Annotated in this window: 56 protein-coding genes, 1 tRNA gene and 2 pseudogenes; 33 read left to right on the forward strand and 26 right to left on the reverse strand. The window is 71.5% G+C overall.

What is annotated here, in order from left to right; translation table 11 throughout:
• A pseudogene (locus ABD883_RS08990) lies at positions 1–775 on the forward strand (IS3 family transposase); the annotation flags it as partial.
• A 12-nt stretch (positions 776–787) separates the two neighbouring features.
• Here ABD883_RS08990 and ABD883_RS08995 read toward each other — a convergent pair.
• Entirely contained in the window at positions 788–1063 is a 276-nt protein-coding gene (locus tag ABD883_RS08995) for an NAD(P)H-binding protein (RefSeq protein WP_295688597.1), read from the reverse strand.
• Positions 1064–1275: 212 nt separating this feature from the next.
• Between ABD883_RS08995 and ABD883_RS09000 the strand changes: the two genes are divergently transcribed.
• Positions 1276–2706 carry an HNH endonuclease gene (locus ABD883_RS09000; protein ID WP_295688595.1) on the forward strand — a complete coding sequence of 477 codons (1431 nt, stop codon included), beginning with the start codon at positions 1276–1278 and terminating at the stop codon, positions 2704–2706.
• A gap of 88 nt (positions 2707–2794) precedes the next feature.
• Here ABD883_RS09000 and ABD883_RS09005 read toward each other — a convergent pair whose 3' ends face one another.
• Positions 2795–3310, reverse strand: coding sequence for a hypothetical protein (locus tag ABD883_RS09005; protein WP_345031538.1), 516 nt, complete (start codon positions 3308–3310; stop codon positions 2795–2797).
• Between the two features lie 110 nt (positions 3311–3420).
• Between ABD883_RS09005 and ABD883_RS09010 the strand changes: the two genes are divergently transcribed.
• From ABD883_RS09010 to ABD883_RS09020, 3 genes are all read left to right on the forward strand, one after another.
• A tRNA-Gly gene (locus ABD883_RS09010) sits at positions 3421–3491 on the forward strand.
• Between the two features lie 126 nt (positions 3492–3617).
• Entirely contained in the window at positions 3618–4004 is a 387-nt protein-coding gene (locus tag ABD883_RS09015) for a hypothetical protein (RefSeq protein WP_295688591.1), read from the forward strand.
• A 116-nt stretch (positions 4005–4120) separates the two neighbouring features.
• The gene (locus ABD883_RS09020; RefSeq protein WP_295688589.1) at positions 4121–4435 is read left to right on the forward strand and encodes a hypothetical protein; all 315 of its coding nucleotides are present in this window, start codon (positions 4121–4123) and stop codon (positions 4433–4435) included.
• Between the two features lie 63 nt (positions 4436–4498).
• Here ABD883_RS09020 and ABD883_RS09025 read toward each other — a convergent pair whose 3' ends face one another.
• Both ABD883_RS09025 and ABD883_RS09030 read right to left on the reverse strand, forming a co-directional pair.
• Positions 4499–5194 (reverse strand): HAD family hydrolase, encoded by a 696-nt coding sequence (locus ABD883_RS09025; protein ID WP_295688588.1) that lies wholly within the window; start codon positions 5192–5194, stop codon positions 4499–4501.
• Between the two features lie 11 nt (positions 5195–5205).
• Entirely contained in the window at positions 5206–5511 is a 306-nt protein-coding gene (locus ABD883_RS09030) for an acylphosphatase (protein WP_247425176.1), read from the reverse strand.
• 86 nt (positions 5512–5597) lie between these two features.
• On the opposite strand from ABD883_RS09030, the gene ABD883_RS09035 reads away from it, so the two are divergent.
• Entirely contained in the window at positions 5598–6485 is an 888-nt protein-coding gene (locus tag ABD883_RS09035; RefSeq protein ID WP_295688584.1) for an alpha/beta fold hydrolase, read from the forward strand.
• A gap of 25 nt (positions 6486–6510) precedes the next feature.
• On the opposite strand, the gene ABD883_RS09040 is transcribed toward ABD883_RS09035, so the two are convergent.
• Positions 6511–7170, reverse strand: coding sequence for a hypothetical protein (locus tag ABD883_RS09040; protein ID WP_247425181.1), 660 nt, complete (start codon positions 7168–7170; stop codon positions 6511–6513).
• A 197-nt stretch (positions 7171–7367) separates the two neighbouring features.
• Between ABD883_RS09040 and ABD883_RS09045 the strand changes: the two genes are divergently transcribed.
• Positions 7368–7937 (forward strand): mismatch-specific DNA-glycosylase, encoded by a 570-nt coding sequence (locus ABD883_RS09045; protein WP_295688582.1) that lies wholly within the window; start codon positions 7368–7370, stop codon positions 7935–7937.
• A gap of 144 nt (positions 7938–8081) precedes the next feature.
• Here the strand turns inward: ABD883_RS09045 and ABD883_RS09050 are convergent, their stop codons facing one another.
• Positions 8082–8789, reverse strand: a complete 708-nt coding sequence (locus ABD883_RS09050) for an MgtC/SapB family protein (RefSeq protein ID WP_295688580.1) — start codon at positions 8787–8789, stop codon at positions 8082–8084.
• A gap of 80 nt (positions 8790–8869) precedes the next feature.
• Here ABD883_RS09050 and ABD883_RS09055 point away from each other — a divergent pair, with 80 nt between their 5' ends.
• A complete protein-coding gene (locus tag ABD883_RS09055) occupies positions 8870–9520 on the forward strand; it encodes a glycosyltransferase family protein (RefSeq protein ID WP_295688578.1) in 651 nt (216 codons plus the stop codon).
• Between the two features lie 10 nt (positions 9521–9530).
• Here the strand turns inward: ABD883_RS09055 and ABD883_RS09060 are convergent, their stop codons facing one another.
• Entirely contained in the window at positions 9531–11315 is a 1785-nt protein-coding gene (locus tag ABD883_RS09060) for a bifunctional 3'-5' exonuclease/DNA polymerase (RefSeq protein ID WP_295688577.1), read from the reverse strand.
• A 128-nt stretch (positions 11316–11443) separates the two neighbouring features.
• On the opposite strand from ABD883_RS09060, the gene ABD883_RS09065 reads away from it, so the two are divergent.
• The 3 genes from ABD883_RS09065 (at position 11444) to ABD883_RS09075 (ending at position 13319) form a co-directional block, all read left to right on the forward strand.
• Positions 11444–12214 carry an SDR family NAD(P)-dependent oxidoreductase gene (locus ABD883_RS09065; protein ID WP_295688575.1) on the forward strand — a complete coding sequence of 257 codons (771 nt, stop codon included), beginning with the start codon at positions 11444–11446 and terminating at the stop codon, positions 12212–12214.
• An 11-nt stretch (positions 12215–12225) separates the two neighbouring features.
• Positions 12226–12732 carry an SRPBCC family protein gene (locus ABD883_RS09070; protein WP_345031659.1) on the forward strand — a complete coding sequence of 169 codons (507 nt, stop codon included), beginning with the start codon at positions 12226–12228 and terminating at the stop codon, positions 12730–12732.
• Positions 12733–12821: 89 nt separating this feature from the next.
• The gene (locus tag ABD883_RS09075) at positions 12822–13319 is read left to right on the forward strand and encodes a pyridoxamine 5'-phosphate oxidase family protein (protein ID WP_295688573.1); all 498 of its coding nucleotides are present in this window, start codon (positions 12822–12824) and stop codon (positions 13317–13319) included.
• Between the two features lie 27 nt (positions 13320–13346).
• Here ABD883_RS09075 and ABD883_RS09080 read toward each other — a convergent pair whose 3' ends face one another.
• Positions 13347–13928 carry an HhH-GPD-type base excision DNA repair protein gene (locus ABD883_RS09080; protein ID WP_295688572.1) on the reverse strand — a complete coding sequence of 194 codons (582 nt, stop codon included), beginning with the start codon at positions 13926–13928 and terminating at the stop codon, positions 13347–13349.
• 76 nt (positions 13929–14004) lie between these two features.
• Between ABD883_RS09080 and ABD883_RS09085 the strand changes: the two genes are divergently transcribed.
• The 9 genes from ABD883_RS09085 to ABD883_RS09125 all read left to right on the forward strand — a co-directional run bounded on the left by ABD883_RS09085 (position 14005) and on the right by ABD883_RS09125 (position 23847).
• Entirely contained in the window at positions 14005–16623 is a 2619-nt protein-coding gene (locus tag ABD883_RS09085) for an ATP-binding cassette domain-containing protein (RefSeq protein WP_295688571.1), read from the forward strand.
• Positions 16620–17525, forward strand: a complete 906-nt coding sequence (locus ABD883_RS09090) for a sulfurtransferase (protein ID WP_247425202.1) — start codon at positions 16620–16622, stop codon at positions 17523–17525. Before ABD883_RS09085 ends, ABD883_RS09090 begins: the two co-directional genes overlap by 4 nt.
• A gap of 56 nt (positions 17526–17581) precedes the next feature.
• Positions 17582–17980 (forward strand): SufE family protein, encoded by a 399-nt coding sequence (locus ABD883_RS09095; RefSeq protein WP_425548430.1) that lies wholly within the window; start codon positions 17582–17584, stop codon positions 17978–17980.
• Positions 17977–18963 (forward strand): DUF368 domain-containing protein, encoded by a 987-nt coding sequence (locus ABD883_RS09100; RefSeq protein ID WP_295688567.1) that lies wholly within the window; start codon positions 17977–17979, stop codon positions 18961–18963. Before ABD883_RS09095 ends, ABD883_RS09100 begins: the two co-directional genes overlap by 4 nt.
• Before the next feature lie 58 nt (positions 18964–19021).
• Positions 19022–19519, forward strand: coding sequence for a thiol peroxidase (gene tpx / locus ABD883_RS09105; RefSeq protein WP_137319315.1), 498 nt, complete (start codon positions 19022–19024; stop codon positions 19517–19519).
• A 120-nt stretch (positions 19520–19639) separates the two neighbouring features.
• Complete coding sequence (ppk2, locus tag ABD883_RS09110) at positions 19640–20587, forward strand: polyphosphate kinase 2 (protein ID WP_137319316.1); 948 nt, start codon at positions 19640–19642, stop codon at positions 20585–20587.
• Between the two features lie 229 nt (positions 20588–20816).
• A complete protein-coding gene (locus tag ABD883_RS09115) occupies positions 20817–21941 on the forward strand; it encodes a permuted SH3 domain-containing protein (protein ID WP_345031557.1) in 1125 nt (374 codons plus the stop codon).
• Positions 21938–22648: an ABC transporter ATP-binding protein gene (locus ABD883_RS09120; RefSeq protein ID WP_295690347.1), complete on the forward strand. Its 711-nt coding sequence runs from the start codon at positions 21938–21940 to the stop codon at positions 22646–22648. Before ABD883_RS09115 ends, ABD883_RS09120 begins: the two co-directional genes overlap by 4 nt.
• Positions 22645–23847: an ABC transporter permease gene (locus ABD883_RS09125; protein WP_137319320.1), complete on the forward strand. Its 1203-nt coding sequence runs from the start codon at positions 22645–22647 to the stop codon at positions 23845–23847. Before ABD883_RS09120 ends, ABD883_RS09125 begins: the two co-directional genes overlap by 4 nt.
• A gap of 129 nt (positions 23848–23976) precedes the next feature.
• Here ABD883_RS09125 and ABD883_RS09130 read toward each other — a convergent pair whose 3' ends face one another.
• Positions 23977–25617 (reverse strand): NERD domain-containing protein, encoded by a 1641-nt coding sequence (locus ABD883_RS09130; protein ID WP_295690345.1) that lies wholly within the window; start codon positions 25615–25617, stop codon positions 23977–23979.
• A gap of 128 nt (positions 25618–25745) precedes the next feature.
• On the opposite strand from ABD883_RS09130, the gene ABD883_RS09135 reads away from it, so the two are divergent.
• The gene (locus ABD883_RS09135) at positions 25746–26321 is read left to right on the forward strand and encodes a hypothetical protein (protein WP_295690343.1); all 576 of its coding nucleotides are present in this window, start codon (positions 25746–25748) and stop codon (positions 26319–26321) included.
• Positions 26322–26333: 12 nt separating this feature from the next.
• On the opposite strand, the gene ABD883_RS09140 is transcribed toward ABD883_RS09135, so the two are convergent.
• Complete coding sequence (locus tag ABD883_RS09140; protein ID WP_295690341.1) at positions 26334–27413, reverse strand: DUF808 domain-containing protein; 1080 nt, start codon at positions 27411–27413, stop codon at positions 26334–26336.
• Between the two features lie 95 nt (positions 27414–27508).
• On the opposite strand from ABD883_RS09140, the gene ABD883_RS09145 reads away from it, so the two are divergent.
• Complete coding sequence (locus ABD883_RS09145) at positions 27509–27901, forward strand: YchJ family protein (RefSeq protein ID WP_217494840.1); 393 nt, start codon at positions 27509–27511, stop codon at positions 27899–27901.
• Positions 27902–28142: 241 nt separating this feature from the next.
• On the opposite strand, the gene ABD883_RS09150 is transcribed toward ABD883_RS09145, so the two are convergent.
• The 4 genes from ABD883_RS09150 to ABD883_RS09165 form a co-directional block, all read right to left on the reverse strand.
• A complete protein-coding gene (locus tag ABD883_RS09150; protein WP_295690350.1) occupies positions 28143–29060 on the reverse strand; it encodes a patatin-like phospholipase family protein in 918 nt (305 codons plus the stop codon).
• Between the two features lie 80 nt (positions 29061–29140).
• Positions 29141–30790 carry a helicase HerA-like domain-containing protein gene (locus tag ABD883_RS09155; protein ID WP_295690337.1) on the reverse strand — a complete coding sequence of 550 codons (1650 nt, stop codon included), beginning with the start codon at positions 30788–30790 and terminating at the stop codon, positions 29141–29143.
• Positions 30791–30851: 61 nt separating this feature from the next.
• Positions 30852–31370: an O-acetyl-ADP-ribose deacetylase gene (locus tag ABD883_RS09160; RefSeq protein ID WP_345031565.1), complete on the reverse strand. Its 519-nt coding sequence runs from the start codon at positions 31368–31370 to the stop codon at positions 30852–30854.
• 69 nt (positions 31371–31439) lie between these two features.
• On the reverse strand, positions 31440–31943 hold the full coding sequence (locus ABD883_RS09165) for a hypothetical protein (protein WP_137319327.1): 504 nt from the start codon (positions 31941–31943) through the stop codon (positions 31440–31442).
• Positions 31944–32159: 216 nt separating this feature from the next.
• On the opposite strand from ABD883_RS09165, the gene ABD883_RS09170 reads away from it, so the two are divergent.
• Together ABD883_RS09170 and ABD883_RS09175 are read left to right on the forward strand one after the other, a co-directional pair.
• The gene (locus ABD883_RS09170; protein WP_295691116.1) at positions 32160–33314 is read left to right on the forward strand and encodes a C40 family peptidase; all 1155 of its coding nucleotides are present in this window, start codon (positions 32160–32162) and stop codon (positions 33312–33314) included.
• Between the two features lie 14 nt (positions 33315–33328).
• The gene (locus tag ABD883_RS09175; RefSeq protein WP_295691115.1) at positions 33329–34237 is read left to right on the forward strand and encodes a diacylglycerol/lipid kinase family protein; all 909 of its coding nucleotides are present in this window, start codon (positions 33329–33331) and stop codon (positions 34235–34237) included.
• A gap of 194 nt (positions 34238–34431) precedes the next feature.
• On the opposite strand, the gene ABD883_RS09180 is transcribed toward ABD883_RS09175, so the two are convergent.
• On the reverse strand, positions 34432–36120 hold the full coding sequence (locus ABD883_RS09180) for an FAD-binding dehydrogenase (RefSeq protein WP_345031570.1): 1689 nt from the start codon (positions 36118–36120) through the stop codon (positions 34432–34434).
• A 70-nt stretch (positions 36121–36190) separates the two neighbouring features.
• Complete coding sequence (gene zupT / locus ABD883_RS09185; RefSeq protein ID WP_254668756.1) at positions 36191–36988, reverse strand: zinc transporter ZupT; 798 nt, start codon at positions 36986–36988, stop codon at positions 36191–36193.
• Positions 36989–37270: 282 nt separating this feature from the next.
• Between zupT and ABD883_RS09190 the strand changes: the two genes are divergently transcribed.
• The gene (locus ABD883_RS09190) at positions 37271–37402 is read left to right on the forward strand and encodes a hypothetical protein (RefSeq protein WP_295687480.1); all 132 of its coding nucleotides are present in this window, start codon (positions 37271–37273) and stop codon (positions 37400–37402) included.
• Complete coding sequence (locus tag ABD883_RS09195; RefSeq protein ID WP_137319333.1) at positions 37399–38607, forward strand: YeiH family protein; 1209 nt, start codon at positions 37399–37401, stop codon at positions 38605–38607. Before ABD883_RS09190 ends, ABD883_RS09195 begins: the two co-directional genes overlap by 4 nt.
• A 161-nt stretch (positions 38608–38768) precedes the next feature.
• On the opposite strand, the gene pdxT is transcribed toward ABD883_RS09195, so the two are convergent.
• Together pdxT and pdxS are read right to left on the reverse strand one after the other, a co-directional pair.
• Complete coding sequence (gene pdxT, locus ABD883_RS09200) at positions 38769–39398, reverse strand: pyridoxal 5'-phosphate synthase glutaminase subunit PdxT (RefSeq protein WP_295687485.1); 630 nt, start codon at positions 39396–39398, stop codon at positions 38769–38771.
• A gap of 11 nt (positions 39399–39409) precedes the next feature.
• A complete protein-coding gene (gene pdxS / locus ABD883_RS09205; RefSeq protein WP_295687488.1) occupies positions 39410–40294 on the reverse strand; it encodes a pyridoxal 5'-phosphate synthase lyase subunit PdxS in 885 nt (294 codons plus the stop codon).
• Positions 40295–40436: 142 nt separating this feature from the next.
• On the opposite strand from pdxS, the gene pdxR reads away from it, so the two are divergent.
• Both pdxR and ABD883_RS09215 read left to right on the forward strand, forming a co-directional pair.
• A complete protein-coding gene (gene pdxR / locus ABD883_RS09210) occupies positions 40437–41810 on the forward strand; it encodes a MocR-like pyridoxine biosynthesis transcription factor PdxR (RefSeq protein WP_295687490.1) in 1374 nt (457 codons plus the stop codon).
• 119 nt (positions 41811–41929) lie between these two features.
• Positions 41930–42424, forward strand: a complete 495-nt coding sequence (locus tag ABD883_RS09215) for an OsmC family protein (RefSeq protein WP_295687492.1) — start codon at positions 41930–41932, stop codon at positions 42422–42424.
• Positions 42425–42487: 63 nt separating this feature from the next.
• Here ABD883_RS09215 and ABD883_RS09220 read toward each other — a convergent pair whose 3' ends face one another.
• The 4 genes and pseudogenes from ABD883_RS09220 to ABD883_RS09235 form a co-directional block, all read right to left on the reverse strand.
• Complete coding sequence (locus ABD883_RS09220) at positions 42488–42811, reverse strand: putative quinol monooxygenase (RefSeq protein WP_295687589.1); 324 nt, start codon at positions 42809–42811, stop codon at positions 42488–42490.
• 132 nt (positions 42812–42943) lie between these two features.
• Positions 42944–43786: pseudogene (locus ABD883_RS09225) on the reverse strand (sulfurtransferase); the annotation flags it as partial.
• Positions 43786–44259 (reverse strand): LapA family protein, encoded by a 474-nt coding sequence (locus ABD883_RS09230; protein ID WP_295687495.1) that lies wholly within the window; start codon positions 44257–44259, stop codon positions 43786–43788. The pseudogene ABD883_RS09225 and the gene ABD883_RS09230, both read right to left, overlap by 1 nt.
• A gap of 171 nt (positions 44260–44430) precedes the next feature.
• Positions 44431–46656, reverse strand: a complete 2226-nt coding sequence (locus ABD883_RS09235; RefSeq protein WP_295687497.1) for an NADP-dependent isocitrate dehydrogenase — start codon at positions 46654–46656, stop codon at positions 44431–44433.
• 126 nt (positions 46657–46782) lie between these two features.
• On the opposite strand from ABD883_RS09235, the gene ABD883_RS09240 reads away from it, so the two are divergent.
• From ABD883_RS09240 to ABD883_RS09260, 5 genes are all read left to right on the forward strand, one after another.
• Positions 46783–47421, forward strand: coding sequence for a thymidine kinase (locus ABD883_RS09240; RefSeq protein WP_137319341.1), 639 nt, complete (start codon positions 46783–46785; stop codon positions 47419–47421).
• A gap of 163 nt (positions 47422–47584) precedes the next feature.
• A complete protein-coding gene (locus ABD883_RS09245; protein WP_137319342.1) occupies positions 47585–48358 on the forward strand; it encodes an alpha/beta fold hydrolase in 774 nt (257 codons plus the stop codon).
• Positions 48359–48438: 80 nt separating this feature from the next.
• Positions 48439–50106 (forward strand): SLC13 family permease, encoded by a 1668-nt coding sequence (locus ABD883_RS09250; RefSeq protein WP_137319343.1) that lies wholly within the window; start codon positions 48439–48441, stop codon positions 50104–50106.
• Between the two features lie 73 nt (positions 50107–50179).
• Entirely contained in the window at positions 50180–51256 is a 1077-nt protein-coding gene (locus tag ABD883_RS09255; RefSeq protein ID WP_295687502.1) for an NADH:flavin oxidoreductase/NADH oxidase, read from the forward strand.
• 91 nt (positions 51257–51347) lie between these two features.
• On the forward strand, positions 51348–52001 hold the full coding sequence (locus tag ABD883_RS09260; RefSeq protein WP_295687505.1) for an MBL fold metallo-hydrolase: 654 nt from the start codon (positions 51348–51350) through the stop codon (positions 51999–52001).
• 35 nt (positions 52002–52036) lie between these two features.
• Here ABD883_RS09260 and ABD883_RS09265 read toward each other — a convergent pair whose 3' ends face one another.
• From ABD883_RS09265 to ABD883_RS09280, 4 genes are all read right to left on the reverse strand, one after another.
• Entirely contained in the window at positions 52037–52786 is a 750-nt protein-coding gene (locus tag ABD883_RS09265) for a hypothetical protein (RefSeq protein WP_295687508.1), read from the reverse strand.
• Between the two features lie 11 nt (positions 52787–52797).
• Positions 52798–53223 carry a hypothetical protein gene (locus tag ABD883_RS09270; RefSeq protein ID WP_295687511.1) on the reverse strand — a complete coding sequence of 142 codons (426 nt, stop codon included), beginning with the start codon at positions 53221–53223 and terminating at the stop codon, positions 52798–52800.
• A 425-nt stretch (positions 53224–53648) separates the two neighbouring features.
• Complete coding sequence (locus ABD883_RS09275; protein ID WP_137319347.1) at positions 53649–54557, reverse strand: SDR family oxidoreductase; 909 nt, start codon at positions 54555–54557, stop codon at positions 53649–53651.
• 10 nt (positions 54558–54567) lie between these two features.
• Positions 54568–54855 carry a DUF6480 family protein gene (locus tag ABD883_RS09280; RefSeq protein WP_295687517.1) on the reverse strand — a complete coding sequence of 96 codons (288 nt, stop codon included), beginning with the start codon at positions 54853–54855 and terminating at the stop codon, positions 54568–54570.
• Positions 54856–54977 lie beyond the last annotated feature (122 nt).

A 54977-nucleotide genomic window follows, 5' to 3' on the forward strand; every position in this document is an offset into this window, starting at 1 on the left:
CGGAAGTAGTCGCGTTCATCGACGCGAACAAGGACGACCTCGTCGACGGTCGCCGGCTCGGAGTCGAGCTCATCTGCAGACAGGTGGCTCCGAGCAGCTACTACGCCGCCAAGACCCGCACCCCGTCCGCCCGTGCCCAGCGGGACGAGGAGCTGATCCCGCGGCTCGTCGAGCTGTGGGAGGCGAACTACCGGGTCTACGGGGTCCGCAAGCTCTGGAAGGCGGCCCGGCGGGCGGGGATCGCGATCGGCCGCGACCAGACCGCGAGGTTGATGAAGGTGGCAGGGATCGAGGGCGCGAGGCGCTCGAAACGGGTGAAGACGACCAGGCCGGATCCGGCGTCCGCGCGACACCCGGATCTGGTGCAGCGGGAGTTCACCGCGACGCCATCGAGATGGCCCGCTGGTCCAGAGGTCACCGCCACGCGGACCTGCGGTGTCACAGCGACGCGGGGTCTCAATTCACGTCCATTCGCTTCGGCGAACGCCTCGCGGAGATCGGCGCGACGCCGTCGATCGGGACCGTCGGTGACAGCTATGACAATGCCCTGGCCGAGACGGTGAACGGGTACTACAAGGCCGAACTCGTCCGCGGGCCGGCCCGGTCCGGGCCGTGGAAGACGGTCGAGAATCTCGAGCTCGCCACCCTCGGTTGGGTGCACTGGCACAACACGCAGCGCCTCCACGGCTACCTCGGCGACGTCCCGCCCGCCGAGTTCGAGAACGCGTTCTATGCTGTCCAAGCCGACCGTGAACACCTGGTCGGAATCAAATAGCGCGAGTCTCCATCAGACCCAGGGCGCTTCAGCGATGACGGTCCGGGTGACAGCGGCTCGCTGATGGTGCACGCCCTTGGCGCCGCCGACGGTCACGACGACGGCATCCGCACCGGCGACGGCCGCTGCGACGAGTCCCGGATCGGTCGCACTCCCGATCGCCTTCGACGCTCCGGCCGGCGCCCTGCCGCTGCGCGAGACCACGGTGACCTCATGCCCGGCGGAGAGTGCGAGCTCGGCGAGCTGGGCGCCGGTGCCCTTCGAGCCGCCGACAACAGTGATCCTCATGAAGCCCCCGTTCCTTCGCGGTGGATGCGTGTGCCGTGCATGTGCGGTGCGTTCGGGGATCAATCCTAGTCGGAGCACTCGAGGGCAGATGACCGTCGGGATCGCCGGGACCGAGGCGCCCAGCCGGGTACGAGGCCGCGGTCCGTGTTCGCTGGTACCGGCGTTCCTCCTGGTGAGGACCCGTGTCTGTGGGTCGCGCTAGCGTGGATGGCATGAACCAGGAGCAGGGAGTCCGCACCACCGGCGATGTCGCCGCGGTGCGCGATGCGCTCGCGGTACTGGAGGCGGTGGAGTCCGAGTCCGAGGCGATCGACCGGGTCCGCGTGCTCGAGGAGCTCAAGGCCGCGGCGACCGCCGCGCAGGCTCGCGCCGTGATCGCTCTCGACCGACTGCGGAACGAGTCCGAGGCCGCCCGCGGGGCGGAATCGACCGCCCGGTGCCGCGGCCTGGACGCGGAGATCGGACTCGCTCGGAGGGAGTCCCCGGCCCGAGGCGCCCGCTTCCTCGGCCTCGCCCGATCCCTCGATCGGGACCTGCCACGGACGTTCGCGGCACTGACCGCTGGAGCCGTGTCGGAAGAGAAGGCCCACGTGCTCCACCGCGAGACGTCATGGCTGCGCGGGGAGAAGCGTCGCCAGGTCGATGAGCTCATGTCCGACCGGTTCGAGCAGACCGGAGTGCGCCGGCTCGGGGCAGAAGCCCGCGCCCACGCCCAGCGTCTCGACCAGGATGCCGCGGTGGAGCACCTCGAGCGCACGGTGAAGGAGCGTCGGGTGAGTGTGCGGCCGACCCCCGGTGGGATGGCGTACCTCACTGCGCTCTTGCCGATGCCGCAGGCGGTCGCGGTGTACGCCACCTTGCAGAAGTCCGCGGCCGCTCTCGTCGGCACCGGAGAGGCCGGGGGACGAACAGTGGCGCAGCGGGCGGCCGATCTCCTCGTCGAGCACGTCACCGGGCAGACGACAGCTGAGGCCGTGCCGGTCGAGGTGCATCTCGTCATGACCGACGCCGCGCTTGTCGGAGAAGGGGAGGAGCCGGCGTGGATCCCGGGCCACGGGCCGGTCCCTGCGGGGACCGCCCGCCGCATGCTGCGAGACAGCGAGGCCGGGGTGTTCCTCCGGCGGCTCTTCACCACGCCGGACAGTGGCCGCCTGGTGGGAATGGATTCGCGGCGACGGGAGTTCACCGGGCTGCTGCGGCGGATGGTGATGCTCCGGGACGACGTGTGCCGCAGCCCCTTCTGCGATGCGCCGATCCGACACGTCGATCACGCGCAGCCGCACCGGGACGGCGGGGTCACGGACTTCACGAACGCCTCCGGGCTTTGCGCGGCATGCAACTACGCGAAGGAGAACCCCGGCTGGACCCACGACGCGACACCGGATGTGCTCGCAGTGCGCACCCCGACCGGGCACGAGTACACGGTCGACACTCCGCCGGTGATGATCACCCACGCCGATGTCGTCGCTCCCTTGCAGTCCGCGGTAACGGGAGCCCGTGCGGACCCGTCACGAGCAGGTCCGTCACCTGCAGGTCCGGCCGGGGAGCGCCTCGACGATGATCGCTCTCCGCCCGGCAGGATCCTCAGCATGGCCGAGCACCTGCTGCGGTCCCGGCTCGTCGAGTTCCCTGTTGCGTCGTGATGCCGGTTGCAGGATGCAGCTGTCGTGACGTGCGCGGCGGAGGTCGGTCTGTCCCGGTGTTCGCATGGTTCAGAAGAGCACCCGAGGCTCAGCCGATGTAGTAGAGCGCTCCGAACCCCTCATCCGACCACCGGCGGGTCGTATCGCGCAGGTGGACGAAGTACTTCCGGCAATACTCGCCGTCACCCGCGCGATACTCTTCTCCACGCTCGAATAGATCGTTCTCATCGACGGTGGCGTAGTCGTCGGCGGCTATTCGCACATACGGTGCAGGAACGACGCCGAGGTAAGGGTCCCAGCCGTAGTCGGTTCCGACGAACGAAACGTCGCCGCTCAGCAGGAGCAGACCCGGCCGCGCGAGCGAATGAGCCGCGACGGGACCCCGCAGCTCATCCGGTATCGGCGGGCTCTCCGAGAAGTACCACTGCAGTTGCCTCCACGCCTTATCGAGGTACAGCTCACCGATTCGAGGAGTTCCCGGAGCGGTGTGCTCCCATTCATGTTCGCGGTGGTCCAGCGCGTGAGCGCATTCCAACGGGTTCGCTCGGGCGTACATCAGGTCGAGGTCAGTGCGGAGCGGAAAGGCGCGGTATCTGATTCCCATGAGCACAGTGTGACCGGGTTCGGATCGTCGTGCAGGCGTTTTCCACAGGCTGTGGATTCAACCTCCCGGTTCTTCGCACCGGCCAGATGTGCGTTAGACTCTCACTGCACGCGGGCGTAGCTCAATGGTAGAGCGCCAGCTTCCCAAGCTGGATACGCGGGTTCGATTCCCGTCGCCCGCTCTCTTCATGCCCTGAGGCGCCCGACATCGGCTGCACAGCCGCGGCCGGCGTGCTGATCTCCAGCCGCGGGCTCGTCGTCCTCGCCCAGTGGCATCTGCACACCCGCCGACTACTTATGCTCGTACCATGATCGAACCATCGCAGTATGCGGCGCCGCCGGCACCGCGCTCCTCGAGAACCGGCGGCCCGATCGGTCTCGTCGCTGTCATCCTCGCCGGTCTCGCGTGGGCATTCACGGTGGCGCGGTCAGTGGGACTGTACCTGTTCCCACTGCTGGCACCCGATTTCTCTGGGTCGTTCGAGCTGTACGGTCTGTTCGCGTTCGTGAGCGCGATCGTCATCCTCGTCACCGCTCTCGCCGCACTCGTCTGCGGGACCATCGGTCTGGTACGGGTGCGGCCCCGTCGCTCGCTGACCGTCATCGCCACGACGATCGCCGCACTCATCGTGTTCGACACCGTGTTCTTCGGCGTCCTCGGTTTGTCGACCGGTTTCCTTGCAGGGAGGTTCTGAGATGACTGACGCGACTCCGGAGTTCCGGCCCGCAGATCCGCATCCGCGCGCGTACTCGGGCCCTGCGTCGCACCATCCGCCGCTCGCTGTTCGGCGGTTCCCTGGGCATCAGCGCTGTGGTCCTCGCGGCGCTGGCGTGGCTCGTCGAGATCGGGTACAGCGCGGTGCTCCAGCTGCTCCCGGTGGTCATCGACGGGCCGATCGATTTCAACACCTACGTCCTCTTCGGTCGGACAGGGGTGATCGTCAGTGTGATCATCTCGTTGGTCGCCCTCGTCCTCGGGATCGTCCACCTTGCCCGCGTCCGACCTCGCAGGCCGCTCGTCGTGGTCGCGACAGCGGTCGCCGCCTACACGTTCGTGAGTGTTGTGGTGAATGGCGCCCTCACCATGATCGCCGGCACGCTCAACGGCGGCCCATGGAGCTTCTGACACCGCGGCGCTTCTGACACTGTTCGGATGAACCCCGAGCGCCGGGACTCGCCGAAACGCTGTTCAGAGCACCGGCGGGTCGTCCTCGGCGCCCGCCGGCGGGGTCGCGCGAGCAAGTGCATCCCAGTCCGCTTCGAGCAGCTCGGGCAGCCCGTCGACCACGAGGATCGCTCCGGCCGCCTCGAGCTCGGCCGGTCCGAAGCCCCCGGTGCGCACTGCGATGCACGGGGCACCCATCCGCGCGGCGGCGACGATGTCGTAGGGGGCGTCGCCGACGACGATCGCGCTCGTCCCGCCCGCCTGCTCGAGCGCGGCCCGGAGGATGTCCGGCGCCGGCTTGGAGGAGTCCGCGTCCCCGGATGAGGTCGCGGCGGCGATATCGTGCTCGCCGAGCCCCACCTTCTCCAGTGCCAGGGAGGTGTGCTCGGGACTGCCCGAGGACCCGAGCGCCACGATGAAGCGCTCGCCGAGGAACTGCACGAGTTCGCGCGCACCGGGCAACGGGCCCACATCCTCGGCGATCTCCTCGTACTTCTCCCCGTGCGCCGTGCGCAGCACGTCGCCGAGCCGCTCCTCGACCTCGGCCCCGGCAACGGCAGTGATGAGCCGGTCGCCGCCCATGCCGATCGCCCGGTGGATGCGCCACATCGGGAGGTCGATGCCGTAGTCGCCGAAGGCGCGGTGCCAGGCGATCGCGTGGTGGTACGTCGAATCGATGAGGGTGCCGTCGACGTCGAGGAGGACGGTGTCGTGTGTCATCGCGCGCTCCCTCAGCGGACCGTGAAACCGGCGTCAGGGGCCGACTCGTCGCTCGGCTCCACGTGCACGCCGGCCACCTCGGCCGCGGGCGGTCCGGTGCGGCACCAGTCGATCATCGCGTCGACCGCGGCTCCGGGACCTACGAACAGCGCCTCCACGGTCCCGGTTTCGGTGTTGCGCACCCAGCCGGCCACCCCTCGGGACTCCGCTGCGCGGCGGCACGATTCCCGGTACGACACGCCCTGCACCTCACCGGTGACCACGACCCGCGCCGCTCGGTTCTCCGCCTGGTCCGGGGTCTGCTCAGCGTTCGTCATGACCTCCACCCTAACGAGCGGATCCCCACCCGGGGAGGGGGCTCGGGCTGCCCACGTCGACCCGGCCGCCCCGTTAGACTGCACGCGTGACGGACTCAGACAGCATCGACCTCTTCACCCGGACCGTCGGCGACGGGGAGCGCCGCGTCGTGTTCCTCCACGGGCTGTTCGGCCGCGGCAAGAACTTCACCCGGATCGCCAAGGGCCTCGAGCCGGAGTGCACGAGCCTCCTCGTCGACCTCCCGAACCACGGCCGCTCGGACTGGACGGAGGAGTTCGACTACCGCGCCATGGCCGACCACGTCGCCGCGACGCTGCGTGCGGACTTCGCCGCGGCCGGCCCCGTCGACGTCATCGGCCATTCGATGGGCGGCAAGGTCGCCATGGTGCTCGCGCTGCGCCACCCCGAGCTCGTCGACCGGCTCGTCGTCGAGGACATCTCCCCGGTCGGGACCGAGGCCGCGAAATCCGGTGATGCAGTGTCCGATGACGCAGTGTCCGATGACGCAGTGTCCGATGACGCAGGTGACGCCGGGTCGGGCGGGTCCGAGTTCGACCATCTGCTCAGCAGTCTCCGCGCTCTCGACCTCGGCTCCGTGGCCGACCGTGCGGCTGCGGACGAGGCGCTCAGCGAGTCGATCCCCAACCGCACGGTCCGCGGTTTCCTCCTCCAGAACCTCCGCAGCGGCGACGACGGATTGTTCTGGGAGCCGAACCTCGAACTCCTCCACGAGTCGCTGGCGGTGATCGGTGGTTTCCCCGAACTCGGCGATGCCCGGTTCGATCACCCGGTGCTGTGGGTCGGCGGCGCGAAGTCGGACTACATCCGCCCCGAATACGGGGAGGCGATGCGCGCCCTGTTCCCGCGGACCACGCGGATGATGATCAAGGACGCCGGGCACTGGCTCCACTCGGAGAAGCCCGAGGAGTTCATCGCCGTGCTGCGCGGATTCCTCCTCGACGACAGGGACTGACCCCGGCCACCCCTGGTCGCCCCGGTCACCGCGTCCGGGCGAACTGCTCGTGCGCCCGGGTGAAGAGCTCCTGGAGCACCCGGCCGTGACCGTGGATGCCGTGGCGCAGGACGAACGAGCGCGGCCCGGAGATCGAGCGGTCGGCCGCGGAGAGGATGCGGGCCAGCTTGCCGCTGCCCGCGGTGTGCGCCGCGAACGCCTCCGGGGTGAGGACGATCGTCACGAGGTGGGTCGGCGGCATCGGCCACTTGTGGGCCGCGATGAAGGTCGCACCGATCCGCTCCACGTCGTCCCACGGCAGGAACGCGCGGACCTTCCGGCTGCTGCCGCGTCCGACGACCTCGGCGTAGCCGTCCCGGTTGAGCACGAGGGTGGGACGGTTGACCATGACGATGATGACGGCCGGGATCCCCAGGAAGCCGAAGAAGAACAGCCCGACGAACATGATCAGCGTCATCGGGTTGAACGCGACCCACCACGGCTCCTCCCCGCTGCCGACAGCGACCGCGGTGGTGAACAGCAGTATGCAGATGAGCAGGGTGAACACGACCGCCCCGATGAGCAAAAGCACGAGGCGCCCCGTGCGCGGCGGGATCTCGACGGAGCCCGTGTGCCACAGCCGGCCCCACAGCTCGTCGACCCGGCGGAGCTGTGCCGGCCTGAGTCGCTCACGATCCCTGCTCATGACTCAGGCTCCCTGGGGTCGATGCCCCTGCATGGCAGCGCGGAGGGCAGGGGATGCCATGATCATGAGGGTCTCCTCCTCCGGGGAGCGGTCCGCACGCTGCGGACCCGTCGGATCCGACGGCAGTCCCCGGCCCCGGCGCGGGCAATGCCGACCGGCCGCCACGGCGCGCGGAGCGCCCCGCGTAGCCTGGGCGCATGGGTTTCAGCCGTGCCGAGCTCGAGCGCTTCCGCGATGCCACCGTCCCCGACCTCCTGCCGGAGCCGCTGCGGCTGCTGTTCGTCGGGATCAACCCGAGCCTGTGGACGGCGGCGACCGGCGCCCACTTCGCCCGGCCCGGCAACCGGTTCCATCCCGCGCTGCACCGCGCCGGCATCACCGACACCCTCATCGACGCCGCGGACGGGTACACGGAATCCGACCGGGCGCAGCTCACCGGGCGGGGGATCGGGATCACCAATATCTGCCCGCGCGCTACCGCCCGCGCCGACGAGCTCACCCGGGAGGAACTGCGCGCCGGGGCCCGCCGGCTCGACCGGCTCGTGGTCGAGCACGCCCCGCGGGTCGTCGCGGTGCTCGGGATCACCGCGTACCGCACCGCGTTCGAGGCGCCCCGCGCCGTCACCGGCCGGCAGGAATCGCCGTGGCCGGGCGCCGCGCTGTTCGTCGCCCCGAATCCGAGCGGGCTCAATGCGCATGCGAGTCTCGACGACCTCGCCGAGGCCTATCGGGAGATCGCGACGGCCGCCGGGGTCGGCGGAAACTGACACGGTTCTGGCTGGTTCCGGCGCTCAGGGCCGGTCGGAGAACTGCTGGTGGGCGCGGGCGAACACCTCGAGCATGGTGCCCCGGTGCGGGCGTGTGCGCCTACGCGGATGCCGGTGCGGTCGTGCGGGATGCTCCTGTGGAGGTCAGTCATTGACCTGCTCGTTGATCTCCACGGAGTGCACCCCGGTGATGTCGTGGAGGATCTCGAACACCCCGCGGTCCACCCCGCTCTGCCGCGGCGTGAAGCGGAGGTCGGCCTCGATGAGCTTCCCGCTCTCGCCCCGGACCCGGCGGGTGTGATTGAGCGAGGACTCGTAGCCCTGCCGGGAGGTCTCGCTGAGGATGTCGCGCAGCACCCCGCGACCGTCCTCGTACTGGACGGTGAAGTGCTCGGCGAGCTCGGGGCGCTTGATCCGTTCGACGAGCGCATTCACCACCGTCACGGTGAACAGGTAGAACACCACGGCGAGCGCCCCGATGATCGGCATCCCTGCGCCGCACGCCATGCCGACCGAGGCGCTTACCCAGATCGAGGCGGCGGTGGTGAGACCGGACACGACGTTCTGCTTGACGAAGATCACCCCGGCACCGAGGAAGCCGATGCCGGTGACGATCTGCGCGGCGATGCGGCCCGGGTCGCGGACGGAATCGCCGTCGACCATGCCCGCGAAGCCGTACGCGGAGACGAGGGTGAACAGGGCCGCGCCGAGGCCGACGAGGATGTGGGTGCGGGCACCCGCGCTCTTGTGGCGGACCTCGCGCTCGATCCCGATGATCGCGGAGAGGACGAAGGCGCAGCCGAGCAGCACCGCCTGGGTCGCGAGGTCGTCCGGGATCACATCGAAGTCCATACCTGCCTCCTGTGGGGACATCCTATGTCCGGGAGCGCCTGGCCTTGCGGAATCCGCGCCGGGGTGGAAGATGGAACACTATGACAGCGAAGAAGCGATCAGAGACCGAGCAGGGGACCGCCCGCCGCCTGATCGAGGAGTTCGGCACGACGTTCTGCGACGAGGCGGGCATCACCCTGCGCGACACTCCGGCACCGCTGTGGCAACTGCTCGTCCTCAGCCTGCTGCTGTCGGCCCGGATCCGGTCGGAGATCGCCGTCGCCACCGCTGGAGAGCTCTTCGACGCCGGTTGGCGCACGCCGGAGCATTTGCGTGAGAGCACCTGGCAGGAGCGGGTCGATGCGCTCGGCCGGGGCGGCTACCGGCGCTACGACGAGAGCACTGCGACGCGCCTCGACGACGCCGCGGCGCTGCTCCTCGACCGGTGGACGGGTGACCTGCGGCGCCTGCGCGAAGAGGCGGAGGGGGACCCCGGCAGGATCGCGGACGGATTGCAGGAGTTCGATGGGATCGGACCTGCCGGGGCGAACATCTTCCTGCGCGAGGTGCAGGCGGTGTGGCCCTCGCTCCGGCCCCTGGCCGACGACCTCGTCCTGCAGGGCGCCGAGGCGGCCGGGCTGCCGACGGACCCCGAAGCTCTGGCCGAGCTGGTGAGCGGCGACGACTTCGCAGGACTCGCCGCCGCCTTGGTCAGGATCGCCCGCGACCCGGGGCTGCTCGACGAAGAATGACCCCGCCGGCTCACTTCGCCTCGGCGTAGGACTCGACCGAGGACACGGTGAGGGGGAACTCGACGGGAGCATTGCCGAACAGCAGCCGTCCGGCCTCCGCGGCCGCCTCGGCGAGGAGGGTCCGGACCTCCCCGGCCTCCTCCGCCGGGCCGTGGAGCACGACCTCGTCGTGGACGAAGAACACCAGCCGCGTGCGCAGCCCCGCGCCGTCCGCGCCTCCCGCATGCAGCCGCCGGCGCACGGCACCCATCCAGCACAGAGCCCACTCCGCCGCCGTGCCCTGGATGACGAAGTTCCGGGTGAACCGCCCGTGGGAGCGGGTCATCGACCGCGCCCGGGACTCGGCCTCCGCAGTCGACACATCGGCGACCTGCGCCTGCCAGTCCGCGCTCGGGGCCGGCGAGGTGCGGCCGAGCCACGTCGCGACGCGACCACCGCGCTCCCCGATCCGGGCAGCGGATTCCACGAACTCGAGGGCCGCCGGGAACAGCCGGCGCAGGTGCGGCACGAGCGCCCCGGAGTCCCCGGTCGTCGACCCGTACATCGCGCCGAGCAGCGCGATCTTCGCCCGCGAGCGCTCGCTCACCGCCGACCCGGCCCGCCGGCCGAGCTCTGCGACGCCCAGATACATGTCGCCGTCGCGGCCCGCCTGCGCGAGCGCCCGGTCCCCGGACATCGCGGCGAGGATGCGCGGCTCGACCTGGGAGGCGTCGGCCACGGTGAGCAGCCACCCCGGGTCGGCCCGCACCGCCCCGCGCACCGTCGCCGGCACCTGCATCGCCCCGCCGCCGTGAGCGGCCCAGCGGCCGGTCACCACCCCGCCGACCGCGTAGGACGGATGGAAGCGGCCGGCGCGCACCCATTCGTCGAGCCAGTGCCAGCCGTTCGCGGTCCACAGCCGCTGGAGCGTCTTGTACTCGAGGAGCTCGGCGATGAGCGCTCGCCGTTCCTCGACCCGCTCGCCGCCCTCCTCCGCCCACGCCATGAGGTCCCACTTGCTCGTCGTCCGCACCGGGATCCCGGCGGTGTGGAGCGCCTTGAGCAGCGAGGGCTGGCTGTCCGGGTTGACCCCGGCGACCTGGAGGGTGGCGGCGATCCGGTCGGCGAGCTCCTGCATCCGGGCCGGCCGGGCGCCGTCGGCCGGGCGCGGCCCGAGCGCGTCGGCGAGCAGCGCCTCGTGGAGGTCACGGCGCCACGGCAGGCCGGCGGCGTTCATCTCGACCGCGATCATCCCGCCCTGCGACTCCCCGGCCAGGAGGAGCGTGAGCCGCTGCGGGTACCGGCTCCCGGTGACGGCGCGCAGCTGTGCGGCGAGCTCCGCTGCGAGCTGATCGGCCGTGGGCTCGCCTGAGCGCTCGCCGGCCGCGGGGGAGTCGAACAGGGATCCCTGGGCGGGATCGACGCGCGGCAGCACCCGCTCCTCGGCGGGCTCCGGCGGGGTCGGATCGAGCTCGACGACTGGCGCGTACTCCACCCCGGTGTCGGGGAAGCCGGCCGCCTGGCTGAGGATCCGCTGGCACAGGCTCAGGTCCCAGCAGCGGGCCGGTTCGAATCCGGCGGCGAGGAGCGGCGGGTAGACCCGGGCGGTCTGCGACCACACCCAGCGGATCGCCTCGGGCCGGGGCGATTCCGCCGCGAGCGAGCGCACGAGGCCCGGCAGCTCGGACAGCGGGGCGTCGCGGGCGCCGACGGTCCGGCCGTCCTCGACGAGCAGGGCCCGCCAGGGGGACGGGCCCGGGTCCGCGGGCCCGGCTGCTCCGGGACCGGGATCTGCGGGGCCGAGGACGATGTGCATCTCCCCATTATCGCGCCGTGCGTTCGACAGAAGTTCGGATGCGGGGGCCCGGTGATTGTGACAGGCTCGAGGTGGCGCGTCTCACACCCGAGCGCGACCGCACGCACCCGCCGAATCACGGAGGATCCATGACCACCACCGACATGACCGGACACACGATCGTCGTCACCGGAGCCGGATCGGGGATCGGCCGCGCCACGACGCAGCTCCTCGCCTCCCGCGGCGCGCACGTCGTCGTCGCCGACATCGCCGAGTCCGCGCACGAGACCGTCGAGCTCGTCACCGGAGCCGGGGGCGAGGCGACCGCCGTCGTCGCAGACATCTCCGACGAGCAGGCCGCCGCCGATCTCATCGCACTCGCCGCCGAGCGCGGCGACCGCCTGGGCCTGGTCAACAACGCCGGCATCATGGACGCCTTCGCCGGGGCCGCCCACGTCGACACCGCGCAGTGGGACCGGATCCTCCGGGTCAACCTCACCGCTCCGATGTACCTCATCCGCGCTGCGATCCCGGTCATGCTCGAGCGCGGCGGCGGCGCGATCGTCAACGTCGGCAGCTCGGCCTCCCTGCGCGGGGGCGCCGCCGGTGCCGCCTACACCTCCTCCAAGCACGGGCTCATCGGCCTCACCCTCAACACCGCCTACACCTACGGCAAGCAGAGCATCCGCTGCAACGCGGCCTGCCCGGGCGGAGTGGAGACGAACATCATGTCCGGCACCGACATGTCCGCGATGAACCCCGAGCACGGGCTCGCTGCGATCACCCCGGTCCACCAGAGCGCGATCCGCAACGCCAAGCCCGAGGAGCTCGCCCAGGTCATCGCCTTCCTCGCCTCGGACGCCGCCTCCGACGTCAACGGCGCCGTGATCCCGGTCGACGCCGGCTGGTCCGCCGGCTGAGCGGCACCCCGATCACCGCGCACCCCGCACCGGCCGGGCCCCACCGGCACACCGCACCCGCACCCGGGGAATCCGCGGCGTTCCACTTCACCTCGACGTGGACGGCCCCGGTGCCGCCTCCGCGGGTGTGGGAGGAGCTCATCGCGGTCGAGCACTGGCCCCGGTGGTGGCCGGGGATCCGCAGCGCGCGGGTCATCGCCGACCCCGGTGAGGGCGCGCCCGGGCGGCGGGTGGCCCTCACCATCGGCAGCCCGCTCGGACACCGCATGCGCTTCGCCCTCGAGCTCACCGAGACCCGCCCGCCGGAGCGCGCCCTCGTCCGCGCCGCCGGCGACCTCCGCGGCACCGGGCGGCTCACCGCGGCCGAGGCGGGGGCCGGCAGCGCACTCACCATCACCTGGTGCGTGGTGAGCCGCCGCCGGCTCGTGCGCGCACTGCGACCGCTCGCACCCTGGGCGCACGGCCGGGTCATGGCCGCCGGGGAGCGGGGACTGCGGGAGCGGCTGGCCTCCGGCTGAGCATCCGCCGAGTCCTCGGGGCCGTTCCATCGACAAGGTGCCTTGTTCCTGGAAGAGTGGGGGCACACGACGATGGGAAGGAACCCGCCATGAATGACAGCACCCGCACCTCCGAGGCCGAGCTCCGCGAGAAGGTTCGCGAGCTCATGAACGACACCCGCATCGCGATGCTCACCTCGGTCGACACCGACGGCACGCTCGTATCCCGGCCGATGGGCACCCAGGAGGTCGTCGAAGACGGCGACGTCTGGTTCATCACCACCGCGGACTCCGACATCGTCGACGAGCTCGCCGTCGATTCCCAGGTCAACGTCGCCTACTCCGGCAAGTCGAGCTGGGTCTCCGTGTCCGGCACCGCGACGGTGGTCCGCGACGTCGCGAAGCAGAAGGAGCTGTGGAGCACCTTCACCTCCGCCTGGTTCGACGGCGGCGCCGACGACCCGGCCGTGCGCCTCATCCGCGTCACCCCGCACACCGCGCAGTACTGGGACTCGCCCGGCGGCGTGCGCACCATGCTCTCGATGCTCACCTCGGCGGCGACGAAGGGCACCCCGAAGACCGGGGAATCGCGCACCGTCGACATGTGAGCGAACGGCGCCGCCGGCCGCTGCTGCTCAGCGCTTCTTCTGCGCCTTCGCGGCGGCCTTGCGGGCCTGTTTCGTCGCACGCACCTCGGCGAGCGTGTGCTCGTCGACGACGTCGGCGATCGACAGCCGGGCCTCCGGGGCTCCGTACTCGCCGGCGGCGGCCTCCCAGCCGGCGGCTCGCAGGTCGAACTGCTTGCCGAGCAGCGCGAGGAAGATCTTCGCCTTCTGCTCCCCGAACCCCGGCAGCGCCCTGAGACGGCGGAGCACCTCGGAGCCGTCCGGGTCACCCGCGGTCCAGAGCGCCGCGGCGTCGCCGTCGTAATCACTGCAGATCGCGGCGGCGAGCTTCTGCACCCGCTCGGCCATGGACTTGGGGAACCGGTGCACCGCCGGCTTCTCCCGGAACGCCGCGAGGAACGCCTCGGGGTCCATGTCCGCGACGAGGGCGGGGGAGTAGCCGCCCAGGCGCTCGGCGAGCTTCGCGGGGCCGGCGAACGCGGACTCCATCGTCACCTGCTGGTCGAGCAGCATGCCGGTGAGCAGGGCGAAGGGGTTCTCCGCGAGCAGGGCGTCGGCGCGGGCATCCGTGGACAGGTAGAGATCGCTCATGCCCACCATTGTGCCCGGTGCGCCGGCGAGTGCGCCCGGTGCGCCCGCGTCCGTGCCTGCCGGTAGCGTGGACGCCATGCCAGCGAATCGAGCCGCACCCGCCGTGCCCACCGGTGACGTCCGGGTCCGCGACGCCCGTCTCCACAACCTCCAGCACGTCTCCACGTCGTTCCCGCGCGGCAGTCTCGTCGCGTTCACCGGCGTCTCCGGCTCCGGGAAGTCCTCGCTCGCCTTCGGCACCCTCCACGGGGAGGCGCAGCGGCGCTACCTCGAATCGATCGCCCCGTTCGCCCGGCGCCTCATCGGCTCCGCCGTGGACCCGCGCGTCGAATCCGTCACCGGGATGCCCCCGACCGTCGCCCTCGAGCAGCGGCACACCGCCGGCGGAACCCGCTCGACGGTCGGCACGATCACCACGCTGTCCAACGCGATCCGACTGCTGTACTCCCGGGCCGGCGACCACCCGGCAGACGTCCTCGCCCGCGGCTCCGCGCTCCACGGCGGGCGCCTGACCTCGGACGCGTTCAGCCCCAACACCCCGGAGGGCATGTGCCCGCGCTGCCACGGCGCCGGCGTCCTCCACGAACCCACCGAGTCCTCGATGGTCCCGGACCCGTCGCTCTCGATCGCCGAGGGCGCGATCGCCGCCTGGCCCGGAGCCTGGCTCGGCAAGAACTTCCGCGACATCCTCCGCACCCTCGGCATCGACCTCCGCGCTCCCTGGGACTCCCTGCCCGCCGACACGCGGGAATGGATCCTCTTCACCGAGGAGCAGCCGGTCGTCACCGTCTCACCGGAGCGCGAGGCCGGCCGCATCCAGCGCGACTACCAGGGCAAGTGGTCCTCCGTGCGCCGCTATCTGCTGCACACCTACCACGACACGAAATCGGAGAAGACCCGGACGCGCGCCCTGCGCTACTTCGACACCCGCACCTGCCCCGTCTGCGAGGGCCACCGGCTCGGTGCCGACGCCCTGCGCGTGACCTACCTCGGCGAGCCGATCCCCGCACTCGCCGCCCGCACCGCCGCCGAGGTCCGCACCCGGCTCGCGGACCGGCTCGCCGCGCTGCCTGCCGGGGAGGGCACCCCGGAGGAGGAGGCCGAACGCATCCTCCTGCCCTCGGCGCTGCCCGTGCTCGACACCATCGTGCGGCTCGGCCTCGGCCACCTGTCCCTCGACCGGCCGGCGGCCACCCTGTCGGCCGGCGAGCTCCAGCGCCTGCGCCTGGCCTCCCAGCTGCGCTCCGGCCTGTTCGGCGTCGCCTACGTCCTCGACGAGCCCTCCGCCGGCCTCCACCCGACGGAGAAGGGCGTGCTCACCGAGCTGTTCGAGCGATTCATCGCCGACGGCAACTCCGTCCTCCTCGTCGAGCACGACATGGGACTCGTCGCCGGCGCGGACTGGGTGATCGACGTCGGTCCCAGCGCCGGCACCGGAGGCGGCCGGATCCTCCACTCCGGCCCGGTCGCCGCGCTCGCGGGCGTCCCGGACTCCGTCACCGCGCGCTACCTCGGCGCCCCGCCTCCCGCGCCGCGCACCGCTGCTCAGGTCCGCACCCCCACCGGCCGCCTGTGCCTGGAGGGGGTGACCGCGCGCACGCTGAACGATCTCGACGTCGAGATCCCGCTCGGCGTGCTCACCGCGGTCACCGGGATCTCCGGCTCCGGCAAGTCCACGCTCGTCACCCATGTGCTCGCCCGGGTGCTCGCCGGACGGGTGCGCACCACCGTCGTCGGGGACGACGGGGACGACGGCGCCGGGGCGGATGCCGTGCACGTGCGCGCCGTCACCGGGGCGGAATCGGTCGACCGACTCGTCCACATCACCCAGAAGCCGATCGGCCGCAGCCCGCGCTCCTGCCTGGCGACCTACACCGGCCTGTTCGACCGGGTGCGCCGGCTGTTCGCCGACACCCCGGAAGCCGCGGCCCGCGGCTGGGGCGTGGGCCGCTTCTCCTTCAACGTCGTCGAGGGTCGCTGCCCGACCTGCGCGGGGGAGGGCCAGATCGAGGTCGAGCTCGTGTTCCTCCCCGGCAGCTACGCCCGCTGCCCGGACTGCCACGGCGCCCGCTACGCCCCGGACACCCTCGAGGTGACGTGGAACGGGCTCACCATCGCGCAGGTCCTCGACCTCACCGTCGAAGCCGCCCGCCCGGTGTTCGCCTCCGACGCCCGCATCACCCGCGCCCTCGATTCGCTCGCCGCCGTGGGGCTCGGCTACCTCACGCTCGGCCAGGCGGCCACGGAGCTCTCCGGCGGCGAGGCCCAGCGCATCAAGCTCGCCACCGAGCTCCAGCGCGCACCCCGCGGACACACCGTCTACCTCCTCGACGAACCGACCACCGGGCTCCACCCCGCCGACGTCGACCTCCTCCTCGCCGAGCTCTCCCGCCTCGTCGACCAGGGCGGCACCGTCGTCCTCGTCGAGCACGACATGCGCGTCGTCGCCGGAGCCGACCACGTCATCGACCTCGGTCCCGGAGCAGGCGAGCACGGCGGCCGGATCATCGCGGCCGGCACCCCGGCCGAGGTCGCCGCCGCCGGCACCGCGACCGGCCGCTGCCTGGCCCTGGGCGCGAGGACCGGAGACGCGCAGGCGGGAATATCCGGGGCCCGGCCCGCCGTTGCCCCTACCGACCCGACCGGCGCCGCGCCGGACGAGCACCCCGAACCCGACACCGTGGAGGCACCGTGAGAGCACCCGCCGACAGCACGAACCCCAAGTTCGCCGAATACGCGGCCCCCGAGCGGCTGGTGAGCACCCAGTGGGTCGCCGACCACCTCGACACCCCCGGCGTCGTCGTCGTTGAGAGCGACGAGGACGTCCTCCTCTACGAGACCGGGCACATCCCCGGCGCGGTGAAGATCGACTGGCACACCGAGCTCAACGACCCCATCACCCGCGACTACGTCGACGGTGCCGGATTCGCCGCCCTCATGGGGGCCAAGGGCATCGGCCGGGACCACACCGTGGTGATCTACGGGGACAAGTCCAACTGGTGGGCGGCCTACGCCCTCTGGGTGTTCACCCTGTTCGGCCACTCCGACGTCCGTCTGATGGACGGCGGCCGCGCCCTGTGGCAGGCCGAGGGCCGCGAGCTCACCACCGCCAAGCCCGAGCGCCCGGCGACCGACTACCCTGTCATCGACCGCGACGACTCGCGGATCCGCGCCTTCCTCCCCGAGGTGCTCGAGCGCATCGGCGGCGTCCCGCTCATCGACGTCCGCAGCCCCGACGAGTACACCGGTAAGCGCACCCACATGCCCGACTACCCGGAAGAGGGCGCGCTGCGCGGCGGGCACATCCCGACCGCCCGCTCCGTGCCGTGGGCCCGGGCCGCGAACGAGGACGGCACCTTCAAGTCCGCCGCGGAGCTCCGCAGCATCTACGTCGACGACCTCGGGCTCGACACGGACGAGGACGTCATCGCCTACTGCCGGATCGGTGAGCGCTCGAGCCACACGTGGTTCGTCCTCGAGCACCTGCTCGGCTTCCGCGGCGTGAAGAACTACGACGGCTCGTGGACCGAATGGGGCAACGTCGTTCGCGTGCCGATTGCGCGCGGCGAGGAGCCGGGGGAGGCCCGGACGTCGTGAGCGAGACCGCACCCCTGCCCGGCGGCCTGCAGGAGATCGCCGACGACTTCGCCGCGATGCCGGACCCGGACAAGCTCCAGCTGCTCCTCGAGTTCAGCCAGGAGCTGCCGGACCTGCCCGAGCGCTTCGCCGAGCACCCCGAGCTGCTCGAACCGGTACCCGAATGCCAGTCACCGATCTTCCTCGTCACCGAGATCGACGACGACTCCGAGCGCACCGTGCACCTCCACTTCAGCGCCCCGCCCGAAGCACCCACCACCCGCGGCTTCGCCGGCATCCTCCACGAGGGACTCGACGGCCGCCCGGCCGCCACCGTGCTCTCAGTCCCGGCGGAGCTGCCGCTGCGCCTGTCCCTCGAGGAGCAGGTGAGCCCGCTGCGGCTGCGCGGGATGAGCGGCATGCTCGCGCGCATCCAGCGCCAGGTGAGCGAGCGCACCGCTGCGGGGGCCGAATGAGCGCCCCGGCCCGACGCCCCCTGTGGGTGCTGCCCCTCGACCTCGTCCGCGGCTTCCTCATCGGCATGGCCGAGCTCGTCCCGGGCGTGTCCGGCGGCACCGTCGCACTCGTCACCGGGGTCTACGACCAGCTCATCGACTCCGCCTCGCACATGCTGTCCGCGATCAAGCGGCTCGTCGCCGGCCCCGACCGCTGGGCCGGGTTCCGGGCGGAGCTCGCGCGCACGCAGTGGCTGCTCATCATCCCGGTGCTCATCGGGATGGCCGCCGCGGTGCTCACCGCCGCCGGAGTGATGGCCCGCTTCGTCGCCGACCACCCCGAGGCCTCGCGCGGCCTGTTCTTCGGACTCGTCGCGATGAGCATCCTCGTCCCGGTCCTCATGCTCCCCTCCCGCGAATCGCCCTCGGCCGGCGCCCGGCTGCTCGATGCCGGGCTCGTCATCGGAGCCGCGATCATCGCCTTCGTGCTCATCGGATTCGCCGGCGGCGGAGCGCAGACCGACCCCTCGCTCCTCGTCGTGTTCCTCGCCGCCTCGATCGCGATCTGCGCGCTCGTCGTGCCCGGCGTCTCCGGCTCCTTCTTCCTCCTCGCCGTCGGCCTGTACTCGACGACGATGAGCGCGCTCGACGACCGGGACCTCGGCTACATCGCGGTGTTCGGTCTCGGCGCACTCGTCGGGCTCGCCTCGTTCGTGCGGCTCCTCAAGCACCTCCTCACCCGCCACCGCCGCCTCACCCTGCTCGTCATGACCGGGCTGATGATCGGTTCGCTCCGGGCCCTGTGGCCGTGGCAGTCGTCGGCCGGCGGTGACGAGAGCGCTCCGGGAGCCCTGCTCGCCCCCTACGATCCCGTGCTCGGGCCGGTGCTGCTCGCGCTCCTCGGCGCCGCAGCGGTGGCCGCCCTCGTCGTGTTCGAGCGGAGGTTCTCGCCCACGGTCCACGAGATCGAGGCCGAGGAGGACGAGCGGGAGGCCGTTCGCTGAGCCCGGACGGATGCCGCGGACGGTTGATCGCGGGCCGCGGGCAGGCGAGGATGGGGTCATGGCTGAAACCGCATTCAAATCGACACCCGTCCACACCTCCGGCGATCTCCCCGCCACCGGTGCCCAGGCCCCGGCGTTCGACCTCGTCGGCACCGACCTCGGCGCGGTGACGAGCGGATCGTTCTCCGGCAAGCGCCTCGTCCTCAACGTGTTCCCGAGCATCGACACCGGCGTCTGCGCCGCCTCGGTGCGCCGGTTCAACGAGCTCGCCGCCGGCCTCGAGAACACCGCTGTGCTCTGCGTCTCCCAGGACCTGCCGTTCGCGCAGGCGCGCTTCTGCGGGGCCGAGGGCATCGACAACGTCACCGCCGCCTCGGCGTTCCGCTCGAGCTTCGGCGAGGACTTCGGTCTCAGGCTCGCCGACGGGCCGATGGCCGGTCTGCTCGCCCGGGCCGTGCTCGTCCTCGACGAGTCCGGCACCGTGACGTACACCGAGCTCGTCCCCGAGATCACCACCGAACCGGACTACGACGCCGCCGTCGCAGCCCTGGGCTGAGATCCGCTCGCGATGCCCGCCGTGCCGGAGCCCCCGGGCACGGCGGGCATCGTCCATGTCCTGTACAATTGACCGGCGGCGTATCCTGCGTCGCTTGAGCCGCAGAGCCGAGGGTGCCGCATGACCGAACTCGATATCGAGCACGACCACAACCGGTACGAGGTCGACGAGCTCGTCGAACTCCATTCCAAGGTCAAGGTGCAGGCGGCGAAGGACGCCAAGGCCACCGCTCCCAGCGGTCCCGGCGGGATCCCGGCGTGGCAGGAGAACTACCCCTACGAGACCAAGCTGTCCCGGCGCAGCTACGAGCGCCAGAAGCGACAGCTCCAGGTCGAGCTCCTCAAGCTCCAGCTCTGGGTCAAGACCAACGACCAGAAGATCGCGATCCTCTTCGAGGGCCGCGACGCCGCCGGCAAGGGCGGGTCGATCAAGCGGTTCATGGAGCACCTCAACCCGCGCGGCGCCCGCATCGTCGCACTGAGCGTTCCCACCGAGCGCGAACAGTCCCAGTGGTACTTCCAACGCTACGTCGAGCACCTGCCCAGCGGCGGAGAGATCGTGTTCTTCGACCGCTCCTGGTACAACCGGGCCGGCGTCGAGCGCGTCATGGGCTACTGCGACCCCGCCCAGTACCTCGAGTTCATGCGGACCTGCCCCGAGTTCGAGCGGATGCTCGTCGACTCCGGCATCCACCTCATCAAGTTCTGGTTCTCCGTCTCCCAGGCGGAGCAGGCCGCCCGCTTCCAGGCCCGGTCCAACGACCCGGTCAAGCAGTGGAAGCTCTCGCCGACCGACCTCGCCAGCCGCGACAAGTGGAACGCCTACACCGAGGCGAAGGAGGCGATGTTCTTCTACACCGACTCCGCCCACGCCCCGTGGACCGTGGTGAAGTCGAACGACAAGAAGCGCGCCCGCCTCGAGGCGATGCGCTACGTGCTCTCGCAGTTCGACTACCCGGAGAAGGACCATCGGGTCGTCGGCAAGGTCGACAAGAAGATCGTCGGCCGCGGCAAGTCGCTCCTGGAAGCCGGTGAGGGCGAGTCGATCGGGAGCTTCCCCAACCTGTGACATCCGCGGTAAAGGGCCGCCGCCCGACACGGTGACGAGTCGATCGGGAACGGCCGTCGGAGGAATCCGGCGGCCGCTCCGCATGTCCGGTCGCGGGCAGCTGCGGTGCCCGATTCGTCACGCGATCGCCGCACAACCGCAACGCCGCCGCGGGAGTCCGCACGGATCCCGATGTTACCGTCGGGTCATTCCCCGTCCCGGGGTCCGTCACCAGAAGGGCGCCTCACCCGTGCAGCTGTTCCGCCGCGTCATCCTCCCCACCGGCTTCCTCGTCGTCCTCCTCGTCATCGCGATCGCCCTGGCGTGGATCGCATTCCGGCCCACCGGGCAGGCCGCCGGCGGGGGAGAGGAACCCAGCGGCACTCCGCTGAGCACCGAGGTCGTCGTCGAACGAGGGACCATCACCAACACGATGACGGTGTCGGGGACGATCCGGATCGACCCGGCGAAACCCGTCGAGGCGAGCCACGCGGGGACGATCAACCACCTGTTCGTCGCTGCCGGCGCCGAGGTCCGGGCCGGCGACCAGCTGTTCCAGATCCGGGCCGAGGAGACATCTGAGCCGGCACCGGAACCCGCCCCGGGCACCGACCCCGACGCGGCGGAGCCCGCGCCCGCCCCGCCCGCCGCGCCGCGCTACCGCTACCACACCGTCGTCGCCCCGGCCGACGGCACGCTCGGGGAGTTCACCCAGGAGATCGGCGACGAGGTGGCGAAGGGCACCCCTGTGACCTCCGTCGCGCAGCGGATCTTCCGCGCCGTCGGTGTGATCGAGCCGATCGATCTCTACCGGCTGACTGAGTTGCCCGACTCCGCGGAGATCACCATCACCAAGGGGCCCGAGCCCTTCGACTGCACCGGACTGCGCATCGACCAGGGATCGACGGGCGGCGACGACGGTGGCGACGGGGCCGGGTACACTGCCGGTCCCGAGAGCACCGGCGGCTCCGAGGGCACGGGCGAGGCGGATCCGGCCCCGGCCGAGGACGCGGGCGCGGCACCCGACCCGGGCGGCGGGGACACGGTGTCACTCACCTGTCTCGTGCCCGACGAGGTCACCGTCTACAACCGGCTGCCGATGACCATGGAGGTCGACGCCGGCTCCGTCGAGGATGCACTCATCGTGCCCGTCACCGCGGTGCGCGGCCTCACCGAGAAGGGCACCGTGTGGACGATCGGCGCCGACGGCACCGAGGAGGAGCGCGCGGTCGAGCTCGGGATGAGCGACGGCACCATGGTCGAGGTCGTCTCCGGGCTCGAGGAGGGCGAGGCGATCGCCGAGTTCGTCCCCGGCACCGCACCCGAGCAGGCCGCGGACGACCCTGGGGAGTTCGGCGGCGAGGGCGACTGGTGACCGAGGCCCCGCTCATCGAGCTTGCCGGGGTCGCCCGCGCCGCTCGGCTGCCCGATGACAGCGTGCTCACCATTCTGTCCCGTGTCGATCTCACGGTGCGTGCCGGGGACCACCTCGGGATCGTCGGCCGCTCGGGTTCGGGGAAGTCGACGCTACTCAACATCCTCGGCCTCCTCGACCGGCCGACCGCCGGCACCATGCGCTGGTGCGGGGAGCCGATCGAGCGGATCTCCGCCCGCAGAGCCGCACGGATCCGCGGGCGCGACATCGGCTTCGTGTTCCAGCAGTTCAACCTCCTGCCCGACCGCACGGCGCGCGAGAACGTCGCCGCGCCCCTGCTCTACGGGACGGCCGGGGAGTTCCGCCGGCGCAATGCGCTCGCCGCCGAGGTCCTCGAGCGGCTCGGGCTCGGCCACCGGATCGACGCCCAGCCGAAGAACCTCTCCGGGGGCGAACAGCAGCGCGTGGCGATCGCCCGCGCCCTCGTGCGCCGGCCCCGCGTCATCCTCGCCGACGAGCCGACCGGCGCCCTCGACATCGACACCGGGCGGGCGGTGATGGACCTGCTGCAGCAGGCCGCCCAGGAATTCGGCACCGCACTCGTCACGATCACCCACGACCCCGCGATCGCCGCCCGTGCCGACCACCGGTTCCGGCTCGACGCCGGACGTCTCGTGCCCGAGGCGCAGGGGAGCGCGGTCCGATGATCACGACCTTCTTCGCCGCCTGCGTCGAGGCCTGGCAGGAGCTGCGCATCCACAAGCTGCGCGTGCTGCTCTCCCTGTTCGGCGTCGGGGTCGCCGTGTGCTCGCTCACCGTCGTCGTCGCGCTCGGCGAGATGACCTCCCAGGGGATGCGCGAGACCTTCGAGCGCGAGGGCGGCCGGGCCGCCACCCTGCAGGTCGACCTCTACCCCGGCACCGGGGCGGCCCGCGACCTCGGGGAGGTCGCCGCGGAGGTCCACGGCGTCGCCGAGGAGTTCGGGATCGGGCACACCAGCCTCCTCGTCGACACCTCCCTGTCCACCGGCGCGGACTCCCAGAGATCCGTCTCCGTGCGGATCGTCGAGCCCGACTACGCGGTCATCCACCGCCAGCAGCCCGCGCTCGGCCGCTGGTTCGCCGAGGGCGACGGGGAGAACCGGTCCCCGCCGATCGTCATCGACTCGAACCTCGCCGAGCGCAGCGGCATCGACACGAGCGCGCTGCCGACGACCATGCGCCTGCCGGGAGCGGAGCACATCACCGCCACCGTCATCGGGGTGGTCGAGGTCCCGCGCCTCTCCGGCACGGAGTCGCTCTTCATGCTCCCGAGCACCGCGCAGTCGATCGACGCCCTCGACCTCAGCGGCACCGGGGTGGGCGCCAAGCTGTGGGTGCCCGACGCCGAGGCCGAGCTCCTCGCCGCGCAGCTCGAGGCGCGGCTGTCGAAAGAGCTGCCCGGCTACGAGGTGTCCGCCTACCGCATGGACTTCTTCGCCGGGGAGGAGCCGGACATCCTCGCCGGCCTGCGTAACGGGCTGCTCGGGGTGAGCGCCCTCATCCTGCTGCTCGGCGCACTCGGCCTCGTCAACATCTCCGTCGTCACCGTCCGCCAGCGGATCCGGGAGATCGGGGTGCGGCGCAGCTTCGGCGCCACCGGTGGGCGGATCTTCTTCTCCATCGTCATGGAGAGCGTGGTGGCGACCTTCGTCGCCGGGGTCGTCGGTGTCGTCGCCGCGGTGCTCCTCCTCAAGTCGCCGCTGGTGACAAACCTCATAGGGGAGATCGTCACCGACGTGCCGCCGTTCCCGGTGTCCGCCGCGCTCATCGGGATCGGCGTGTCGATCGCCGTCGGCGCGCTCGCCGGGGTGATCCCCGGGGCGATCGCGGCCCGGGTGACGATCATCGACGCGATCCGCCAGTAGCGGCGCGAACGCCTCACGGCGACGATATCCACCCGCCGGAGCACGTTGTGCTCCTCGTCACCGGGACCGAGGCGCCGGTGGCCCGCGCCTTCGTCGAGGACGTGCGGGCGCGGGGCTGAGGGCTTCGACTCAGGGCTCCTCGGCGACCGCGGTGAGCTCCTGGATCTTGGCCATGTCGCCGACGAGCACGAGCTTCGAGCGCGCCCGCGACATCCCGACGTAGAGCATCTCGCGGGCGCGCTCGGGGTCGCGGAAGCCGTTGATGCAGAACACGACGACGGCCCGCTCGAGCCCCTTGAAGCCGAGCACATGCCCGTAGAACACCTGGGAGGCGGAGAAGAACCCGTCCCAGTAGACCTCGTAGCCCTCGGTCTCGACGATCTGCCTCTGCTCGGGGTGGCGGCTGTACGTGGTGAGGAGCGCGATGTCCTCGGGCTGCCATTCGCCGCTCTCCAGCAGCCGCTCCACGGCGTCGTCGGCGGCATCCTGCGCTGCGTCAAAGGGCACGTCGATCTGCTCCACCGGCTCCCCACCGGGATTGCGGACGATCTGCGGCTCGTCGGACAGCCAGCCGAACGCCTCGGCCACGGTCTGCGCGTTCCTCAGGTTCTCGCCCAGGTGGAAGGGGTTCATCTCGATCGGGGCGTCGCCGTCGCGGTCGAAGATCCGCTGCCGCTCGTCGGTGAAGACGTAGAGCACGCCGGCGTCCGGGTCGCGCAGGCACGACAGCACCGCCTCCCACCACAGGTTGGAGAAGTCCTGGCCCTCGTCGACGACGATCGCGTCGAACAGCTCCGCCCGGTCGCGCTCGGCGGCGAGCGCGCGCATCCGGGTGGGGAGCTCGACCTCCCAGAAGTGTGGGTCGTCGTCCCCGGCGCGCTCGGCGCCCCAGCTCAGCGGCAGGTCGTGGAAGAGGCCGATGAAGGCCGGGCGCTCCGCTTGCGGCCACTGCGCGGTCATGAGCTCGAAGTAGCGTCCGAGCCCGCGGGAGTAGCACATGAGTGCCACCCGCTGCCCGTCCGCGGCGAGCTGCCGGGCCTTGATGAGCGCGAGGTGGGTCTTGCCGGAGCCGGGACCGCCGCTGAGCTCGGCGCGGGTCTGGTAGCGGAGCACGGAGAGGAGCTTCTCCTGCTCCTGTGTGAAGCGGTTCGCGCGGTCCTCGAGCTCGATCGCGGCCGAGCGCGCGTTCTCGATCGCGGCGTGCGTCTGCCGCAGCTGCTTGACCACGAGGGCGACGGCCGCCGGGCTCGGCGGGTCCTCGCGCTGCATGGACGTGCGCAGCACCGTGCTCATCGCCGCGGCGAGACCGTCGAGGTCCTGCTGGCCGACGATATGGGTGCGCGGCGCATCGGGCAGGTCGTCCCACCGCGAGGTGTTCGTGTAGGGCAGGCATGCCATGTGGACGGTGCGGCCGGGGCGCATACTCATCCGGGGCCGGATCCAGTCGAGGAACGCATACTTGCCGGCCATCGCCTGCTCGAGCGGCGAGCGGCGCAGCGGGCTGCCGCTCGTCGACCAGCGGCCGTCCTGCACCCGCACCTGACCGCCCTTGACCTCGAGCACGATGATCCCGATGCCCGGCCACAGGATGAGGAAGTCGATCTCGACGTCGGCGTCCGGGGTGGTGAGCCGCTGCCCGTGGATGATCACGGCGTTGTCGGGCAGCTGGGCGCGGAGGTGGTCGAGGACGACCTTCTCCGCGCCCTCGGGCTGGTCGTCACAGTGCACGGTCGGTCCCTGGGCCTGCTGATCCGCGGCGTCGCTGCTCATGGGCTCAGACTATCGGGGACGGTGGACCGGTGGGGCGCGATCACGGCGCGGGGTGGGCGACCCCCGGTGTCACGGAATCGGAACATTCCGGATCTCCGAACACTGGTGCGGCTGGGTACGATGAGACCATGGCATCCCTCACCGACACCTGGCGCGCCCGGTTCGACCGCTCGGGGCGCGTCGTCATCACGACGGGTAAGGTCGGACTCGGCTGCATGTTCGGTATCGCGCTCGGCTTCACCGCCGGCGGCCTGCTCATGATCCTCGAATCGCCCATGTGGTCCTGGTCGTGGATGATCGGGATCCTGTCCGTCGGCTTCTTCGGGGTGCTCGGCCTCCCGCTCTTCGCCAGCCAGTTCGTCAACCCCGACCGGCTCATCGTCACCACCGGCGGAGTCGAGCTCAAGCGCGGCTGGCCGAACTCTAAGCGCAACCTCGGGCGGCTCGCCTGGTCCGGCATCACTGGGATCGACACGGCAGAGGTGCCCAGCGGCAGCGGACGCACCACGCAGATGACCGTCATCCGCCTCACCCCGGCCGCCGCCGAGCACATTGCGAAGTCGGACTCGGAGATCCTGGCATCCCTGCGCGCCACTGAGGAGAAGCTCATCGGCGGGCCCGGCCTGTCCCTGCCGAGCACCCTGCGCGGAGGGGCCGAACCGCTCACCGCATTCCTCACCGAGGTGTGGCGGCGCTTCCGCTGAGCCCGGGCCGCCTCAGGTGGAGTCGCCCGGGCGGTGCCCGGGGGCGCGCGAATCGACCGGCCCGTCACCGTCAGGGAATGGCTCCCCGGTCTGTGCGGGAGCGCCGGGGTGCGCCTCGACGGCGGTTCCCGGGGCATCTTCGGTGCTCGTGTGCACGTCGCCGTGCTTGCGGCCGATCGGCAGCACGTGGACGATCCCGACGATGACGAGTCCCCAGAGCAGACCGAGGACGAGTGAGAAGAACGTGTTGATGAGCCAGGCGAGGATCGGACCGGCGACCGCGATGCCGGCGACGAGGCGCTCGATCCCGTGGACGAATGCGTACGGCGCGTGGAACCCGAGCTCGTCCATGCCGACGAGGATGATGTGGCCGCCCACCCAGAGCATCGCGAAGGTGCCGACGATCGAGATGAAGTCGAGCACGTGCGGCATCCCGCTGACGAGCAGACGACCGAACTTCTGGGAGCCGGCCGAGTCCTTCTTCGCCATGTGGAGGCCGATGTCGTCCATCTTGACGATGAGGCCGACCACGCCGTAGACGAGCAGGGTGATGCCGATCGCGACGACGACGAGGATGATCGCGCGGCTCAGCAGCGTCTCGTCGGTGACCTCGTTGAGGGAGATCACCATGATCTCGCAGCTGAGGATGAAGTCCGTGGTGATCGCGCTCTTGACGATCTTGTCCTCGGCATCCCTGCCCTGCTCGACCGCGGGCTCGCCCTTCTCCGCATGGTGCCCGCGGATCTTCGCCCACACCTTCTCCGCGCCCTCGAAGCACAGGTAGGTGCCGCCGAGCATGAGGATCGGGGTGAGGATCCACGGCACGAACTGGCTGAGGACGAGGAGCACCGGGACGATGATGAGGAGCTTGTTGCGCAGCGAACCCTTGGCGATCCGCCAGATGATCGGCAACTCGCGCGAGGGCTCAGCGCCGGTGACGTACTGCGGGGTGACCGCGGCGTCGTCGATGACCACGCCGGCGGCCTTCGCGCTCGCCTTCGCGGTTCCGGCGGCGACGTCGTCGACGCTCGCCGCAGCGATCCGTGCGAGTGCGGCGACGTCGTCGAGGAGGGCGACGAGACCGCCGCTCATCGGGTGCTCCGGCCGACGCGGCGGGGAGGCTGGGCGGGGGCGGTCGTGCAGTGCTGCGGATTCGGCATAGGGTCATGCTAGACGAAGGAGGACAGATGTCTGCTGTGATCCCGTGCCCGTGCGGCGGAGTGCCTGCGGGCAGCTCCCTGATCGAGTGCTGCGGGCCGGCGCTCGCCGGCGAGGTGTGGCCGGAGACCGCCGAGGCGCTCATGCGCTCGCGCTACACGGCCTTCGCGCTGCGCGACGACGACCACCTGTTCCGCACCTGGCACCCGCGCACCCGGCCGGTGGATTCGACGGCCGATCGGACGACGCAGTGGCTCGGTCTCGAGATCGAGGACGTCACCGGCGGCGGACCGGAGGACGAGGAGGGCACGGTGACCTTCACCGCCCGGTTCCGCGACCTCATGGCGCAGGGCCGGATGCACGAGAAGTCGCGGTTCGTCCGCCGGGCCGGCCGCTGGATGTACCTCGACCCCATCGAGTGAGGCACCGACCGAGCCCGGCAGTGAACTGAGGTGCTGACCTGAGGCACTGACGCGCTGCGTACTGCGCGGTATCCGAAAGGCGACGCGCAATTGCGCGCCGCTCTTCGGATACTCCGCAGTTGGGCGGGGAGGGCAGCGCGGGGACCGGCCACCGCACGCGAATGCCTCAGAGCGCGGGCGCGCGAGCGCCTCAGTCCGCACGCGAATGCCTCAGCTCGCACGCAGCTCGATCGCACGCACCTCAGGCGCGGCCGAGGAACTCCTGCCAGGCGGGCAGCTCGCGGCGGGCCTGCGACAGGCCGCGGCGGTGGCTCGCGGCGAGCTTCGCGAGGTCGCGCTCGCCGTTGCCCACCGGCATGACCTCGGGCGCGAACAGGTAGGCCTGCCCGGCCCGCTCGAGCTCGAGCAGCCGATCCCGGGTGTCGTTGTAGCGCTGCCAGCGGGTGAGGAGGGCCTCGGCGATCGCCGGGTGCCGGCGGAAGTACTGTCGGTAGAACCACGGGAAGCGCTGCGGGGCCTTGCGATACGCGCGCTCCTGGCTGAGCACGACGAAGAACTTCTCGTACCCGTCCGCCTGGGCGCGGGACAGGGCGATGCCGCCGTCGGCCCCGAGCGCCCCGTCGACGTAGGTGCGCTCGTCGATCGTCACCGGCGGCATGATCACCGGCATCGTCGAGGAGGCGCGCACCCGCACCATGAGGTCGGTCATCTCCGTGACATCCGCGCGGGAGAAGAACACCTCGTCCCCGGTCTCCGCCTCGAAGGCGCCGATCCGGAAGTCGGCGGGATTGTCGGCGAAGGTCCGCCAGTCGAAGGGCAGCGCCTGGTCGGGCAGGCCGGTCTCCTCGTAGATGTACTTCGCGTTGAACAGGCCCTCGCCGCGGAGCATCGTGCGCACGTCGCCGAACCTCGGGTCCGCGGCGAAGTCGACGAAGGAGCGGCGGGCCCGCCGGGAATCCTGCGACAGGTAGTTGGCGAGATTGCTCGCCCCGGCGGAGATCCCGGCGACGTAGTCGAACCGGATCCCTGCATCGAGGAGCACGACGACGACGGCGGAGGTGAGCGAGGCACGCATCCCGCCGCCTTCGAAGATCAGCGCGGTGTCGGTGACGTTCGGGGCCAGCGGGCCGCCCGGCGCATGGTGCTCGGTGGTCGGCACCGGGGACGCCTGCGGCACGGATGCCGGTTCCCCGGAGTCCGGGTGTGCGGAGCCCGGTGCGTGATCGTCGGGGCCGTCGGTCACCGGCGGCGCCTGCGCCCGGTGCCGAAGATGCCGCGGGCGATCTCCCGGGCGGCGGTGCGGGTGAACTGCTTGAAGGCCTGCGATTCGACGACCTTCTCGAACATCGATTCCTGCGGAGCGGACGCCGTCTCCGCGCGCTGCCGGGGCGCGCGGCGGGGCGTCGGGATGCGGGTCGGGGTCTCCTGGCGGGTGGGTGCCGGCGGCGTGTCCGCAGGCCCCGGGTCCGTGGTCGAGGCGTCGGGGGTGCGCGGGGCGTTCGCCGGGCTGTCGGCCGGTTCCGGCTGCGCCTCGGCCTCGGAGTAGCGCCGGGTGAGGAGCTCGTGAGCGGACTCCCGGTCGATCGCCTCCCCGTACTTCGCCTGGAGCGGGGAGCCGGCGACCATCTGCTCCATCACCGGGGCGTCGGTGGGTCCCATGCGGGAGGCCGGGGCGAAGACCCGGGTCGGGGCCACCGGGGTGGGGGAGCCGTCGGGATCCATGACCGTGACGACGGCCTCGCCGGTGCCGAGCCCGGTGAGGAGCGCCCCGAGGTCGAAGTCGGTGATCGGGAAGGTCTCCACCGTGGCCTTGAGAGCCTTGGCGTCCTTGGGGGTGTGGGCGCGCAGCGCGTGCTGGATGCTCGAGCCGAGCTGGGCGAGCACCTCGTCGGGGACGTCCGTGGGGGACTGGGTGACGAACACGATGCCCACACCCTTCGAGCGGATGAGGCGCACGGTCTGCGCGACCGAGTCGAGGAACGCCTTCGAGGCATCGCGGAACAGGAGGTGCGCCTCGTCGAAGAAGAACACGAGCGCCGGCTTCTCCGGATCGCCGACCTCCGGCAGGGTCTCGAACAGCTCCGCGAGCAGCCACATGAGGAATGTCGAGAACAGGGCCGGGCGGTTCTGCACCGCCGGCAGCTCGAGCATCGAGACGATGCCGCGGCCGTCCTCTGCGGTGCGCAGGAGGTCCGCGATGTCGAACTCCGGCTCCCCGAAGAACACGTCGGCACCCTGCGCCTCGAGGTTGGCGATCGACCGGAGGATGACGCCCACCGAGGCGCTGCTCACCCCGCCGATCGACTTGAGCTCGGCCTTGCCCTCGTCCGAGGTCAGGTGGGTGAGCACGGCCTTGAGGTCCTTGAGGTCGAGGAGTGCGAGACCCTGCGCGTCCGCGTAGTGGAAGAGCAGGCCGAGCACGGACTCCTGGGTGTCGTTGAGCTCGAGGACCTTCGACAGGAGAAGCGGGCCGAACGAGGTGACCGAGGCGCGCAGCGGCACCCCGGTGCCCTCCCCGCCGAGGGCGAGGAACTCCACCGGGCTCGCCGCGGGCGCCCAGTCCTGGCCGTTCGCCGAGGTGCGGGCCAGCAGCTTCTCGGAGCCCTCGCCGGGCGTCGCCATGCCGGACAGATCGCCCTTCATGTCCGCTGCGAACACCGGCACCCCGGCATCGGAGATCGCCTGGGCGAGCACCTGGAGCGTCACCGTCTTGCCGGTGCCCGTGGCACCTGCGACGAGCCCGTGCCGGTTGAGCATGCCCAGCGGCAGGCGGACGCGGGCTTCGGTGACCACGGTGTCGCCGTCGATGGCGGAGCCGAGGTCGAGTGCGGGGACGTCGAAGGTGTAGCCGGTGCGGATGGCCTCGAGGGCCGCCTGGGAATCGCTCATGCGGTCATTCTGGCACAGGGCGCGGACACGGCCGAAGCACCGGACGCACCGCGGAACCGCGTCAGAACACGGCGGCGAAGGCGTCGGCGACCGCGTCGCCGAAGAGCACGAACTCGACCGACCCGACCCCCGGCCAGCGTTCGGCCGCACCGGCATCGGTGAGCACCCGGAGGGCGGCGCGGGCCACCTCGGCGGCGTCCCAGCCGTAGACCCCGGCGCCGATCGCGGGGAAGGCGAGCGTGCGCGCCCCGATCCGCTCGGCCTCGTCGAGCGCGGTGGCGAAGCACGATTCGAGGACGGCGACATCGGTCTGGCCGGCGTGCCGGTTCGGGCCGACGGTGTGGATGACCCAGCGGGCCGGCAGCGCGCCCGCTCCGGTCGCTATGGCCCGACCGGGCGGCAGCCCGTCCGGGTGCGTGGTGGCGCGCAGCTCCTGGCACTCGGCGAGCAGCTCCGGGCCCGCGGCGCGGTGGATCGCGCCGTCCACCCCGCCCCCGCCGAGCAGCGAGGAGTTCGCCGCATTGACGATCGCGTCCGCGGTCGAGGTGGTGATGTCTCCGGTGCGCAGGGTGATGTCCATGGAGCCAGCCTAGCGAGGGGCACGGGCCCGGGGGAGGGGGTGCCGGGCTCGGGGAGATGGTGCGAGGACTCAGCGGGGTTCGGCCATGAGGGTGAGGGTGCGCACGGTGCGGGAGTCGTCGTAGTCGGCGTGGATCACCCCGTCCGCGAGGTCGAACACTTCCCACAGCGTGCCGGGACGGGTGCGCTGCGAGACCTCGCCGAGCGCCTCCCATTCCGGCAGCCGCACCTCTTCACGAGCGGTCTCCCCGGCTGCGACGGGCTCGCCGAACGCCCGGCGCATGTCCGCCGGGCCCGGGCGGCGGTGCCAATCGGCGACGAGCCACGAGGGGACCGCGATGCCGTTGAAGCCGCCGCTGCGGTCGTAGACGAGGCGGATGCCGATCGCGGACAGGGTGCTGTCGGAGAACACGAAGTCCACCCCGGAATTGATGAACTCCCAGCTCAGCTCACCCGCACAGGAGCGGGTGACGGGATTCTCCTCCATGACGAGCATCGCCTCGAGCACGGAGACCTCGTCGCTGCCGCACCCGAGGGCCGCGCTCAGCGCCGCGATGCTGCCTGCCGGGACCATGGACCCATTGTCCCACCGCGGGCGTGCGGATCGTGGGATCTCGCGGGGTACGGATCGCGCGGCGGGGACTCGGGCTCCTCCGGTAGGGGAGTCGCGCGGCAGAGTCACGATTCCGTGACGATGGCCCGCACCAGTGCGATTCCCGGTGGGGAGCCGCGGATCGGCATGTCTACACTGTCGGCAGCTGTCCCACTTCCCACTCCTTAGGACGCACCCATGCCTGCACCCCTGCCTGCTGTCCGTCAGAGCGCTGCTGCTCGGACCTCCGCTGCTCAGTCCTCCCGCAGTGCTCCCCGTCGCCGGGTGGGCCGCGGTCTCAGCGCCGCCGTCCTCGGGATCGGCCTCCTCGCCGGCGTCGCAGTGCCGGCCGGTGCCGCCCCGGGCCTGTCCGCCGGCGCGATCGACCGGACCCCCGTCGCCGGCCCCACCGCGACCCCGGGCGCCGGTCTCGAGGCCGGGGACACCGCTTTCGTCGACGTCACCGTCGCCACCCTGTGGACGAAGCCCTCCTCACCGCGCCGCATCGATGCACCGGCGCTCGCGAACCCCGTGCGGACCGGGGAATGGAGCACGAACCTGTCGACGACCGAGGTGCGGCGTGCGCTCACCGGGCGGACGCAGACCCAAGCGGTCTACGGCGACGAGGTGCGGATCCTCGAGATCTCCGACGACTGGGCGAAGGTCGCCGTCGCCCGCCAGCAGAGCCCGGGGGACGAGCACGGCTACCCCGGCTGGGTGCCGACCCGCCAGCTCGTGGAGAACCGCGACTTCGACCGGGCGCTCGACGCCCACAGCACCGCGATCGTCACCAGCAGCACCACCGAGGTCACCGCTCGGCCCACCGGCGGCGCGGTCGAGCACGTGCCGTTCAACGCCGAGCTGCCCGTGCTCGCCCGAGCCGGGGACCGGGTGCGGGTGGCGCTGCCCGACGGAGCGAAGGGCTGGGCGCCCACCCGCGACGTCGACCTCCACCCGGCCGGCAGCGGGCCGGAGGAGCCCAAGCCCTCCGAGCTCGTGTCCACCGCGAAGGACTTCCTCGGGGTGCGCTACCTGTGGGGCGGCACCTCCTCCTCCGGGTTCGACTGCTCGGGCTTCACCTATGCGGTGCACCGCGCCCACGGCATCGAGATCCCGCGCGACTCCGGCCCCCAGTCGCGCGCGGAGAAGTCGGTGAAGGTGAAGGACCTCGCAGTCGGCGACCTGATCTTCTTCGCCGGCAACGGCGGCCGCGGGGCCGTCCACCACGTCGGCATCTACCTCGGGCACGGGAAGATGATCCACGCCCCCAACGCCTCGAAGAGCGTCGAGATCGTCGACTGGCGGGCCTGGGACCGCGGCAAGCAGTTCTCCGGGATCAAGCGGTACCTCTGACCCGAGCAGAGCACGTGGGCCCCTGGGCGATCGTCCTCAACCCGATCCACGCGAGCGGCCGCCGGCGGTGCGCGGAGCTCACCGCGCTCCTCGCCGACCGCGGCATCCCGTGGACCCTGCACCGCACCACCCCGGTGCACGAAGGGGCGGAGCAGGCCGCTGCCGCGGTCTGTGCGGGTGCTGCCCGGATCGTCGTCGTCGGCGGCGACGGCACGGTGCGCTCCGCGGTGCGCGGCATGATGGCCGTCGAGGGGGAGGGCGCGGACCTCCCGCCGCTCGCCCTCGTGCCGACGGGCACCGCGAATCTCTTCGCCCGGAACCTCGGCATCACCCCGGGCCCGGCGAGCGTCTCGCGGCAGTTCGCCCCCGAGGTGCGACGCGCCGATGTCGGCATCGCCGTCATCCGTACCCGAACCGGCGCCGAGGTGCGCGAGGTGTTCCTCGCCGCAGTCGGCCTCGGCCGCGACGCCGCCACGATCATGGGGCTCACCGACCGGGCCAAACGGGTCCTCGGCTGGCCGGCCTACCTGGTCGCCGGACTCCGGCACCTCGGTGATGCCGGCACCCGGGTGCACGTGCGGTGGCACGACGGGGAGTTCCGCGGCCCGGCGTGGAGCGTGCTCGCCGGGAACGTCGCCGGCCTGCCGGGGCTGATCCGCGTGTTCCCGCGCGCCGCTCCGGACGCCGGGGACCTCGAGCTGCTCGTGTGCACGCCGCGGAGCGTGCGGGACTGGGCGCGGATCGCCTGCTTCGGGCTGCTCGGACAGGACGAGGCGCCTGCTGTGCTCGCCTACCACCGGTGCGCCTGGGTGGAGATCGTCCCCGCGGCACCGGCACCGATCCACCTCGACGGCGAACCGTTCCCGAACGTCGCCCGGCTGCGCATCTCCGTGCTCCCGGGCGCCCTGTCCGTGGCAGTCTGAACGCTCCGACCCCGCACGCACCGGCGCGCCGGCACAGCCCCGCGAGTGCGCGCTGCGGACTGTGGTGGTTCCGTGCTGGAATGGTGGCATCGATGCCACCACTGTCCGCCGTTTCCACCACGGTCCGGGCAGGTGCCCCGCGCTCGAGGTGCGCGCCGGGTCAGCAGAGCGCGCACCGGGTCAGGAGCCTCGGCTCAGACCGCTGCCGCGGCGGCGCGGCCGGCGACCCGGCCGGAGAACAGGCAGCCGCCGAGGAACGTCCCCTCGAGCGAGTTGAACCCGTGCATGCCGCCGCCCCCGAATCCGGCGGCCTCACCGGCGGCGTAGAGGCCGTCGATCGGCGTCCCGGTCGCATCGAGCACGCGTGCCTGCAGATCGGTGTGGAGGCCGCCGAGGGTCTTGCGGGTGAGGATGTGGAGCCGCACTGCGATGAGCGGTCCGGCCTCCGGGTCGAGGATCCGGTGCACCGGGGCGACCCGGATGAGCCGGTCGCCGAGGAACCCGCGCGCCTGCCGGATCGCGGCGAGCTGGGCGTCCTTGCCGAAATCGTTCTCCACCTGGGCATCGCGCGCCTCGACGATGCGCCGGATCTCCACCGGGTCGAGCACGTGCCGGGCACCCGTGCCGGCCCCGGCCCCCGCGCCGGCCCCCGCCTCGGCCCCGGTGAGCGCGTTCATCCCCGCGACGAGCTCCTCGAGGGAATCTGCGACGACGAAGTCCTCGCCGTGGCGCTTGAACGCCTCCACCGGCGCGGTCGCCCCCGCGCGCGCCCGCCCGAGCGTGGCCCGGACCGACTTCCCGGTCAGATCCGGGTTCTGCTCCGAGCCCGAGAGTGCGAACTCCTTCTCGATGGTCCGCTGGTTGAGGACGAACCACGAGTGCTCCGCGTCGATCTCCCGCAGGTGCTTGAGCGTGGCCCGGGTGTCGGAGCCGGGGAACAGCGGGACGGGCAGCCGCCGTCCGCGGTCGTCGAGCCACAGGGACGAGGGGCCGGGTAGGATCCGGATCCCGTGGCCGGCCCACACCGGGTCCCAGTTGCGGATGCCCTCGGTGTAGTGCCACATCCGGGTGGGGTTGAGCAGGTGCGCGCCGGCGGCCTGGGCGATCGGGATCATCCGCCCGTCGACGTACTCCGGCACCCCGGAGATCATGGTGCGCGGGGGAGTGCCGAGGTCGGTCGGCCAGTTCTGCCGCACGAGCGCGTGGTTCGCGCCGATCCCGCCCGAGGCGATGACCGTCGCGCCGGCCCGCAGCTCGAACTCCCCGGTGACCTCCCGGTTCGAGGCGACGCCGCGCGGGCTGTCATCGGGGGCGAGCAGCGAGCCGCGCACGCCGGTGACGGAACCGGGCCCGGTGAGGAGTGCGTCGACCCGGTGGCGGAAGCGGACCTGCAGCCGGCCGGCGCTGATGAGCTCCTTGGTGCGGGCGAGGAACGGCGCGACGACGCCGGGGCCGGTGCCCCAGGTGATGTGGAATCGGGGCACGGAGTTCCCGTGGCCGTCGGCGGTGCCGTCCCCGCGCTCGGCCCAGCCGACGACGGGGAAGAACCGGTGGCCCATCGCGTGGAGCCACGCCCGCTTCTCCCCGTGCGCGAAGTCGAGGTACGCCTCCGCCCATCGGCGCGGCCACACATCGTGCTCCTCGAAGCCGGCCGAGCCCATCCAGTCGGCCCGGGCGAGCTCGAAGGAGTCGCGGATCCCCATCCGTCGCTGCTCGGGGGAGTCGATGAGGAACAGGCCGCCGAACGACCAGTACGCCTGCCCGCCGAGGTCCTGCTCACCCTCCTGGTCGAGGAGGACGACGCGTGCTCCCGCACGGGCCGCCTGGGTCGCGGCGACGAGCCCGGAGAGTCCGGTGCCGATGACGAGGACGTCGGTGTCCATGGTGCCTCCCGGGGCAGCGCGGTCGGTGGGGTCCCAGCGTACCGGCCGCGCCCGCCTCACATCGTCCGCCTCACATCATGAGGAGCAGGCTGGCCGCCATCACCGCCATGCCCGCGATGAGCCCGTACACCGCGTGGTGATGGTGTCCGGAGCGCTGCGCGGTGGGGAGCAGCTCGTCGAAGGAGATGAACACCATGATCCCGGCGACCGCGGCGAACACGAGGCCGAACAGGGTGGGGGTGATGAAGGGTGCGAGGAGCACGAACCCGATGAGCGCGCCGGCCGGCTCGGCGAGCCCGGCGAGCGTCGCGAGGGTCAGCGCCCGGCCCCGCGACCCGGTGGCGTGATGGACCGGGGCGGCGACCGCGATGCCCTCGGGCACGTTGTGGATGGCGATCGCGACGGCGATGGGGACCGCGATCTGCGGGTCCTGCAGGCCGGACACGAAGGTCGCGAAGCCCTCAGGGAAGTTGTGGACGGCGATCGCGACCGCGGTGAAGGTGCCCATCCGCAGCAGCGCGCGCTCCCGGGGCCGCTCCTCGTGGATGTCGCCGGGGACTTCGTGCGGGTTCACGGTGTCGGGCACGAGCCGGTCGATGATCGCGACGACGGCGATGCCGGCGAAGAAGGCGCCGGCCGCCATCCAGGACGCAGCCTGCGAGGAGTGCTCCTCGGCGAGCGAGTCCGCGGCCTTCGGCAGGATCTCGACGAGCGAGATGTAGATCATCACCCCGCCGGAGAATCCGAGCGCGGCGGCGAGGAAGCGCTTCGACCGACCGCCGCCGCCGAGGATCGCGATGAGACCGCCGAGGCTCGTCGCGACGCCGGCGGCGAGCGTGAGCGCGAAGGCGAAGAGCACGTTCTCCACTCGATCCCTCCTCGATCCGTCCGCTCGGCGATCCTCAATTTCTAGCGATTCGGATCGCTCCTGCACAAGTCGTGATGTGCGCAGGTGAGCAAATGTGGACCGGCTCACACGCCGGGACGGGATGCGGGACAGCGGCGGCGCGGATCCGGCGCCCGGTGACGGGAGGATGAATTCTGCCCGACCCCGGCAGACCGCTGGGAGGGTGCGGTCGCGGACGCTCATAGGATGAGGTGGCGCCGCCCGGCTCGGGCGGGGCGGGCCGAGCGAGGAAGGGATACGGGCGTGGACGACGACAGCTCACCGGACGACTACGGGAAGTTCTCCTTGAACGAGGACTGGACCGCGACGATCATCGGCCTCCTGCTCCTCGGCGCGTGCCTGCTCGGCCTCATCAGCGCGGACCTCATCCCGTGAGCCGCACCGACGCATCAGGGCCCGCACCCGCCACCACCTCCGCCGAGGCGCCCGCAGCGCCGGCATCCCCGCGTGCCCGCACCGGGTGGACGATCGCCGGTGCGGTCGTGGTGCTCGGCCTCGCCGCCCTCGTGCAGCTCCTCACCGACACCGTCCCCGAGGCGACCGCCGGGACGTGGTTCGGCGATGTCGCGCAGTCGATCGAGTACCCGATCTACGCGATCGCCCTCGGGTTCCTCGGCAACGCGGTGCTCTCGCTGTGCGGGGTGCGCGATCGGATGAACGCCGCGTTCCGGACGGAGCTGTTCATCAAGATCGGGCTCGTGCTGCTCGGCGCGACGATCAATTTCGCGATCTTCGTCAAGGCCTTCGGTCCGGCGGTCATGCAGGCGATCTGCCTCATCGCGATCGTCTTCGCCTTCACCTGGTGGTTCGCCGGGGTGCTCGGACTCGACGACCGCCTGCGCGCTCTGCTCGCCTCGGCGCTGTCGATCTGCGGCGTGAGCGCCGCGGTCGCGGCCGCCGGTGCGGTGCGGGCGAAGAAGGAGCAGCTCGCCTACACCGCGACGCTCGTCATCGTGTTCGCCGTGCCCTCGATCTTCCTGCTCCCGTGGCTCGCCTCCCTCATGGGGCTGCCACCGGCGGTGACCGGCGCGTGGATCGGCGGCAACATCGACACCACCGCGGCGGTCACCGCCGCCGGTGCGGTCGCCGGCGAGCAGCCGCTGCAGATCGCCTCGATCGTCAAGGTCACGCAGAACGCGCTGCTCGGCTTCGTCGCCGTCCTCCTCACCCTGTTCTTCGCGCTGCGCGTCGACCGGGTGGCTGCTGCTGCCGGTGACGGTGCAGCTGCCGGTGACGGTGCGGGTACCGCGAGTGCGTCCGGGCACAAGCCGCGCGCCTGGGCGATGGTGTGGGATCGCTTCCCCAAGTTCGTCCTCGGCTTCCTCCTCGCCTCGATCGTCGCCACGGTGCTCGGTGTGACGGTCGACCCGGCGGTGCTCGAACCGCGCCTCGATGCGGCCAAGGAGCTCCAGGTGTGGGCGCTCAGCCTCGCCTTCGTGTCGATCGGACTCGAATTCACAGTGTCCTCGGTGCGCGAGGCCGGCTGGAAGCCGATCCTCGTGTTCGCCGCCGCCACCCTCGTCAACCTCGTCGCCGGCCTCGGCCTCGCGGTGCTGCTCTTCAGCTCCTTCCAGTTCTGAGGGCCACTGGCCCGGTCGGCCCGGTCGGCCCAGTCGGCCCGGCGGCCCGGCGGCCCGGGAGTGCGAGGTTCCGCAGTCGTTCCAGTGCGCTGACCGGACGGTATCCGCACTGGAACGACCGCGGAGACCGGTGACCGCACTGGGGTGACCCGGGAATCGCGTCAGTGCACCGGCTGGGCCGCGGCGGCGGTGAGGAACAGCCGGTGGACCGCCGGGTCTGCGGTGAGCTCGGGGTGGAAGGCCGCCGCCATGACCGCCCCCTGCCGCACGAGCACCGGACATCCGGCATGCGCGGCGAGCACCTCGACCCCGGGACCCACCCGGGTGACCTGCGGTGCCCGGATGAACACCGCGTCGATCTCCCGATCCGGGGCGTCCGGCCCGTCGTCCGGGTCCGTCCCGGGGGCGCTGCGGCTGCGCAGCGCGACCCGCGCGGTGAACGATTCGCGCTGCGCGCCGTAGGCGTTGCGGCGGGCCGTGATGTCGAGCACGGGGACGCGTGCGAAGCCCTCGAGCGCCGCACCGTCCTCGACCTCCCGGGCGAGCAGGATGAGGCCCGCGCAGGTGCCGAGGACCGGCAGACCGGCGCGTGCCGCGTCGGTGAGCGCCGGGAACAGCCCGGTCCCAGCGGCGAGGCGCACCATCGCGGTGCTCTCCCCACCGGGCAGCACGAGCCCGGTGAGCCCGGCGAGGTGCTCCGGCCTGGTGACCCGGCGGACCTCGGCGCCGAGCCCGGTGAGCGTCCGCATGTGCTCGGACACCGCGCCCTGGAGCGCGACGACGCCGATCACGGGAGCCGGGATCACCACCCGCGCTCGGCCAGCCGGTGCGGGGCGGGCAGCTCCCCGACGGTGATCCCGACCATCGCCTCGCCGAGGCCGCGGGAGACCCGGGCGATCGTGTCCGGGTCGTCGTAGTGGGTGGTCGCCTCGACGATCGCCCGCGCCCGCTTCTCCGGGTCCCCGGACTTGAAGATCCCCGAGCCGACGAACACGCCGTCGGCCCCGAGCTGCATCATCATCGCCGCGTCCGCCGGGGTCGCGATACCGCCGGCGACGAACATCACCACCGGCAGCGCGCCCTCGCGCGCCACCCGGGAGACGAGCTCGTAGGGTGCCTGCAGCTCCTTCGCCGCGACGAAGAGCTCGTCCTCGCTGCGTGCGGCGAGCGCCCGGATCTCGCCGGTGATCGTGCGGATGTGGCGCATCGCCTCGGACACGTCCCCGGTTCCGGCCTCGCCCTTCGAACGGATCATCGAGGCGCCCTCGGTGATCCGGCGCAGCGCTTCGCCGAGGTTCGTCGCCCCGCACACGAACGGCACCTCGAAGCCGGACTTGTCGATGTGGTTGACGAAGTCCGCCGGCGAGAGCACCTCGGACTCGTCGATGTAGTCGACACCGAGCGTCTGGAGCACCTGGGCCTCGACGAAGTGGCCGATCCGCGCCTTCGCCATGACCGGGATCGACACCGCGTCGATGATTCCGGCGATGAGGTCGGGATCGCTCATCCGGGCCACCCCGCCCTGCGCGCGGATATCGGCGGGCACCCGCTCGAGCGCCATCACCGCGACCGCGCCGGCTGCCTCGGCGATCCGGGCCTGCTCGGGAGTGACGACGTCCATGATCACCCCTCCCTTGAGCATCTGGGCGAGTCCGGTGTTGAGCAGGGGCTGGGCGACGGTCGTCATGGTTCTCCTCGGTGGGTGGGGTGCTCGCGCCGGGTGCGGGTGCGTGGATGGAGCGTCACTCGTCACGCTAGATCCGGATGTGGACCAGGAGAAGTGCCAGAATCATCTCACTCCATTGGGCCAGATGTGATGGACTGGGCCTGTGGCACGCAACGACCTCCGCATCGACCTCGACCGCTCCTTGGGCATCGCGCTGCCGGTGCAGATCATCCGCGGCATCCGCGCCGCCGTCGCCGCCGGCCGGCTCGCCCCCGGCGACCGGCTCCCCTCGGCGCGCGCCTGCGCCGAGGCGCTCGGTGTCTCCCGGGGCACCGTCGACACCGCCTACGCCCAGCTCGCCGCCGAGGGTTACGTCGTCCAGCGTCCGCGCAGCGGCACCGTCATCGACCCCGAGCTGCCCGCCGCCGCGCTCGCCGCTCCCAGCGCGCCGCGCAGCTCCCCGGTGCCCCGCGTCCCCGCCGTCCGGGTGGATCTGCGGCCGGGCCGCGGCGGGGAGTCGCCGCTGGGGGAGGCGGCGTTCCGCACGGCTTGGCGCCGGGCCCTCGACGTCAGGCCGGCCCCTCCCGACCCGCTCGGCGAGGAACCGCTGCGCCGTGCGATCGCCGAGCACCTGCGGGTCATGCGCGGAATGGTCGTCGAGGCCGAGGACATCCTCGTCACCGCCGGCTCGCGGGACGGGGTGGCACTCGTGCTCTCGGCGATCGGTGCCGACAGGCTCGTGGTCGAGGACCCCGGATTCCCCGGCCTGCGCCGCGCACTGCACGGAGTCGAGCTCGTCCCGGTGGCCGTCGACGCCGAAGGGCTGCCCCCGGAGGGGCTCGCCGGCGCGGTGCCCGCCGGCAGGACTCCCGGCCGCCCGCCCGAGGCCGCGCTCGTCACCCCGAACCACCAGTTCCCCTACGGCACCGCGATGCCCGCCGGCCGCCGCGCCGCGCTGTGCCGGTGGGCCGCCGATGCCGGGATGCTCCTCATCGAGGACGACTACGACAGCGAGGCGCGCTACCTGGGACCTGCGGTGCCGCCGCTGTTCGACTCCGCGCCCGGCGGCGGGGTCGTGCACATCGGGACCTTCTCCACGGTCCTCACCGCCGCGGTCGGCACGGGCTACATCGTGGCGCGCGGGCCGGAGGGCACGCGCATCCGTGCGGCCCGGGAGCGCCTCGGCCCGGCGGTGCCGCCCGTCATGCAGCACGCGCTCGCGGAGTACCTGGCCGCCGGGGGACTGCGCCGGCGGATCGCTCGCGGGCGCCGACGCCTGCGGGCCGCGGAAACGGTCGTCGCCGAGTTCTCGCACCTGCCCGGACTCGTGCACCGCGGCCGCGGACTCGTCGTGGAGATGCCGGCCGAGGCCACCCGCGAAGCTCACCGTGCGCTCGCCGTCCGCGGGATCCGGGTGGGCGATCTCGCCGCCGGCTGGTCCGGCGCACCGCGCCGCCACGGACTCGTCATCGCCCATGCGAACGCCGCGCCCGTCCAGCTCCGGGAAGTCTTCGCGGTGATCGCCGGGTGCGGCTGAGCCGCGGGATGGGGTGGTGCGGTCTGCGACTGTGCGGTCTGCTGCAGTGCCGGCGGCGGAGGTGGTGGCGGCGGAGGTGGTGGCGGGTGCGCCCTGGTGGCGTGTGCCACCATGGGCGCATGAATGATCCCCGCACCGGTGCCGGAGCACCCCAGGACCCCACGCCCGTCGATTCCTCCCGGGCTGCTGCGCCCACGCACTCCGTCGAGCTCACCCGGGTGGCGGAGAACCACTACCGGGCCGTCGGCGCGAACGGTGCTGCGGTGGAGTTCGGGCGCGGGGAAGGGCTCCTCACCCCGGTCGAGCTGCTGCTCGCGGCGATCGCAGGATGCTCGGCGATCGACGTCGACACCGTGACGACGCGGCGCACCGAACCGCAGCGATTCGGGGCGACCGCGAGCGGGCGGAAGATCGAGGAGGACGGCGCCTCCCGGCTCACCGACATCGGCATCGACTTCGATCTCGCCTTCCCCGACGACGAGGCCGGCCGGACGGCGGCCGGCATGGTCGAGCGCCTCGTGCGCCTGTCCCACGACAAGCACTGCACGGTGTCGCGCACCGTCGAGCACCCGACCGCGGTGCGGATCGCGTCCCGGGCCGAAGTCACCGACTGAGCCGGGTCGTCGACCGGGCGAGCGGTCACTCGCCGGGCCGAGGCCATCGCCCGGGCCGAGCGGTCAGTCGACCTGGAGCTCGCCCATCGCGTCCCAGCCCTCGCCCTCGATCTTGCGGGAGATGATCCGCGGAGTCGACTGCAGGTGCTGGGGGAACTCCTCGCGCATCGTCGCGAAGTGCGCACTGCCCACGTGAGCGGCGGCCGCGTCGTCGTCGGCGAAGGCCTCGACGAGCACGTACTCGTGCGGGTCCTCGAGGCTGCGTGACCAGTCGAACCACAGATTCCCGGGCTCGGCGCGGGTGGCCTCGGTGAAGTCGCGCACGATCTCCGGCCACGCCTCGGCGGCCTCGGGCTTCACACGGAACTTGACGACGATGAAGTACATGATTCCTCCTGTGGTGTCCGGTCGATCGCGGTGCTGGTGCGGATCGTACCGGGTGTCGGGACGGACGAGGGTGCGGGGTGGCGCGGGTCGGTCGGGAGTCGTCTCCAGGGGACGGCCCTGGGCCACCCACTCCGTCATCGACCCGTCGTAGACGGCGACGTCGGGGCGGCCCAGGCGGGCGGCGCTGAAGGCGACGAGGGTCGCGGCGATGCCGCCGCCGCAGTAGGCGATCGGGGCGGCCGCGGAGTCGAGGATCCCGGTCGGGGCGAGCACTGCGCGCGCCTGCTCGGCCGGGACGAGGCGATGGTCGCGGTCCTCGTCGTAGAGCTCGCGGAAGAACGCGTTCGTGCTGCCCGGGATGTGGCCGGGGCGGCCGTAGGGGCGGGTGCGCCCGGAGTAGGCGTCCGGGTCGAGCGCATTGACCACCGGGACTCCCGCGCCTGTCGCGGACTCGACGGCGGCGGCGTCGGCGAGCAGTTCCGGGCGGCGCCGCGCGGTGAAGGTGCGTGGCACCGGCTGCGCATCTCCGGTGCCCAGCGGATGGCCGGCCGCCCGCCAGGCGGGCAGGCCGCCGTCGAGCAGCGCGACCCGATCGTGGCCCTCGAGCCGGAGGTTCCACCACAGGCGGGTCGCCCATTCGCTCTCCCCGTGGTCGTAGACGACCACGTCGACGTCCGCGTCGATCCCCAGGCCGCCGGCGGCGCGGGCGAACGCGGGGCTCGACAGCGCGGTGAAGCGGACCGGCTCGGAGGTCGTGAAGGTGTCGACGAGGTCGGCGAACACCGCGCCGGGGATGTGTCCGGCCCGGAAGGCGCCCGCCCCGGATTCTGCGCGCACCCCGGTGTCGGTGCGGAGGAGGAAGGCCGTGACGTCGACGACGAGCACCTGCGGGTCGTCGAGGTGGTCGGCGAGCCAGTCGACGTCGACGAGCATGCCCGGCAGCGCGGACTCCGGCGGCAGCGGTGCGGCACCCATCAGCGGTCCAGGATGCGCTCGACCTCGGCCAGCGAGCGGTCGGCCTTCTTGAGTCGGCGGGACAGGATCGCGATCCGCACGGAGCCGGCGAGCCCGGCGACGAGGATCCCGGCGATTGCGGCGAGGAGCATCGCGACGCCGAGCGGCAGACTGAACTCCCAGCCGAAGTACTGGAACTGCGCGGTGACGTTGTTCTGGATGATGAAGATCAGCAGCAGGACGAGGATCACCGCGCCGAGGATGAGCGCGATCCACACCCCGGCGGACACACCGGCCGAGCGGCGCGGCTCGGTGGCCGGGCGGCGGTGCCGGGAGTCGTCGCGGCGCTCGTCGTGCTCCGGCGGGACGTCCCGGCGCGCGGGCGGGTGAGTGCCGGCGGGCGCCTCGGGTGCGGGATCGGAGGCGCGGGTGTCGTCGAACAGCCGGTCGCCGGCCGGGTCGGGGGAGCGGTACGGATCGGTCACTGCACTCATGTCCTTCGTCGATGGGGGCGGCAGGTCGGTGAGCCCGGGAGGAGCGCGCCGACAGGGGCCGTTGCCCTCCATTGTCGCACGTCACCGCGGCCCTGAAAGTGCAATATCCTGCGGTTCCGTTCTCAGGAACCGCAGGATATTGCCGTCTCGCCGGGAGGGTGGGACGGACGGTCAGACGTCCTTCTTCTCCAGTCCCCGCATGATGTCGTTGAAGGTCTGCGAGGGCCGCATCACCGCGGCGACCTTCTCCTCATCCGGGTGGTAGTAGCCGCCGAGGTCCACCGGCGAGCCCTGCACCGCGAGGAGCTCCTCGGTGATCGCCTGCTCGCTGCTCCGCAGCTGCTCGGCGATCTGGGTGAACGCCTCGGCGAGCTCCCGGTCCTCCGTCTGCTGCGCGAGCTCCTCGGCCCAGTAGAGAGCGAGGTAGAAGTGGCTGCCGCGGTTGTCGATCTCCCCGGCTTTGCGCGAGGGCGAGCGGTTCTCGTTGAGGAACGTCTCCGTCGCGTCGTCGAGGGTGTCGGCGAGCACGCCGGCGCGCGCGTTGTTTTCCGAGGTGAACAGGTGGCGGAAGCTCTCCGCGATCGCGAAGAACTCGCCGAGCGAATCCCAGCGGAGGTGGTTCTCCTCCGTGAGCTGCTGGACGTGCTTGGGCGCGGTGCCGCCCGCTCCGGTCTCGAACAGGCCGCCGCCGTTGATGAGCGGGACGACGGAGAGCATCTTCGCCGAGGTGCCGAGCTCGAGGATCGGGAACAGGTCGGTGTTGTAGTCGCGCAGCACGTTGCCGGTGACCGAGATCGTGTCCTCGCCCTTCCGGATCCGGTCGAGGGAGAACTGGGTCGCCTCCACCGGGCTCATGATCCGGATGTCGAGGCCATCGGTGTCGTGCTCCCCGAGGTACTCCTCGACCTTGGCCTTGATGTTGCGGTCGTGGGCCCGGGTCTCGTCGAGCCAGAACACGGCCGGGGTGTCGGACAGGCGGGCGCGGGTGACGGCGAGCTTGACCCAGTCGCGGACGGGGACGTCCTTGGTCTGGCAGGCGCGCCAGATGTCACCGGGCTCGACCTCGTGGCTGAAGAGCACCGTGCCCGCGGAGTCGACGACCTCGACGGTGCCGGCCTCGGTGATCTCGAAGGTCTTGTCGTGGCTGCCGTACTCCTCGGCCTTCTGCGCCATGAGGCCGACGTTGGGCACAGAGCCCATGGTCGTCGGGTCGTAGGCGCCGTGGGCGCGGCAGTCGTCGATGACGGTCTGGTAGATCCCGGCGTAGGAGGAGTCCGGGATGACGGCGAGGGTGTCCGCCTCGCCGCCGTCGGGGCCCCACATCTTGCCGCCGATCCGGATCATCGCCGGCATCGAGGCGTCGACGATGACGTCGCTGGGCACATGGAGGTTGGTGATGCCCTTGTCGGAGTTGACCTGGGCGAGCGCGGGGCCGCTGCTCATGCCCTGCTCGATGCCGGTGCGCACGCCCTCGGCGACGTCCTGGGGCAGCGCGTCGAGTCCGCTGAGGATCGCGCCGAGCCCGTTGTCGGAGGTGAGGCCGGCGGCGGCGAGCTGCTCGCCGTACTGCTCGAAGACCTCGGGGAAGAACGCCTCGATGACGTGGCCGAAGATGATCGGGTCGGAGACCTTCATCATCGTCGCCTTGAGGTGGACGGAGAACAGGACGTCCTGCTCCTTCGCCGCCCGGACCTGCTCGCGGAGGAACGCGTCGAGGGCGGAGGCCTTCATGAAGGTGCCGTCGACGATCTCCCCGGCGAGCACGTCGAAGGTCTTGAGGTCGGTGGTGCCGGCGGCGGTGCGCAGGCGGATGGTGACGGTGTCGGCGGAGTCGAACACGTGCGACTTCTCGTTCGCGCGGAAGTCGTCGGCCGCCATCGTCGCGACGTTCGTCTTCGAATCTTTCGACCACTCGGCCATCGAGTGGGGGTGGGACTTCGCGAAGTTCTTCACGGCCTTCGGCGCACGGCGATCCGAGTTGCCCTCGCGCAGCACCGGGTTGACGGCCGAGCCCTTGACGGTGTCGTAGCGGGCACGGGCGTCCTTCTCCTCGTCCGTCGACGGCTCCTCCGGGTAGTCCGGGATGTCGTAGCCCTGCGACTGGAGCTCGGCGATCGCGGCCTTGAGCTGCGGCACCGAGGCGGAGATGTTGGGGAGCTTGATGATGTTGGCCTCAGGCGACTGGGTGAGCTCGCCGAGCTCGGCGAGCGCATCGTCCATCGCCTGGTCGGCGCTGAGTCGGTCGCCGAACAGGGCGATGATCCGGCCGGCCAGCGAGATGTCGCGGGTCTCGACCTCGACGCCGGCGGTGGTCGCGAAGGCCTCGACGATCGGCTTGAGCGAATAGGTCGCGAGCAGCGGCGCCTCGTCGGTGCGGGTGTAGATGATCTTTGCCATGTGGTGGACAACCTCAGATCGTGTAGGGGGTTTACGCACCGATTCTACTGTGAGGGCGGATCGGTACCATGCTGGAGGGCGTCGGTTCGGGATGCCGCGACAGGGCAGAGGGGAGTGCGCACGGTCATGGCCAAGCTCTATTTCCGCTACGGCGCGATGAATTCCGGCAAATCGACCGCGTTGCTCCAGGCCGCGTTCAACTACGAGGAGCGCGATCAGCGGGTGCTCATCGCCAAGCCCGCCCTCGACACCAAGGGCGACGACGAGGTCGTGTCCCGGCTCGGGGTGCGCAGGCGCGTCGACTTCCTCATCCGCGCCGGGGAGGACGTCGAGCGGCGCTTCCTCGACACCGCCGGGCTCGAGGACCCGTCGGCCCTCCTCACGCACCTCGACATGCCGCTCGCCCCGGTCGCCTGCCTGTTCGTCGACGAGGCGCAGTTCCTCGAGCCGCGCCAGGTCGACGACCTGCTGCGGATCGCGGTCCGCCACGAGGTGCCGGTGATGACCTACGGCATCCGCACGGATTTCCGCACCCGGGCGTTCCCCGGCTCCGCCCGCCTCCTCGAGATCGCGCACACCCTCGAAGAGCTCAAGACGATCTGCCGCTGCGGGCGCAAGGCGCTGTTCAACGGCCGCAAGGTCGAGGGCCGGTTCGTGTTCGACGGCGACCAGGTGGCGATCGACGGCGCGGAGGTGACCTACGAGTCGCTGTGCGCGCACTGCTACGCCGCGGAGTCCGCCGGTCTCCCGCGCGACGCGGACTGACCCGGGGCGCGGAGGTGCCGGCGGGCCGGGGCACCGACGGCCGGCGGACCGGGGATGCCGGGGCCGAGGCGCGGGCCGGATACCGCCGCCCGCGTCCGGACCTGCCGATACAGTAGGGGTGAACCGCCGGAATCAGTGTCGACCCGCTGGGAGTGAAGCGCCGATGTCACAGCTCGCCTACTCGATCATCAACGATGCCGACCCCGCTGCCCCCGTCCTCATCCTCGGTCCCTCGCTCGGCACCACCGGGTCGCTGTGGGCCGGTCCCGCCTACCGTCTGGCCGACGACTTCCGCGTCGTCACCTTCGACCTGCCCGGCCACGGCCGCAGCCCTCGGGTCCCCGGGGTGACGATCGAGCAGATCTGCGACCTCGTCCTCGAGATCGCCGACGAGCTCGGGGCCGACTCCTTCTTCTACGCCGGGATCTCGATCTCCGGCGGGATCGCCCTCGCCCTCTCCCTGCGCGCTCCGGATCGGGTGCGCGCCGCCGCCGCCCTGTGCTGCGCGCCGCGGTTCGGCGATGCCGCGACCTGGGAGCAGCGCATCGCCGACGTCCGCTCCGACGGCACCCGCTCCCTCGTGCCGGACACCGCCGACCGCTGGTTCGCCGCCGGATTCCTCGACGAGGACATCGCGGCCGGGCCGATCGTCCTCGAGATGCTCGCCGCGACGGACGACGCGGGCTACATCGACTGCTGCGAGGCGCTCGCCGGCTTCGACCTCAGCGGCTCCGTGGGAGCGATCACCGTGCCGCTCCTGCTGCTCGCCGGTGCCCAGGACCCGAGCAACCCGCCCGAGGCGATGCGCGCCCTGGCCGAGCAGATCGACGGCTCGTTCTTCGCCGTCGTCCCGGACTCCGCGCACCTGCCCGTCGCCGAGCACCCCGAGCTCGTCGCCGAGCACCTCTCCGGATTCTTCGGTGCCCGGCTCGACTGAGCACGTCGCCGCCGGCCCGAGCGCACAGCCCGGACCGCCCGATCACCGCTGCCCGACCGATGAGAGCGAAAGAGGACACCATGTCATCGACCCGACCCGCCGGAGAGCACGCGGCGCGCTACGCACCGCTGCCGCAGGGCGATACGGAGAGAGAGTTCAAGTCACCCGGTGAGCGGGCCGAGGGCTTCTCCCTCGGCACCACCCGGATCCGCTGGATCGGATTCGTCGGCGGACTGCTCGCCGCCGTCCTGCTCTGGGTGATCATGCCGGACGACCTGCCGCAGGCCGCGCGCGTCACCGCCGCCGCAGCCGGGCTCATGGCGGTGTGGTGGATGACCGAGGCGATCCCGATCCCGGCGACCGCGCTCGTGCCGCTCGTCGTGTTCCCGCTGCTCGGCGGCACGGAGGAGGAGCCGGCGACGGTGTCCTCGGTCGGGGCGAGCTACGGCTCGGACACGATCTTCCTCTTCATGGGCGGGTTCCTCATCGCGCTCGCGATGCAGCGCTGGAACCTCCACCGGCGGATCGCGCTGTTCGTCCTCTCCCTCATGGGGGAGAGCACCGGGGCGATGATCGCCGGCTTCATGATCGCCACCGGCTTCCTCTCGATGTGGGTGTCGAACACCGCCACCGCGGTGCTCATGCTGCCGATCGGCCTGTCCGTCCTCGTCCTCGTCAACGAGGCGATGGAGAAGGACTCCGACTCCGAATCCCTCGCCGAGGTCAGCGAGGCCGATGAGGCGGACGGGGACTCCGAGGCCGCCGTCGACAGCCCCGGCGGGGAATCGGTGAGATCGAGCGTGCTGCGCTCGAACTTCGGCACCGCCCTCATGCTCGGCATCGCCTATGCGGCCTCCGTCGGCTCGCTCGGCACGATCATCGGCACCCCGCCCAACCTCCTGCTCGTCGGGTACCTCCAGGAGAACCACGACATCACCATCGGCTTCGGCCAGTGGATGCTCGTCGGCGTGCCGCTCTCGCTGGTGATGATGGCGATCACGTGGTTCCTCCTCGTCAAGGTGCTGTTCAAGCCGGAGACCGATCGGATCCCCGGAGGCAGGGACCTCATCGCGGCGGAGAAGGAGAAGCTCGGCGCGATGTCGCTCGGTGAGAAGCTCGTGCTCGCGATCTTCGTCCTCGCCGCCGCCTCGTGGATCACCATCCCGCTCGTGTTCGAGGAGCCGCCGATCTCCGACGCCGGGATCGCGATCGTCGTCGGCATCCTCCTCTTCATCGTCCCAGCCGGCGCCGAGCGCGGGGTCCGGCTGCTCGACTGGGAATCGGCCGTCGAGCTCCCGTGGGGCGTGCTGCTCCTGTTCGGCGGCGGCCTCGCGCTGTCCGCCCAGTTCTCGTCCTCCGGGCTCACCGACTGGATCGGCGAATCGGCGCAGGGCCTGGCGGGCGTGCCGGTCCTCGTCCTCGTCCTCATCCTCGCCGCAGGCATCCTGCTGCTCACCGAGATCACCTCGAACACGGCGACGGCCGCGACGTTCCTGCCCGTGGTGGGCGGGGTCGCCGTCGGCCTGGAGATCGATCCGCTGCTGCTGACCATCCCGGTCGCCCTCGCGGCGACCTGCGCCTTCATGCTCCCGGTGGCCACCCCGCCCAATGCGGTGGCCTACGGATCGGGCTACGTCACGATCGCGCAGATGGTCAAGGGCGGCGTGCTGCTCAACCTCGTCGGTGTCGTCCTCATCACCCTGGTGACGATGACCCTGGCCACCTGGGTGTTCGGCATCGCCTACTGACCGCTCCGGCGCACCGCGCCGAGCACCTCTGCACCGACCCACCGTCCGCACCGAAACACGACCAGGAGACCCAGTGCCCCGACTCTTCGACCCCATCACCCTGCGCGGCCTCACCGTGCGCAACCGGATCTGGCTCGCGCCCATGTGCCAGTACTCGTGCGAGGCCCGCGACGGCGTGCCGACCGACTGGCACCTCGTCCATCTCGGCGCCCGGGCGCAGGGCGGGTTCGGGCTCATCATCACCGAGGCCGCGGCCGTCGTCCCCGAGGGCAGGATCTCGCCGCAGGACGCCGGGCTGTGGAACGACGAGCAGGCGCAGGCCTGGTCGCGGGTCGTCGAGTTCGTCCACTCGCAGGGGGCGGCGATCGCCGTGCAGCTCGCCCACGCCGGACGCAAGGCGAGCACGTACCGGCCGTTCGTCGGCGAGCCCACCGGTTCGGTCCCCGAGTCCGAGGGCGGCTGGCAGGCGGTCGGACCGACGGAGGCCCCGTTCGAAGGGCTCGCCGCGCCGCGCGCCCTGACGTTCGCGCAGATCGAGGAGGCGGTCGCCGCCTTCGGCGCGGCGGCGGCTCGCGCCGAGCGCGCCGGCTTCGACGCCGTCGAGATCCACGCTGCCCACGGCTACCTCATCCACGAGTTCCTCTCGCCCCTGTCGAACACGCGCAGCGACGAGTACGGCGGCTCCCTCGAGAACCGCGCCCGGTTCCTGTTCGAGGTCGTCGAGGCGGTGCGCACGGAGGTCCCGGACACCATGCCGGTGCTCGTGCGGATCTCCGCCTCGGAATGGACCGAGGGCGGCTTCGACGTCGCGGAGGCGACCGAGATCGCCGTGCGGCTCCAGACCGCCGGCGTCGACCTCGTCGATGTGTCGAGCGGCGGCAACGTGCTCGCCGACATCCCGCTCGGCCCGTCCTACCAGGTCCCGCTCGCCGGGGAGATCGCCGCGGCCGGGGTCACCACCGGCGCCGTCGGACTCATCACCGAGCCCGCCCAGGCCGAGGGGGTGCTCGTCACCGGCGACGCCGACGTCGTGCTGCTCGCCCGGGCCGCGCTGCGGGAGCCGAGCTGGCCGCAGCGCGCCGCCCATGCGCTCGGGGTCGGCTGGCGCGAGGCCCCGTACCCGCCGCAGTACACCCGCGGGAAGTGGTGAGGAGCCCGGACCGAACCCGGGGCACGATCACACGGTGCCCGGCAGCACCGGGGCCACCCGCAGAACCCGATACGACCACAGGAGGAGAACCATGGAACCGCTCGCACTCAGCGACGTCGTCATCCGCGCGACGTCCGTCTCCGACATGGAGAACAACGTCTACCTGCTCACCGCGCGCACGAGCGGTGAGCAGGTGATCATCGATGCCGCCGACGACGTCCCCGCGATCCGGGAGCTGTTCGCCGCAGGGGCCGAGGACTCCGCGCACGGCACCCGCGTCACCACGGTGCTCACCACCCACCGCCACTGGGACCACGTGCGGGCGCTGCGCGAGACCGCCGCGGAGCACGACGCGCGGACGCTGGCCGGGGAGAACGACGCGGACGCGATCGAGGAGGAGTCCGGCGCCCGGATCGACGAGCGGATCGCCCACGGGGACACGCTCGAGTTCGCCGGGTTTCGGCTCGAGGCCGTCGAGCTGCGCGGCCACACGCCGGGCTCCATCGCGTACGTGCTCCGGGACTCCGGCGGCACGACCGTGATCTTCTCCGGCGACAGCCTGTTCCCGGGCGGGCCGGGGAAGACGTGGAGCGCTGAGGACTTCGAGTCGCTCATCACCGACCTCGAGGAGCGGATCTTCGACCGCTTCGACGACGAGGTCCGGGTGCTGCCCGGGCACGGGGACACGACGACCCTCGGCGCGGAGCGCCCGCAAGTCCCGCAGTGGCGCAAGCGCGGGTGGTGAGGATCCGCCCCGCCGGGCCTGCGCGGTGACGCTTCTCAGCCGGCAGCGGGGCGGTCCGCTCGCCGCTCGGCCTTCTCCACGCGTTGGCGCAGTGCGAAGAAGAGCGAGGCGGCCATGATGAAGATCATCGAGCCGATCTCCCCGACGACCTCGAGCAGGGTGACCCCGTAGCGCAGCCGTTCCGGCCAGCCCCACAGGCCGGAGGCCGGGTGGAGCATGTCGAGGATGGCGGCGAAGAGCACGAGGGCCGCGAGCCCGGCGACGATCACCCACGCCTGGCGGCGTGCCCGGGCGCCGGAGAGGATCCACGAGATGCCGAGCGCCAGCACCACCGGGATCCCCATGAGGCCCCAGGCCAGGAGCTCGCCGAAATCCTGACCGCGCAGCCCGAGCCCCGATTCGAACCCGAAGCGTTCGGCGAGCGCGCCGCCCCAGTTCTCGTGGAGCTCGAGGCTGTCGTCGGCGATGACGACGAGGAAGGCCGCGGCGATCGCGTAATGGATCCGGGCCCGCGGCAGGTGGAGCGCGGTGTAGATCAGCGCACCGGCGGCCACGACGAGCTGGAGATAGCCGAGCGTCTCGGCGAATCCGCGGTCGCGGTCGGCGTTGAACAGCGGGTCGGCGAACGCCGGAAAGGCCCCGCGCGTCGTGTTGAGCCGGTGGAGCATGTCGAACCCGATGAGCACAGCGAGGACGATCACCGAAGCGATGATCGCTGCCCACCACCAGACCGCCCGCCGACCGAGCAGGTCGCGGACAGTTGTTCGAACATTTGAGATCTGCATGACGGACCAGCCTATCGGTCGTCCGGGCCCGAGGTGCGGGCCGGTGGGGGCGTGTCGATGGATCGGGGGGCCGGATCTCCCGGCGGGCGGTGGTGGACCGAGTGCCGGCCGTAGCGGGGGCGGCCCTGAATGAACACGAACCACAGGCAGGAGAGCATGATCACACTGATCGAAGCGAGCTCCCCCGCGGATTCGGCGAGGTCGAGGAGGTACCGCTGTCGGACGGTCCACCCCCACCAGTAGGACGCCTGGGTGAGCATGTCGACTCCGGCGGCGAACACTGCGATGAGTGCGATCCCGGCGATGACCACCCAGGCCTGACGGCGGGCGTGCACGGAGGAGAACCACCACGCGAAGACCAGCGCGATGAGCACGGGCAGCCCCATGAGACCCCAGGCCATGAGCTCGCCGATGTCGTGACCGCGGACGCCGAGCATGTGGGGGATGGCGAACCGGTCGGACAGCGCTCCGCCCCAGTTCTCGTGGAGCTCGAAGGAGTCGTCGATGATGATTCAGACGAGGTCGCGGCGAGCACGAGGTGCGTCCAGGCGCGGCGCTGCCGCAGGGCGACGCAGACGAGGGCGAGGGCGAGCGCCGTCCACCACCACGGCGCCCACCGGCCGAGCCGACGCGCCCCGCGTGGGCCGACCGGGCCGGAGGCAGGGCGCCGGGTCGTATGCCTGGTCCCGGAACCTGCCAGCGAGGATCGACGTCGCTGTCCATTCATAACCGTAAGGCTATGCATTTGCGATGAGACGAGAATGAGACGAAATGCGGGGTGTCTCATTCTCGTCTCATCCGCGCCGACCGCGGCCGCAGCGGGTCGACCAGGGGTGCGCCGGGACGCGGTGTGCCGGGGACCTCAGGGAGTCGGCATGCCCCCGTTGACGTTGAGCGTCTCACCGAGCACATAGCTCGACTCCGGTGAGCTGAGGAACACATAGGCGGGTGCGAGCTCGGTGGGCTGGCCGGCACGGCCGAGCGGTGTGCTCTTCCCGAACTCCGGCAGCGCCTCCTTCGGCTGCCCGTCCGACACCTGGAGCGGGGTCCAGATCGGCCCGGGGGCCACCGCGTTGACGCGGATGCCCTGCGGGGCGAGCGACTGGGCCAGACCCTTGGTGAAGTTGTTGATCGCCGCCTTGGTCGAGGCGTAGTCGAGCAGATGGGCCGAGGGCTCGTAGGCCTGGACCGAGGTCGAATTCACGATCGTCGACCCCGGCGGCATGTGCTCCACCGCCGCCTGGGAGATCCGGAAGATCGCGTGGATGTTCGTCGCGAAGGTCTGCGTCCACTGCTCGTCGGGGAGTTCGGCGAACTCCTCGACGGCGATCTGCCGACCCGCGTTGTTGACGAGCGCATCGAGGCCGCCGAGCGCCTCGACCGCCTGCTCGACGAGCGTGGTGCAGAAGGCGGGGTCGGAGATGTCCCCGGGGAAGAGGAACGCGCGGCGCCCGGAGTCCTCGATGAACCCCTTGATCTCCTGGGCGTCGGCCTCCTCCGCCGGGAGGTACGACAGTGCGACGTCGGCGCCTTCGCGGGCGAAGGCGATCGCGACGGCGGCGCCGATGCCGGAGTCGGCGCCGGTGATGAGGGCCCGCCTGCCCTCGAGGCGGCCGGTCCCGCGGTACGAGTGCTGTCCGCGGTCGGTCTGCGGAGCGAGCTGCTGGTCGAGGCCCGGCTCGGGCTGATCCTGCTGCGGCGGTGAGATCTCCGGGAAGCGGGTGACGGGGTTCTGGAAGGTGAGCTGGTCGGTGTGCTGGGTGTCGGTCATGGGAGCCTCCTCAGGAACCGAAGATGCCGACGGCATAGGCGATGAACAGGAACACCAGTGCGGCGACCACGAGGACGATCGCGATCACGGGACCCTTCGAGCCCGACGACGAGGCCTCGGGCTGGTGAGGCGGTGTCGAGGTCGCCGACTGCGACTCCGGCGGAGTGTCGCCGGGCCGGACGCCGCCCCCGGGTTCGAGGTCGGCATCCCCGCGTGGGTCGGGGTCGAGGTTCGGGTTCTGCTCCGTGTGCTCGGTGTTCATCGGATCGGGGGTGCTGCAGGGGTCGTTCGTGCTCATATCGCACTCGTCCTCTCCGCGGCCGACGAGCGGGACGGCCGCACCTGGACCCGGTCCGGACGACCGGGTGGGATCACGGCTCCCATCCTACTCGCGCAGACCGCGGCCAACAATGGTTCATG

The organism is Brevibacterium pityocampae (assembly GCF_039541555.1).
Taxonomy (GTDB): Bacteria; Actinomycetota; Actinomycetes; order Actinomycetales; family Brevibacteriaceae; genus Brevibacterium; species Brevibacterium pityocampae.

Excerpts from the sequence above, each read along its gene's own strand:
- ABD883_RS08995 (WP_295688597.1), bottom strand. The coding sequence starts at position 1,063 with ATGAGGATCACTGTTGTCGGCGGCTCGAAGGGCACCGGCGCCCAGCTC.
- ABD883_RS09000 (WP_295688595.1), top strand. The coding sequence starts at position 1,276 with ATGAACCAGGAGCAGGGAGTCCGCACCACCGGCGATGTCGCCGCGGTG.
- ABD883_RS09005 (WP_345031538.1), bottom strand. The coding sequence starts at position 3,310 with ATGGGAATCAGATACCGCGCCTTTCCGCTCCGCACTGACCTCGACCTG.
- ABD883_RS09015 (WP_295688591.1), top strand. The coding sequence starts at position 3,618 with ATGATCGAACCATCGCAGTATGCGGCGCCGCCGGCACCGCGCTCCTCG.
- ABD883_RS09025 (WP_295688588.1), bottom strand. The coding sequence starts at position 5,194 with ATGACACACGACACCGTCCTCCTCGACGTCGACGGCACCCTCATCGAT.
- ABD883_RS09030 (WP_247425176.1), bottom strand. The coding sequence starts at position 5,511 with ATGACGAACGCTGAGCAGACCCCGGACCAGGCGGAGAACCGAGCGGCG.
- ABD883_RS09040 (WP_247425181.1), bottom strand. The coding sequence starts at position 7,170 with ATGAGCAGGGATCGTGAGCGACTCAGGCCGGCACAGCTCCGCCGGGTC.
- ABD883_RS09045 (WP_295688582.1), top strand. The coding sequence starts at position 7,368 with ATGGGTTTCAGCCGTGCCGAGCTCGAGCGCTTCCGCGATGCCACCGTC.
- ABD883_RS09050 (WP_295688580.1), bottom strand. The coding sequence starts at position 8,789 with ATGGACTTCGATGTGATCCCGGACGACCTCGCGACCCAGGCGGTGCTG.
- ABD883_RS09055 (WP_295688578.1), top strand. The coding sequence starts at position 8,870 with ATGACAGCGAAGAAGCGATCAGAGACCGAGCAGGGGACCGCCCGCCGC.
- ABD883_RS09060 (WP_295688577.1), bottom strand. The coding sequence starts at position 11,315 with ATGCACATCGTCCTCGGCCCCGCAGATCCCGGTCCCGGAGCAGCCGGG.
- ABD883_RS09065 (WP_295688575.1), top strand. The coding sequence starts at position 11,444 with ATGACCACCACCGACATGACCGGACACACGATCGTCGTCACCGGAGCC.
- ABD883_RS09075 (WP_295688573.1), top strand. The coding sequence starts at position 12,822 with ATGAATGACAGCACCCGCACCTCCGAGGCCGAGCTCCGCGAGAAGGTT.
- ABD883_RS09080 (WP_295688572.1), bottom strand. The coding sequence starts at position 13,928 with ATGAGCGATCTCTACCTGTCCACGGATGCCCGCGCCGACGCCCTGCTC.
- ABD883_RS09085 (WP_295688571.1), top strand. The coding sequence starts at position 14,005 with ATGCCAGCGAATCGAGCCGCACCCGCCGTGCCCACCGGTGACGTCCGG.
- ABD883_RS09095 (WP_425548430.1), top strand. The coding sequence starts at position 17,582 with ATGCCGGACCCGGACAAGCTCCAGCTGCTCCTCGAGTTCAGCCAGGAG.
- ABD883_RS09100 (WP_295688567.1), top strand. The coding sequence starts at position 17,977 with ATGAGCGCCCCGGCCCGACGCCCCCTGTGGGTGCTGCCCCTCGACCTC.
- tpx (WP_137319315.1), top strand. The coding sequence starts at position 19,022 with ATGGCTGAAACCGCATTCAAATCGACACCCGTCCACACCTCCGGCGAT.
- ppk2 (WP_137319316.1), top strand. The coding sequence starts at position 19,640 with ATGACCGAACTCGATATCGAGCACGACCACAACCGGTACGAGGTCGAC.
- ABD883_RS09125 (WP_137319320.1), top strand. The coding sequence starts at position 22,645 with ATGATCACGACCTTCTTCGCCGCCTGCGTCGAGGCCTGGCAGGAGCTG.
- ABD883_RS09130 (WP_295690345.1), bottom strand. The coding sequence starts at position 25,617 with ATGAGCAGCGACGCCGCGGATCAGCAGGCCCAGGGACCGACCGTGCAC.
- ABD883_RS09135 (WP_295690343.1), top strand. The coding sequence starts at position 25,746 with ATGGCATCCCTCACCGACACCTGGCGCGCCCGGTTCGACCGCTCGGGG.
- ABD883_RS09140 (WP_295690341.1), bottom strand. The coding sequence starts at position 27,413 with ATGAGCGGCGGTCTCGTCGCCCTCCTCGACGACGTCGCCGCACTCGCA.
- ABD883_RS09145 (WP_217494840.1), top strand. The coding sequence starts at position 27,509 with ATGTCTGCTGTGATCCCGTGCCCGTGCGGCGGAGTGCCTGCGGGCAGC.
- ABD883_RS09155 (WP_295690337.1), bottom strand. The coding sequence starts at position 30,790 with ATGAGCGATTCCCAGGCGGCCCTCGAGGCCATCCGCACCGGCTACACC.
- ABD883_RS09160 (WP_345031565.1), bottom strand. The coding sequence starts at position 31,370 with ATGGACATCACCCTGCGCACCGGAGACATCACCACCTCGACCGCGGAC.
- ABD883_RS09165 (WP_137319327.1), bottom strand. The coding sequence starts at position 31,943 with ATGGTCCCGGCAGGCAGCATCGCGGCGCTGAGCGCGGCCCTCGGGTGC.
- ABD883_RS09170 (WP_295691116.1), top strand. The coding sequence starts at position 32,160 with ATGCCTGCACCCCTGCCTGCTGTCCGTCAGAGCGCTGCTGCTCGGACC.
- ABD883_RS09180 (WP_345031570.1), bottom strand. The coding sequence starts at position 36,120 with ATGGACACCGACGTCCTCGTCATCGGCACCGGACTCTCCGGGCTCGTC.
- pdxS (WP_295687488.1), bottom strand. The coding sequence starts at position 40,294 with ATGACGACCGTCGCCCAGCCCCTGCTCAACACCGGACTCGCCCAGATG.
- ABD883_RS09215 (WP_295687492.1), top strand. The coding sequence starts at position 41,930 with ATGAATGATCCCCGCACCGGTGCCGGAGCACCCCAGGACCCCACGCCC.
- ABD883_RS09220 (WP_295687589.1), bottom strand. The coding sequence starts at position 42,811 with ATGTACTTCATCGTCGTCAAGTTCCGTGTGAAGCCCGAGGCCGCCGAG.
- ABD883_RS09230 (WP_295687495.1), bottom strand. The coding sequence starts at position 44,259 with ATGAGTGCAGTGACCGATCCGTACCGCTCCCCCGACCCGGCCGGCGAC.
- ABD883_RS09235 (WP_295687497.1), bottom strand. The coding sequence starts at position 46,656 with ATGGCAAAGATCATCTACACCCGCACCGACGAGGCGCCGCTGCTCGCG.
- ABD883_RS09240 (WP_137319341.1), top strand. The coding sequence starts at position 46,783 with ATGGCCAAGCTCTATTTCCGCTACGGCGCGATGAATTCCGGCAAATCG.
- ABD883_RS09245 (WP_137319342.1), top strand. The coding sequence starts at position 47,585 with ATGTCACAGCTCGCCTACTCGATCATCAACGATGCCGACCCCGCTGCC.
- ABD883_RS09250 (WP_137319343.1), top strand. The coding sequence starts at position 48,439 with ATGTCATCGACCCGACCCGCCGGAGAGCACGCGGCGCGCTACGCACCG.
- ABD883_RS09260 (WP_295687505.1), top strand. The coding sequence starts at position 51,348 with ATGGAACCGCTCGCACTCAGCGACGTCGTCATCCGCGCGACGTCCGTC.
- ABD883_RS09265 (WP_295687508.1), bottom strand. The coding sequence starts at position 52,786 with ATGCAGATCTCAAATGTTCGAACAACTGTCCGCGACCTGCTCGGTCGG.
- ABD883_RS09270 (WP_295687511.1), bottom strand. The coding sequence starts at position 53,223 with ATGCTCGGCGTCCGCGGTCACGACATCGGCGAGCTCATGGCCTGGGGT.
- ABD883_RS09275 (WP_137319347.1), bottom strand. The coding sequence starts at position 54,557 with ATGACCGACACCCAGCACACCGACCAGCTCACCTTCCAGAACCCCGTC.
- ABD883_RS09280 (WP_295687517.1), bottom strand. The coding sequence starts at position 54,855 with ATGAGCACGAACGACCCCTGCAGCACCCCCGATCCGATGAACACCGAG.